Annotated in this window: 52 protein-coding genes, 1 pseudogene and 1 riboswitch (2 of these 54 running past the window's edge); of the genes and pseudogenes, 29 read left to right on the forward strand and 24 right to left on the reverse strand. The window is 63.4% G+C overall.

Annotation, left to right across the window (positions count from 1 at the left end):
• Window positions 1-226, reverse strand: the 5' portion of a protein-coding gene (locus ACUCCZ_RS01880) for a hypothetical protein (protein ID WP_435917871.1). Its footprint begins 722 nt before the window's first position; the window shows 226 of its 948 coding nt (coding positions 1-226); the start codon lies at window positions 224-226; the stop codon falls past the left edge of the window.
• Between the two features lie 498 nt (window positions 227-724).
• Here ACUCCZ_RS01880 and rplM point away from each other — a divergent pair, with 498 nt between their 5' ends.
• The 4 genes from rplM (at window position 725) to ACUCCZ_RS01900 (ending at window position 4146) form a co-directional block, all read left to right on the forward strand.
• A complete protein-coding gene (gene rplM / locus ACUCCZ_RS01885) occupies window positions 725-1168 on the forward strand; it encodes a 50S ribosomal protein L13 (protein ID WP_435917870.1) in 444 nt (147 codons plus the stop codon).
• 22 nt (window positions 1169-1190) lie between these two features.
• Entirely contained in the window at window positions 1191-1712 is a 522-nt protein-coding gene (gene rpsI, locus ACUCCZ_RS01890) for a 30S ribosomal protein S9 (protein WP_435917869.1), read from the forward strand.
• Window positions 1713-2015: 303 nt separating this feature from the next.
• The gene (glmM, locus tag ACUCCZ_RS01895) at window positions 2016-3368 is read left to right on the forward strand and encodes a phosphoglucosamine mutase (RefSeq protein ID WP_435917868.1); all 1353 of its coding nucleotides are present in this window, start codon (window positions 2016-2018) and stop codon (window positions 3366-3368) included.
• A 109-nt stretch (window positions 3369-3477) separates the two neighbouring features.
• Window positions 3478-4146 (forward strand): hypothetical protein, encoded by a 669-nt coding sequence (locus tag ACUCCZ_RS01900; protein ID WP_435917974.1) that lies wholly within the window; start codon window positions 3478-3480, stop codon window positions 4144-4146.
• A 37-nt stretch (window positions 4147-4183) separates the two neighbouring features.
• On the opposite strand, the gene coaA is transcribed toward ACUCCZ_RS01900, so the two are convergent.
• Window positions 4184-5167: a type I pantothenate kinase gene (gene coaA / locus ACUCCZ_RS01905; protein ID WP_435917867.1), complete on the reverse strand. Its 984-nt coding sequence runs from the start codon at window positions 5165-5167 to the stop codon at window positions 4184-4186.
• A 129-nt stretch (window positions 5168-5296) separates the two neighbouring features.
• Window positions 5297-6313, reverse strand: a complete 1017-nt coding sequence (locus ACUCCZ_RS01910) for an esterase/lipase family protein (RefSeq protein WP_435917866.1) — start codon at window positions 6311-6313, stop codon at window positions 5297-5299.
• 179 nt (window positions 6314-6492) lie between these two features.
• Between ACUCCZ_RS01910 and glmS the strand changes: the two genes are divergently transcribed.
• Window positions 6493-8340, forward strand: a complete 1848-nt coding sequence (glmS, locus tag ACUCCZ_RS01915; RefSeq protein ID WP_435917865.1) for a glutamine--fructose-6-phosphate transaminase (isomerizing) — start codon at window positions 6493-6495, stop codon at window positions 8338-8340.
• A 65-nt stretch (window positions 8341-8405) separates the two neighbouring features.
• On the opposite strand, the gene ACUCCZ_RS01920 is transcribed toward glmS, so the two are convergent.
• From ACUCCZ_RS01920 to ACUCCZ_RS01935, 4 genes are read right to left on the reverse strand one after another with little or no spacing between them, the layout of a single operon-like run.
• Window positions 8406-9179, reverse strand: a complete 774-nt coding sequence (locus ACUCCZ_RS01920; RefSeq protein ID WP_435917864.1) for an amino acid ABC transporter ATP-binding protein — start codon at window positions 9177-9179, stop codon at window positions 8406-8408.
• Window positions 9176-9841 (reverse strand): amino acid ABC transporter permease, encoded by a 666-nt coding sequence (locus ACUCCZ_RS01925; RefSeq protein WP_435917863.1) that lies wholly within the window; start codon window positions 9839-9841, stop codon window positions 9176-9178. The genes ACUCCZ_RS01920 and ACUCCZ_RS01925 overlap by 4 nt, the downstream gene beginning before the upstream one ends.
• Window positions 9825-10484 carry an amino acid ABC transporter permease gene (locus tag ACUCCZ_RS01930; RefSeq protein ID WP_435917862.1) on the reverse strand — a complete coding sequence of 220 codons (660 nt, stop codon included), beginning with the start codon at window positions 10482-10484 and terminating at the stop codon, window positions 9825-9827. Before ACUCCZ_RS01930 ends, ACUCCZ_RS01925 begins: the two co-directional genes overlap by 17 nt.
• Window positions 10485-10508: 24 nt before the next feature.
• Window positions 10509-11435, reverse strand: coding sequence for a transporter substrate-binding domain-containing protein (locus ACUCCZ_RS01935; RefSeq protein ID WP_435917861.1), 927 nt, complete (start codon window positions 11433-11435; stop codon window positions 10509-10511).
• 265 nt (window positions 11436-11700) lie between these two features.
• On the opposite strand from ACUCCZ_RS01935, the gene ACUCCZ_RS01940 reads away from it, so the two are divergent.
• Both ACUCCZ_RS01940 and ACUCCZ_RS01945 read left to right on the forward strand, forming a co-directional pair.
• A complete protein-coding gene (locus ACUCCZ_RS01940; RefSeq protein ID WP_435917860.1) occupies window positions 11701-12048 on the forward strand; it encodes a holo-ACP synthase in 348 nt (115 codons plus the stop codon).
• A gap of 101 nt (window positions 12049-12149) precedes the next feature.
• Window positions 12150-13277 carry an ROK family protein gene (locus tag ACUCCZ_RS01945; RefSeq protein WP_435917859.1) on the forward strand — a complete coding sequence of 376 codons (1128 nt, stop codon included), beginning with the start codon at window positions 12150-12152 and terminating at the stop codon, window positions 13275-13277.
• 13 nt (window positions 13278-13290) lie between these two features.
• Here ACUCCZ_RS01945 and ACUCCZ_RS01950 read toward each other — a convergent pair whose 3' ends face one another.
• From ACUCCZ_RS01950 to ACUCCZ_RS01965, 4 genes are read right to left on the reverse strand one after another with little or no spacing between them, the layout of a single operon-like run.
• Window positions 13291-14652: an ABC transporter substrate-binding protein gene (locus tag ACUCCZ_RS01950; protein WP_435917858.1), complete on the reverse strand. Its 1362-nt coding sequence runs from the start codon at window positions 14650-14652 to the stop codon at window positions 13291-13293.
• 10 nt (window positions 14653-14662) lie between these two features.
• Window positions 14663-15601, reverse strand: a complete 939-nt coding sequence (locus tag ACUCCZ_RS01955; RefSeq protein WP_435917857.1) for a carbohydrate ABC transporter permease — start codon at window positions 15599-15601, stop codon at window positions 14663-14665.
• Window positions 15602-15608: 7 nt separating this feature from the next.
• Complete coding sequence (locus tag ACUCCZ_RS01960) at window positions 15609-16517, reverse strand: carbohydrate ABC transporter permease (RefSeq protein ID WP_435917856.1); 909 nt, start codon at window positions 16515-16517, stop codon at window positions 15609-15611.
• A 28-nt stretch (window positions 16518-16545) separates the two neighbouring features.
• A complete protein-coding gene (locus ACUCCZ_RS01965) occupies window positions 16546-18705 on the reverse strand; it encodes an alpha-galactosidase (RefSeq protein ID WP_435917855.1) in 2160 nt (719 codons plus the stop codon).
• A 188-nt stretch (window positions 18706-18893) separates the two neighbouring features.
• Between ACUCCZ_RS01965 and ACUCCZ_RS01970 the strand changes: the two genes are divergently transcribed.
• Window positions 18894-20339 carry an NAD(P)H-hydrate epimerase gene (locus tag ACUCCZ_RS01970; protein WP_435917854.1) on the forward strand — a complete coding sequence of 482 codons (1446 nt, stop codon included), beginning with the start codon at window positions 18894-18896 and terminating at the stop codon, window positions 20337-20339.
• A gap of 14 nt (window positions 20340-20353) precedes the next feature.
• On the opposite strand, the gene ACUCCZ_RS01975 is transcribed toward ACUCCZ_RS01970, so the two are convergent.
• The gene (locus ACUCCZ_RS01975; protein ID WP_435917853.1) at window positions 20354-21493 is read right to left on the reverse strand and encodes a glycosyltransferase family 4 protein; all 1140 of its coding nucleotides are present in this window, start codon (window positions 21491-21493) and stop codon (window positions 20354-20356) included.
• A 1100-nt stretch (window positions 21494-22593) separates the two neighbouring features.
• Between ACUCCZ_RS01975 and ACUCCZ_RS01980 the strand changes: the two genes are divergently transcribed.
• Window positions 22594-24063, forward strand: coding sequence for a DEAD/DEAH box helicase (locus ACUCCZ_RS01980; RefSeq protein WP_435917973.1), 1470 nt, complete (start codon window positions 22594-22596; stop codon window positions 24061-24063).
• Window positions 24064-24090: 27 nt separating this feature from the next.
• On the opposite strand, the gene ACUCCZ_RS01985 is transcribed toward ACUCCZ_RS01980, so the two are convergent.
• Window positions 24091-24771, reverse strand: a complete 681-nt coding sequence (locus tag ACUCCZ_RS01985) for an HNH endonuclease family protein (protein ID WP_435917972.1) — start codon at window positions 24769-24771, stop codon at window positions 24091-24093.
• 208 nt (window positions 24772-24979) lie between these two features.
• Here ACUCCZ_RS01985 and tsaE point away from each other — a divergent pair, with 208 nt between their 5' ends.
• From tsaE to ACUCCZ_RS02015, 6 genes are all read left to right on the forward strand, one after another.
• Entirely contained in the window at window positions 24980-25870 is an 891-nt protein-coding gene (tsaE, locus tag ACUCCZ_RS01990; RefSeq protein ID WP_435917852.1) for a tRNA (adenosine(37)-N6)-threonylcarbamoyltransferase complex ATPase subunit type 1 TsaE, read from the forward strand.
• The gene (tsaB, locus tag ACUCCZ_RS01995) at window positions 25870-26538 is read left to right on the forward strand and encodes a tRNA (adenosine(37)-N6)-threonylcarbamoyltransferase complex dimerization subunit type 1 TsaB (protein WP_435917851.1); all 669 of its coding nucleotides are present in this window, start codon (window positions 25870-25872) and stop codon (window positions 26536-26538) included. The genes tsaE and tsaB overlap by 1 nt, the downstream gene beginning before the upstream one ends.
• On the forward strand, window positions 26535-26996 hold the full coding sequence (locus tag ACUCCZ_RS02000) for a GNAT family N-acetyltransferase (protein ID WP_435917850.1): 462 nt from the start codon (window positions 26535-26537) through the stop codon (window positions 26994-26996). The genes tsaB and ACUCCZ_RS02000 overlap by 4 nt, the downstream gene beginning before the upstream one ends.
• Window positions 26989-28032 carry a tRNA (adenosine(37)-N6)-threonylcarbamoyltransferase complex transferase subunit TsaD gene (gene tsaD, locus ACUCCZ_RS02005; protein ID WP_435917849.1) on the forward strand — a complete coding sequence of 348 codons (1044 nt, stop codon included), beginning with the start codon at window positions 26989-26991 and terminating at the stop codon, window positions 28030-28032. The genes ACUCCZ_RS02000 and tsaD overlap by 8 nt, the downstream gene beginning before the upstream one ends.
• A gap of 132 nt (window positions 28033-28164) precedes the next feature.
• Window positions 28165-29499 carry a C1 family peptidase gene (locus ACUCCZ_RS02010; RefSeq protein WP_435917848.1) on the forward strand — a complete coding sequence of 445 codons (1335 nt, stop codon included), beginning with the start codon at window positions 28165-28167 and terminating at the stop codon, window positions 29497-29499.
• Between the two features lie 154 nt (window positions 29500-29653).
• The gene (locus tag ACUCCZ_RS02015) at window positions 29654-30148 is read left to right on the forward strand and encodes an NUDIX hydrolase (protein ID WP_435917847.1); all 495 of its coding nucleotides are present in this window, start codon (window positions 29654-29656) and stop codon (window positions 30146-30148) included.
• A 22-nt stretch (window positions 30149-30170) separates the two neighbouring features.
• Here ACUCCZ_RS02015 and ACUCCZ_RS02020 read toward each other — a convergent pair whose 3' ends face one another.
• Window positions 30171-30596 carry a hypothetical protein gene (locus ACUCCZ_RS02020; protein WP_435917971.1) on the reverse strand — a complete coding sequence of 142 codons (426 nt, stop codon included), beginning with the start codon at window positions 30594-30596 and terminating at the stop codon, window positions 30171-30173.
• Between the two features lie 251 nt (window positions 30597-30847).
• Here ACUCCZ_RS02020 and ACUCCZ_RS02025 point away from each other — a divergent pair, with 251 nt between their 5' ends.
• The 5 genes and pseudogenes from ACUCCZ_RS02025 (at window position 30848) to groL (ending at window position 36205) form a co-directional block, all read left to right on the forward strand.
• Complete coding sequence (locus ACUCCZ_RS02025) at window positions 30848-32035, forward strand: THUMP-like domain-containing protein (RefSeq protein ID WP_435917845.1); 1188 nt, start codon at window positions 30848-30850, stop codon at window positions 32033-32035.
• Between the two features lie 23 nt (window positions 32036-32058).
• Window positions 32059-32817: pseudogene (locus ACUCCZ_RS02030) on the forward strand (LppM family (lipo)protein); the annotation flags it as partial.
• Window positions 32818-33198: 381 nt separating this feature from the next.
• Window positions 33199-34089 (forward strand): LppM family (lipo)protein, encoded by an 891-nt coding sequence (locus ACUCCZ_RS02035; RefSeq protein WP_435917843.1) that lies wholly within the window; start codon window positions 33199-33201, stop codon window positions 34087-34089.
• 212 nt (window positions 34090-34301) lie between these two features.
• Window positions 34302-34598 carry a co-chaperone GroES gene (gene groES, locus ACUCCZ_RS02040; protein ID WP_002514778.1) on the forward strand — a complete coding sequence of 99 codons (297 nt, stop codon included), beginning with the start codon at window positions 34302-34304 and terminating at the stop codon, window positions 34596-34598.
• 11 nt (window positions 34599-34609) lie between these two features.
• A complete protein-coding gene (gene groL / locus ACUCCZ_RS02045; RefSeq protein WP_435917840.1) occupies window positions 34610-36205 on the forward strand; it encodes a chaperonin GroEL in 1596 nt (531 codons plus the stop codon).
• A 372-nt stretch (window positions 36206-36577) separates the two neighbouring features.
• Here groL and ACUCCZ_RS02050 read toward each other — a convergent pair whose 3' ends face one another.
• Window positions 36578-38317 (reverse strand): alanine/glycine:cation symporter family protein, encoded by a 1740-nt coding sequence (locus ACUCCZ_RS02050; protein WP_435917839.1) that lies wholly within the window; start codon window positions 38315-38317, stop codon window positions 36578-36580.
• Between the two features lie 270 nt (window positions 38318-38587).
• Here ACUCCZ_RS02050 and mptB point away from each other — a divergent pair, with 270 nt between their 5' ends.
• From mptB to ACUCCZ_RS02070, 4 genes are all read left to right on the forward strand, one after another.
• Window positions 38588-40081, forward strand: coding sequence for a polyprenol phosphomannose-dependent alpha 1,6 mannosyltransferase MptB (gene mptB, locus ACUCCZ_RS02055; RefSeq protein ID WP_435917838.1), 1494 nt, complete (start codon window positions 38588-38590; stop codon window positions 40079-40081).
• A 96-nt stretch (window positions 40082-40177) separates the two neighbouring features.
• Complete coding sequence (gene guaB / locus ACUCCZ_RS02060; RefSeq protein WP_435917837.1) at window positions 40178-41692, forward strand: IMP dehydrogenase; 1515 nt, start codon at window positions 40178-40180, stop codon at window positions 41690-41692.
• A gap of 34 nt (window positions 41693-41726) precedes the next feature.
• Window positions 41727-42830: a GuaB3 family IMP dehydrogenase-related protein gene (locus ACUCCZ_RS02065; protein ID WP_435917836.1), complete on the forward strand. Its 1104-nt coding sequence runs from the start codon at window positions 41727-41729 to the stop codon at window positions 42828-42830.
• Between the two features lie 58 nt (window positions 42831-42888).
• Window positions 42889-43254, forward strand: coding sequence for a chorismate mutase (locus tag ACUCCZ_RS02070; RefSeq protein ID WP_435917835.1), 366 nt, complete (start codon window positions 42889-42891; stop codon window positions 43252-43254).
• On the opposite strand, the gene cysE is transcribed toward ACUCCZ_RS02070, so the two are convergent.
• Complete coding sequence (cysE, locus tag ACUCCZ_RS02075) at window positions 43244-43816, reverse strand: serine O-acetyltransferase (protein WP_435917834.1); 573 nt, start codon at window positions 43814-43816, stop codon at window positions 43244-43246. The genes ACUCCZ_RS02070 and cysE overlap by 11 nt on opposite strands.
• A gap of 201 nt (window positions 43817-44017) precedes the next feature.
• Between cysE and guaA the strand changes: the two genes are divergently transcribed.
• Window positions 44018-45571, forward strand: coding sequence for a glutamine-hydrolyzing GMP synthase (guaA, locus tag ACUCCZ_RS02080; protein ID WP_435917833.1), 1554 nt, complete (start codon window positions 44018-44020; stop codon window positions 45569-45571).
• A 65-nt stretch (window positions 45572-45636) separates the two neighbouring features.
• On the opposite strand, the gene ACUCCZ_RS02085 is transcribed toward guaA, so the two are convergent.
• The 8 genes from ACUCCZ_RS02085 to ACUCCZ_RS02120 all read right to left on the reverse strand — a co-directional run bounded on the left by ACUCCZ_RS02085 (window position 45637) and on the right by ACUCCZ_RS02120 (window position 53374).
• Window positions 45637-45963 carry a PspC domain-containing protein gene (locus tag ACUCCZ_RS02085; protein WP_435917832.1) on the reverse strand — a complete coding sequence of 109 codons (327 nt, stop codon included), beginning with the start codon at window positions 45961-45963 and terminating at the stop codon, window positions 45637-45639.
• A 182-nt stretch (window positions 45964-46145) separates the two neighbouring features.
• Window positions 46146-46409, reverse strand: coding sequence for a GlsB/YeaQ/YmgE family stress response membrane protein (locus tag ACUCCZ_RS02090; RefSeq protein ID WP_435917831.1), 264 nt, complete (start codon window positions 46407-46409; stop codon window positions 46146-46148).
• Window positions 46410-46553: 144 nt separating this feature from the next.
• Window positions 46554-47816, reverse strand: coding sequence for a phospholipase D-like domain-containing protein (locus ACUCCZ_RS02095; protein WP_435917830.1), 1263 nt, complete (start codon window positions 47814-47816; stop codon window positions 46554-46556).
• Between the two features lie 79 nt (window positions 47817-47895).
• Complete coding sequence (locus ACUCCZ_RS02100) at window positions 47896-48549, reverse strand: methionine ABC transporter permease (protein WP_435917829.1); 654 nt, start codon at window positions 48547-48549, stop codon at window positions 47896-47898.
• The gene (locus ACUCCZ_RS02105; RefSeq protein ID WP_435917828.1) at window positions 48549-49628 is read right to left on the reverse strand and encodes a methionine ABC transporter ATP-binding protein; all 1080 of its coding nucleotides are present in this window, start codon (window positions 49626-49628) and stop codon (window positions 48549-48551) included. The genes ACUCCZ_RS02100 and ACUCCZ_RS02105 overlap by 1 nt, the downstream gene beginning before the upstream one ends.
• Window positions 49629-49658: 30 nt before the next feature.
• On the reverse strand, window positions 49659-50603 hold the full coding sequence (locus ACUCCZ_RS02110) for a MetQ/NlpA family ABC transporter substrate-binding protein (RefSeq protein ID WP_435917827.1): 945 nt from the start codon (window positions 50601-50603) through the stop codon (window positions 49659-49661).
• A gap of 341 nt (window positions 50604-50944) precedes the next feature.
• Window positions 50945-51056, reverse strand: a riboswitch (SAM riboswitch).
• A gap of 125 nt (window positions 51057-51181) precedes the next feature.
• Window positions 51182-52180, reverse strand: a complete 999-nt coding sequence (locus ACUCCZ_RS02115) for a sugar phosphate isomerase/epimerase family protein (RefSeq protein WP_435917826.1) — start codon at window positions 52178-52180, stop codon at window positions 51182-51184.
• Between the two features lie 30 nt (window positions 52181-52210).
• Complete coding sequence (locus ACUCCZ_RS02120; RefSeq protein WP_252906082.1) at window positions 52211-53374, reverse strand: Gfo/Idh/MocA family protein; 1164 nt, start codon at window positions 53372-53374, stop codon at window positions 52211-52213.
• 230 nt (window positions 53375-53604) lie between these two features.
• Here ACUCCZ_RS02120 and ACUCCZ_RS02125 point away from each other — a divergent pair, with 230 nt between their 5' ends.
• The 4 genes from ACUCCZ_RS02125 to ACUCCZ_RS02140 form a co-directional block, all read left to right on the forward strand.
• Window positions 53605-54645 (forward strand): LacI family DNA-binding transcriptional regulator, encoded by a 1041-nt coding sequence (locus ACUCCZ_RS02125; protein ID WP_435917825.1) that lies wholly within the window; start codon window positions 53605-53607, stop codon window positions 54643-54645.
• 123 nt (window positions 54646-54768) lie between these two features.
• Window positions 54769-55701: a sugar phosphate isomerase/epimerase family protein gene (locus ACUCCZ_RS02130; RefSeq protein ID WP_016666002.1), complete on the forward strand. Its 933-nt coding sequence runs from the start codon at window positions 54769-54771 to the stop codon at window positions 55699-55701.
• A 48-nt stretch (window positions 55702-55749) separates the two neighbouring features.
• Window positions 55750-56757 carry a Gfo/Idh/MocA family protein gene (locus ACUCCZ_RS02135; protein ID WP_435917824.1) on the forward strand — a complete coding sequence of 336 codons (1008 nt, stop codon included), beginning with the start codon at window positions 55750-55752 and terminating at the stop codon, window positions 56755-56757.
• A gap of 86 nt (window positions 56758-56843) precedes the next feature.
• Window positions 56844-57121: the 5' end (the start) of a sugar phosphate isomerase/epimerase family protein gene (locus ACUCCZ_RS02140; RefSeq protein WP_435917823.1), read on the forward strand. The gene runs 592 nt beyond the window's last position; only the first 278 of its 870 coding nucleotides appear in the window; the start codon lies at window positions 56844-56846; its stop codon lies beyond the right edge, outside the window.

Below are 57121 nucleotides of genomic sequence, written 5' to 3' on the forward strand. Positions count from 1 at the left end.
CGAGGGCGGCCTTGCCGATGAGTACGGCATCCCGGTGCCACAGGTGCACCCCTTTGATCCGTACTCTCGGGTCACGTGCAACTGTTGCCGGGGACACCACACCGGGGAGTATCCGCACCGCATTCCCGGCGGCTACCGCCCGGTCTGCTTGTCCTCGCAGGTGGCTAAATCGATGGATGCGGGCCACTCCGCCGTTTGCGCGCCATTCGAAGCCGAGTTCGTTCATACCCTCAGTTGTCGCCTGAGGTTCTGAAATCCGTCACCCTCGGTGAAATCTGTGGACAAGAGTGTGGGGGCACTCCAACATCTCTGTGGAAAACTTCTGAAGGGCGCTTCTGGCTGCTACCACTGGTGGCAACCAGGCCGCGACCTCACGGCATTACCTCGCGGTTTGGGGGTGAGGGGCATGGGCCGGGGGGTGGATGCGCCTCGGGGAATTGGGGTACCGGCGGGGCCTTGATGTCGGTGACCAGAGGAGCGCACGCCCTACCGCCTCCAGTTTGAACCTCGGTGTGCAACCCGTGTATGCTTCTGCCGTTGCCCTCGAGCAAACGGGAGTTGGCCGCCGCGGTCGCTCCGTCTGTCCGACACAGCGATGTCGTGATGCGGTTCCGATCTCCGGCGTGTCACGTCGTCGAGTGGAGGAATCGCCCGCAGAGCACCACCACGTTGCAAGATCCCTGTGCGTGATCTCACGCATGGGACCGAGTTCGAGAAGGTACCTGTGACCACCTACAGCCCCAAGGCCGGCGAGGTGCAGCGCAATTGGTACGTCATCGACGCCGAGGACATCGTCCTGGGCCGTCTGGCCACCACCGCTGCCACCCTCCTGCGCGGCAAGCACAAGCCGCAGTACGCCCCCCACATCGACACCGGTGACTTCGTCGTCGTCGTCAACGCCTCCAAGATTGCGCTGACCGGCAAGAAGGCCACTGACTCGCTGCGTTACGACCACTCCGGTCGTCCGGGTGGCCTGCGCGTCACCAGCATAGGCGAGATGCTCGAGAAGGACCCGCGCCGCGCTGTCGAGCGCGCGGTGTGGGGCATGATGCCCAAGAACAAGCTGTCGCGTCAGCAGCTCAAGAAGCTGAAGGTCTACGGCGGCCCTGAGCACCCGCACGCTGCGCAGAACCCGCAGCCCTACGAGATCACCCAGATCGCCCAGTGATCGTCCACGAAGGATTGTGACAGTGACTGACACCGCAACCGAGAACCTCGAGAACACCGAGGTCACCCCGTTCATCGAGGGCGACCGTGAGATCGCCTACCGCACCGACTCCACCCCGGCCGTGGCCGCTGGCGAGTCCAATCGCCCCGCCATGATCGCCGCTGGTGCTGCCACCGGTCGCCGCAAGGAGGCCATCGCCCGCGTCCGCATCATCCCCGGCTCCGGCCAGTGGAAGATCAACGGCCGCACTTTGGAGGACTACTTCCCGAACAAGGTCCACCAGCAGATCGTGACCGAGCCCTTCACCACCGCTGGTGTTGAGGGTGCCTACGACGTCATCGCCCGTATCGGCGGTGGCGGCATTACCGGCCAGGCTGGCGCACTGCGTCTGGGCATCGCCCGCGCGCTCAACAACGTTGACGCCGAGGCCTCCCGCCCCGCCCTCAAGAAGGCCGGCATGCTGACCCGTGACGCCCGCGTCAAGGAGCGTAAGAAGGCCGGACTCAAGAAGGCCCGTAAGGCTCCGCAGTACTCGAAGCGTTGATCTGGTCCTTTCCCAGAAACTCGGGGCGGCTCTCCCATGGTGGAGGGCCGCCCCGAGGCGTTTCTCGACCCACCCCCGGCTGTCGACGAGCGGAATGTTCCTGCGACGCGCGTGGATTTCCTGGGAAGTTGCCGACCCGCTGCCACGTCTCGTGGCAGCACCCCAGGTACCTGTCAGCATCTCCACGGGTGATCGGAGGAGGCTCGAGGACACCCCCCGACGCCAGTGTCGAATCCCCCGATCCTGGCAGGCTCGGCGGGTATTTCGTTCACTTGGCGTGAGCGGTGGGTAGAGTGGTACTTCGTGGCACGACTTTTTGGAACTGACGGAGTACGCGGCGTGGCCAACCAGGACCTCACCGCCGAACTGGCCCTCGACCTCTCGGTTGCGGCCGCCCACGTCCTGGGTGAGGCTGGCGCCTTCGGGCACCGCCAACCCACCGCGTTGGTAGCACGTGACCCTCGCGCCTCGGGCGAGTTCCTTGAGGCGGCCGTATGCGCCGGTTTGGCAAGTGCAGGTGTTGACGTCCTGCGCGTGGGCATCATCCCGACTCCGGCTGCGGCTTACCTCGTGAACGAGTACCGCACCGACCTCGGCGTCATGCTGTCAGCCTCCCACAACCCCATGCCTGACAACGGCATCAAGTTCTTCTCGCGCGGCGGTGTGAAGCTCCCCGACGACCTCGAGGACGCCATCGAGCAGCGTATGGGTGAGCCGTGGGCTCGACCCATCGGCGACAAGGTGGGACGCATCCGTTACACCCCACAGGCCGTCGACACCTACGTCGACCACCTGGTGCGTTCACTGCGCCAGCAGGACACCCTCAAGGGGCTCAAAATTGTCCTCGACACCGCCAACGGCGCCTCCTACTACACCGCCTCGGCGGCCTTCAGGGCCCAAGGGGCGGAGGTCATCGCGCTCCACGACCAGCCTGACGGTCTCAACATCAACGAGCGCTGCGGTTCCACTCACCCGGAGAAGTTGCAGGTCAAGGTCGTTGAGGTTGGGGCCGACATGGGCCTGGCCTTCGACGGCGATGCCGACCGCTGCCTGGCCGTCGACCACGAGGGCAACATCATCGACGGCGACCACATCATCGCCATCCTCGCCCTGGCCCTCCAGGAGGACCATCGTCTGGCCTCCAACACCGTCGTCGCGACGATCATGAGCAACCTCGGCCTCATTCTGGCGATGCGTGAGCACGACATTCACGTCGACCAGACCAAGGTTGGTGACCGCTACGTGCTCGAGTCGATGAACGCGAACGGGTTCTCGCTCGGCGGCGAGCAGTCCGGTCATGTCATCATGAGCGAGTTCGCCACCACCGGTGACGGCGTCCTCACCGGTCTGCATCTGTCGGCCCGTGTCGCCCGCACTGGCAAGACCCTCAAGGAGCTGGCGTCGGTGATGACCCGCCTGCCGCAGGCCCTCGTCAACGTACGCGGGGTCGACAAGCTTCGTGCCGGCATCGACCCGGACGTCAACAAGGCGGTCGCCGACGCCAACCAGAAGCTCGGTGACACCGGGCGCGTCGTGCTTCGCCCGTCGGGCACCGAGCCGGTCGTGCGGGTCATGGTCGAGGCTGTCACCCAGGAGGAGGCCGACCAGATCTGCTCCGAGCTGGCCAAGACCGTCAAGACCTGCCTGGCCCTGTGAAGCTCTGATCGTGGCATTGTTCCGTCGCCGCCCTGATGCCGACCTGCCCGGTCTGGACGTCGGGGCGGCGAATTGTCTGCGTGGCATGGTCGAGGAGTCCTTGGCAGCCATGGGGATCGACGCGAGGGTTGAGGGCGATCATGCGGTGACTTCCGTTGGTGACATCCCCTTGGCCCCCATGGTCGACGAGCTCGACGGTCATGATCGCAGGGACTGGCAGGTGGTCGTTGACGAACTCGTCACGCGCATGGTGCGCTCCCTTCTCGACGGGGCGACCCGCCTGACCGACGCCACCCTCGCTGACCACGTCGTCGTGAGGATCGTGGGAGATCGGGAGCGAGCCGGACGCAGTTTCGATTACGCGCGTCCTCTGGTGTCGCCCGCGACGGGGTCCCCGATTCCCGGACTCCTCGTCGCCCTGGCGTGGCTGAACGACGAGGTCGAGCTTCTCAATGACGCGGCTCTGGCCGAGATCGACGATCTGGACACCGCTTATCGTCTTGGCTCAAAGAGGCTGGCAACCGTATTGACCGACGATCTCGACGTCACCCGGCACGGAAACATCATGACCGTCGCGGGGTCGTCCTGGTTGGTGTCCTCCTGGCTCCTCGTGCCCGAGTTGGGACAGCCCGTCGCTGACGAATTGGGACATGACGTCCTCGTCGGGATCGAGTCCCCGGACAAGGTCCTCATCTCGGCGATCAGCGACGCACACGAGCTCGATTCGGCCGTGTCGCCGTCGCGAGTCGCTGACCCCTTCGCCTGGCACATCGGCTGAACAGTCACCCAGGCGGATCGGGGTGACCCGGTGTGGCTCAGACCTTCCGAATCCACACGTTGCGGACCTCGTGGTCGGGGCCCTTGTGAAGGATCGCGGTGGCGCGGCCGCGGGTGGGTAGCACGTTCTGAACCAGGTTTGGGCCGTTGATGGTGTCCCAGATCTCCCTGGCCACGCAGATGGCCTCGTCGTCGGGCATGCGCGCGTAGTCGCCGAAGAAGGAATCCGGATCGGTGAACGCGGTCTGGCGTAGGGTCAGGAATCTGTTGATGTACCACCGAATGATGTCGGTCTCCTCAGCGTCGACGTACACCGAGAAGTCGAAGAAGTCGCTCAGCGCCAGTCCCATCGTCCCGCTGCTGCGACGACGCGGTGGCTGCAGGACATTGAGGCCCTCGATGATGAGGACGTCAGGTTGACGGACGACGAGCTGTTGACCGGGGACGATGTCGTAGGTGACGTGGGAGTACACCGGGGCCGTGACCTCGGGCATCCCGGACTTCACGCCGACGACGAATTTCAGCAACGCCTTGCGGTCGTACGACTCCGGGAATCCCTTTCGCGACAGCAGGCCGCGCTCCTCGAGAACCTTGTTGGGGTAGAGGAATCCGTCGGTTGTCACCAGATCGACGATCGGACGACGGGGGGATCGTCCCATCAATTCCTGCAAGAGGCGGGCGACGGTTGACTTGCCGACCGCCACCGACCCAGCGATCCCGATGATGAACGGGGTACGCCGCATGCCATGGCGGGTGAGCTGCAGAAAGGTGTTGGAGGCGTCGAAAAGGGCGCCGGTGTGCATGCAGTACAGGTGGATGAGCTGAGTCAGCGGGCGGTACACCTCAACGACGTCGCGGTGGCTCGTGGGGTCGCCAAGACCGCGGATACGATCCAGGGTGGCCTCATCAATGTCGATCTCGGTGGACTCGGCAAGGGCGGCCCAGGACTCCCGCGACAACTCGATGAATGGACCTGGTTCGGTGTTGTCGTCGTCTGCGGGAGCAGGTGGGGTGAGATTCACGGTGGACACCTCATCGTGGCTGTGTATGACGTCGAACGACTGTACTCATCCGAGGGCACCGTGCACAGTCCAATGCGTGGACGGCGCAGCCCTGCAAGGCTGCGCCGTCAGTGGTGAGAACGAACAGGATCAGCCGAGGAAGGGCTGTGGGGCGCAGACCACGGGCTTGGCCTGGTCAGGGTCCAGGGCGTTGACGGCCATCTGGTACACGTTGGTGTCGTAGGTGAAGTTGACATGGCTGGCGTGGTCAGCGTGGCAGGTGTTCTGAACGAGGATGTTCTTGACGCCGGGCTCGTACAGGAAGGCGTTGGTGAACGGCACCACGACGTCGTCGTAGCGGCCTTCGATGACTGTGTACTTGACGCCGGGGCGGGTCACCGGGCCGTTGCCGTACAGTTCCTTGTTGAAGCGGGACGAGCCGAGCTGCTGTTCGTAGCTGGCGATGTTGGCCTTGGCGAAGGCGCTCTCGATCTGCTCGTGTGTGGCCTCGTCAACGGCCTCGTTGACGAACTTGGAGACGGCCTTCGGGCCGACGCCGTGGTTCGACGGGGCGAGGGCGATGAGCTTGTCGACCTTCTTGTCGCCGCCGAGCTTGGTGATGTAGTAGTTCGGCAGCGGGCCGCCACCCTGGGACCATCCGATGATGTCGACCTTCTTGGACCCGGTGGCCTCGAGAACGCGATCGACGAAACCGGCAACGGCCTTGGCGGAGACTCGGATGTCACCGGTGTAGGCGAAGTTCGGTAGCAGCTTCAGTCCGTTGAAGTTGGGGGAGAAGACGCAGTAGCCGAGTTTGGTGAGCTTCGGGGAGTACATCGACCAGGATGCGTAGGCGTCGGAGTTCGTGCCGGGCAGCAGGACGACGGGGTTCTGGCCCTCGCGCGGCTTGCAGCCGAAGTCGTTGGCTCCCTGGGGATTGGTACCAGGGTGGGCCAGGGCGTAGATGGAGGCCGGGTAGGTGAACAGCTTGCGGGGCCCGTCACCAGCCGACGGAACACCGTCCGGGCTGCCAGGCATGGTGATCTCGGGCGGAACCGAGGTGTCGGCTTCGGCGGCATGCGCCGGGGCAGTCGAGATGGCCGCGAAGGCGGTGGCCACGACGGTGGTCAGGGAGGTCAGGACTGCTGCGAACTTCTTTGATCTCATGCGTTGTTTCCTCAATCATGCGTCGGTGCAGGATGTGCAAGAACCTATGAGTCGGCAGGGTCATGGGAGATGGGTATCCGTGAACCAGGCTATTTGTGCAAATCGCGAGGTCATCACACGTTCAAATGTTCAGGCGTTGCGGTTCGCCACCCGCTCATGATTCATGTACGTTTCTTGCCATGTGCGGAATCGTTGGTTACTGCGGTCATCGACAGGCCGAGCGCGTCATCATCGACGGGCTCCGGCGTCTCGAATATCGAGGATATGACTCAGCTGGATTGGCGGTCGTGGCAGATGGGGGCCTGCATCGGGCCAAGAAGTCAGGCAAGTTGACCAATCTTGAGGCAGAGCTCGCTGCTCATCCGCTCCCGGAGTCCAATCAGGGCATCGGCCACACCCGCTGGGCGACCCACGGTGCCCCGACTGACGAGAACGCCCACCCTCACCTGTCCTTCGACGGTCGGGTCGCGGTCGTCCACAATGGCATCATTGAGAACTTCGCCTCGCTGCGTGCCGAGCTCCAGGGACAGGGCGTCACCTTCACCTCGGAGACGGATACCGAGACTGCAGCGCACATGCTCGCCCTGCACATGCAGCAGGGTTCCTCCCTGGCTGAGGCTATGGGCGCGGTGGCCTCCCGACTCGAGGGCGCCTTCACCCTCGTCGCCATCAGTGCCGACGCCCCGGACACCGTCGTGGCTGCTCGTCGCAACTCCCCGCTGGTCGTCGGGCTGGGACAGGGGGAGAACTTCCTGGCCTCCGACGTCGCCGCCTTCATCGAACACACCCGCGAGGCCCTCGAGCTGGGTCAGGATCAGGTCGTCGTGCTGACCTCCGAGGATGTCACTGTCACTGACTTCGACGGTCATCCCAGCCAGGCCCGCCCCTACCACGTCGACTGGGATCTGTCGGCGGCTGAGAAGCAGGGCCACGACTGGTTCATGCGCAAGGAGATCTTCGAGCAACCGCGCGCTGTCGCCGACACCTTGCTGGGTCGCTGGTCCGACCGAGGCGAACTGGTCCTCGACGAGATCCGCATCTCTCCGGAGGATCTGCGACGCATCACCAAGATCGTCGTGGTGGCATGCGGGTCCTCCTACTACGCCGGCATGGTCGCGAAGTACGCCATTGAGCACTGGACCCGCGTGGCCTGTGAGGTCGATCTGGCCAGCGAGTTCCGTTACCGCGACCCGATCATCGATCCGACGACCCTGGTCGTGACGATCTCCCAGTCCGGCGAGACCGCCGACACCCTCATGGCCATTCGGCACGCTCGTGAGCAGCATGCCAAGGTCATCGCCATCTGCAACACCAATGGTGCGACGATTCCGCGTGAGTCCGACGCCGTCATCTACACCCACGCCGGCCCGGAGATCGGCGTCGCGTCGACCAAGGGATTCCTCACCCAGGTGGTTGCCTGCTACTTGCTGGGCCTCTACCTGGCTCAGGTGCGTGGCATGAAGTACGGCGACGAGATTCGCGGCGTGATGTCCGAGCTCGATCAGATGCCGGGCAAGATTCAGGAGGTCCTCGACGAGATCGAGCCGGTCTACGAGCTGGCCCGGGTCATGGCCAAGGAGGAGGAAGCCGTCTTCTTCCTGGGCCGCCACGTCGGTTACCCGGTGGCCCTGGAAGGCGCGCTCAAGCTCAAGGAGATCGCCTACATGCACGCCGAGGGCTTCGCCGCTGGCGAGCTCAAGCACGGCCCGATCGCCGTCATCGAGGAGGACACCCCGGTCTTCGTCGTTGTGCCTCCGAAGGGTCGCGACCAGCTTCACGACAAGGTGGTGTCCAACATTCAGGAGATCCGTGCCCGCGGTGCCCGGACAATTGTGCTCGCCGAGCGTGGTGACGACGACGTCAAACCATTCGCGGATACCTTTGTCGAGCTGCCGGCGTGCTCGACCCTGCTGCAGCCCTTGGTGGCTGCCGTGCCGTTGCAGGCGTTTGCCTGTGAATTGGCAACGGCCAAGGGTCACGATGTTGATCAGCCACGGAACTTGGCGAAGTCGGTCACCGTGGAGTGATGTCTGCACGAGTTCGCCCCCGGAATCCGGGGATTCCGGGGGCGATGTGCGTTGTGCCTGAGACGTCAGCGGGACGGTTGCTCCTGGTGATCGGCCTCGTCGAAGTTGAAGATCTGCAGGAATGTCCTCGCGCGCTCGCTCGTCGGGTTGGTGAAGAACTGGTCCGGTTTCGAGATCTCGACGATCTGTCCGGCGTCCATGAAGACGATTCGGTCGGCAATGGCTCGCGCGAAATCCATCTCGTGAGTGACGAGAACCAGGGTCATGCCGTCTCGGGCAAGCTCGAGGACGACGTCGAGGACCTCGTGGACCATCTCGGGATCCAGGGATGCCGTCACCTCGTCAAGGAGGACGACCTCTGGCTCCATCATGAGTGCTCGCACGATCGCCACGCGCTGCTTCTGGCCACCCGAGAGCTGGCGGGGAAGGGCCGAGGCGCGGTCGAGCAGCCCGACGCGGTCGAGCAGTCGGCGGGCGCGTCCTCGCGAGACCTCCTTGGGCTCGTGCTTGACGAGTCGGGGGGCCAACAACAGGTTGTCCTCGACGCTCAGATGTGGGAACACCTCGTAATTCTGGAAGACCATGCCGACGCGTTCGCGTATCTGGCGCAGCCCCGACGGGGTGTACTCCAGGGCCTTGCCGTCGAAGGTCACGGTGCCCGAGTCGATCGTCTCGAGGCCGTTGATGGTGCGCAGCAGGGTCGACTTGCCGCAGCCGGAAGGGCCGACTATGACGACGACCTCGGACCGGGCGACGTCGAGGGAGACGTCACGCAGGGCCGTCACCCCATTGGCATAGGTCTTGGTGACCCCCTCGAGGGTCAGGTGGTGATCTGTCATGACAGCGCCATCTTCCTTTCGAGGTGACGGGAGTACATGGAAATGACGAAGCAGACGGCGAAGTACAGGAAGAAGACCGTCCCGTAGATCCACAGCGCGGCGTCCGGGTGATCGAAACGGTTGCGATCGATGATCGCCTGGGCCACCTTGAGGATCTCGACGACACCGATGAGGCAGACGAGGGCCGTCGTCTTGATCATGCGGGTGACGAGATTGACCGTCAGTGGCACGAGCTGGCGAAGTGCCAGCGGCATGACGATGTGTCGTCGTACCGCACGGTCAGACATGCCGAGGGCTTGGGCGCTGACGATCTGGTGATGGGGTACCGCCGCGATGGCTCCACGCACGAGGTCGCCCATCTCCGCAGTGCCCCACAGGGTGAAGACGATGATCGCAGCTGCCTCGCCACTGACGTCGAGGCCGGCCACTTGAGCCATGTCGAAGTAGACGACGAAGAGCAGCACGAGCTGGGGGAGCAGCCTCAACGCCTCGACGTAGCCACGAGTCAGGATTCGCACCCACAGATGCCGGGAGTCCATGACCAGCCCGAGTGGGAGGGCAAGCGCGATGGACAACACCATCGAGACGAGGGCGATCCGCACCGAGACCCACAGCCCCTGTAGCAGCAGGACCCAGGTCTGGGGATCAAGCAGTGGCTGCATGACGACGTGTCCTCCTCTCGAGGTAGCGGCCCAGCAGGGCGATCGGGATGAGGATGAGCAGGTAGAACACGACGAGGAGGAAGAGAGCCTCGGTCGTCGTGTAGGAGTTGCCGATCTGTTCCTTGGCCCGATAGACGAGGTCCGGCAGGGCGACGACGGACACCATCGAGGTCTCCTTGACGAGGAAGATGGTGTTGGCGGTGAGTGCCGGCATCGCGGTGGCCACCCCCTGGGGCGCCAGGACGTGGACGAAGGTCTGCCGGCGATTCAGTCCGAGGGCCGCGGCGCTCATGCGATGGATCTGGGGGATCTCGTCGAGGCCGGACCGCAGCGCCTCAGCCATGTAGGACCCGCCCAGGAACGTCAGTCCGACGATGGCGCAGGTCTCGCCGGACATGATGACGCCGACCTTCGGCAGGCCATAGAACAGAAAGAACAACTGGACCAACAGCGGGGTGTTGCGCGACAGCTCGACGTAGACGGCGACGATCTGGCGTACCACCGGGATGCGGAAGTACTGCACAGCCGCGCAGAGCGCGCCGAGGAGCAGTGACGCGAGGACACCGATGATGCCGATGCGAGCAGTGAGGGCGGCCGCCTCCGCATAGAGCGGGAGCGACCGTCCGATGACGTCGAAATCCATGTGATCTGACGTAGGGGGCGAGCCCTACTTCCTTCCACCTTCGATGACGAGCTGGTCGGGCTTGATGGTGTCGCCGTAGACCGGCTCCAGGGTCTTCTTGAAGTTCTGATGGAAGAACTTCTCCTTGCCGAGCGTGACGAGGTCGTCGTTGATCCACTTTCGCAGCGGGTCGTTGCCCTTGTGGACTGCCGGGGCGATGGTCGCCTTGTCGCCGAAGGAGGTGATACCGGTGACGAACTTGTCATTCTGGCGCGTGAATGCCACGGCCTCGGTGTTGTCGGTGATCCAGACGTCGCCGCGGCCATCGGCCAGGGCACTGGTGACCTCGGCGTATTGCTCGAACTTCGTCACCTTCCACTCCGGATGGTGTTCCTGGACCCAGGCATCCTGGCTGGTGCCCTTGACGACGAGGATCTTGGCGTGGTCGAGATCGGAGACCTTCGTGATCGGGTGGTCGGTCGGGGAGACGGCGCCGAAGGCCACCTGCATGTACGGATTGGCGAAGTCGACCTTCTTGGCGCGGTCTGTGGTGACGGTGAAGTTGGCAAGGATGATGTCAACCTTGCCCGACTCGAGGAACTCGACGCGGGATGCGGCGTCGACAGGGACCCATTCGAGCTTGACACCCATGTCCTTGGCGAGACGCTCGCCGTAGGTGATGTCGTAACCCTCGTAGGTGTTCTTGCCGGTGAGAGAGCCGAAGGGGGCCTTGTCAGCGAAGGTGCCGATGTGAATGGTGCCGTCCTTCCTGATCTGCTCGGGAGTGCGAGTACCGACGTTGCTTGCGGTCTCTGCGGAGTCTCCGGAGCTGCCTCCCACGTCAGGGGATCCACACCCGGCAGCGGCCACGACAGTCATCAGTCCGCACAACATGGCGACGACTGCGTGGGGGCGAGACCTGACAGTGGTGCGCGGGCTCGTGGCCTGGTTGTGACGCGTGATGCGGGACATGGGAATCTCCTGTTGCTGGTGACGTGTCCTCCAAGACTGGACTATCACATTGTCCTTGGGCTCTTCTGCCATTGTTGACGGTGTGAGATCGTCGTCCAACGGCGTCGTGAAGCCAAGAAAGTAGCTTGTTCATGGATCAAGAATTTTTTGAAAATGTCTTGTATTGAGAGATGTGCTCTCATCATGTAAGACTAGATGTCTGGTGAGCTCAGTTCAAGGTTGCTCGTTGCAATGATGTGCAGCGTCCAGCGCGTACCCTTGACGGGTGATCATGGCAATCGGGGTGGACGTCTGTGACGTCTCCAGGTGGGAGGCGGCTCTCAAGCGTCATCCGGGAATGGCCCGCAAGGTCCTCACCGACGCCGAGGTTGCGACGCCGTCACGCTCCCAGGCTGCCCGATTTGCCGCCAAAGAAGCTCTGTTCAAGGCGTTGGGTGGGGCAGACGGGCTGTCCTGGCAAGATTGCGAGGTGGTGTCCGACGGTGGCGTTCCGCAGTTCGAGTTGCGTGGATCCCTGGCACGACGGGCATCCGACCTGGGGGTGACGCGGGTGCATCTATCACTGAGTCATGACGCCGGCGTGGCTGTGGCCATGGTGGTGTGCGAGGGGTGACCCTCACGAGGGCCCACCCGGTGGCACCACGTCACCGAGCTGATGAGTGGTGAGGAGCAGGGGTGTTTGTCGACCCGCGAAGGACCGCACCCTGGGACAGGGTGTTCGGTGCGAGGAGCGTCATTCCGTGCAAGGTCCTTGATGACCTGCTGCGCCAAGGACCGTGCACCCGAGCTCAGTTGAGCCGGATGATCGGGGTCCCCAATGGCTCCATCACGAAGGCCGTCAATGTTCTGCTCGACTGCGGACTGGTGACGGCCGGGGAGATGACGACGTCTGCAGCGCGGTCCGGAATGGGGCGTCCGGGGGAGATCATCAATCCCAACAGCAGCCACGTGAGTCTCTTGGGGATGAAGATCCTGCCGACCTCGATCGTGGGATGTCGGACGAATCTCGCGGGCGATGTCGAACAATCGGAGACGATCGAGACGGGAGGTACCACTCGAGACCAGATTCTGACGGGATTGGTCCATGCGGCTCTTCGGCTCTCAAAGGAGAGCACCGTCATCGGGATCGGGGTTTCGATCGGAGGGATCGTCGGTACTGATCACGCCACCCTCCTGGTCAATGACTTGGTCGAGGCGGAGCCCGGGAGGATCCTTGACGGCCTTGCTGAGCGTGTGGGAGCCCCGGTGTACCTCGAGAATGATGTTCGATGTCTCGTTGCGATGGAACAACGAGTCGGGCTCGGTCGTCGAGCCTCCTCATTCAACGTCATCACCGTCGGAATGGGTGTCGCTGTCTGTGTCGTCGATCAGGGAGTCCAGGTGCGGGGAACGGGCGGCAAAGCTGGTCTGCAACAGCACCTCATGACGTATTCGCACACTCACGAGCGGTTGGTTCCTGCATCGCAGGTTCTCACGACCGACCCAATTCTGGCGCGAGCAGGGGAGCTCGGTCTGCCCACCGATGTCGATCAGTTGACGGCATTGGCCGAGACCGACGCGGATGCGGTGGCTGGACTGGGACGATACATGGCGGTCGGTTTGGCGCCGATTGTTGCGAATCTTCAGGCATTCACCGATCCACAAGCCTTGTTGGTCGGAGGTGAGCTCGGGCCAATTGTGGAGACCGGTATCCAAGATCTTGAGCGGGAGGTGGGACGCATCACCGGAGGATGCGTCCACCTTCCGCCTGTGCACTTCGCTGATTGGCATTTCGGTGACTGGGCCCGTGCAGCGGCGATGACCGCCTTGACATTGATACTGGCCCCCGAGCCCAGTTCGTGAGTGGGTCAATCAGCTATCGAATGGCTTTGTTCACGCGCTCATTCTGTGTGACGAAGACAGATGGCTCTTCCGTTCCCATCCACACCGAATCCAACGATGGCTGCAGGATGGAATCGACAGTGGCTGTGTTGTCGGCGATTGGATACAGCGCAGTTTCGCGACGTGTCACCCGATCGGTGAATGGCGTCACGTCGAGGCCATCCCTGTCGAAGGCCGCGATTGCTGCGTCGGTTCCCCGGGGCCGGGCCGGAAACACGATGGCGTCCTTTCCAATGACGACCTGGCACGCATCGGAGCCGAGATAGGACACGAGTTTTCCTGCTTCGGTCTTGTGCGTGGAACTCCGCGATATCGAGTCGCCGAGACCGTTGTACAACGAGACCGGATGGCCAGACGGTCCGCTCGGGAGGGGAGCGATGCCGAGTGTGATCCCCTCGAGATGGGCGTAGGTCTGAAGCATCCACGAGCCGGTGAGACTCATGGCGACCTTTCCGGACCCGAGCTGTTGATCACTGGTCACGCTCTTGCCGAACTGACCCATCTTGGGCATGTACCCCTTACGAGAGAGGCCGGTGTACCAACCGATGGACTTGATGAACCGGGGATCGTCGTATTGGAATCGAGTGCCCCACGTGGGCTTGTCCGTATGACGCCAACCGGTCGACAGGGCAAAGGGGGACCAGTTTGTCTGGCCGGCATAGTCGAAATACGGGTCAGTACCAAGCGCGTACTGCTTCACATGCGCCGGGTCGAACGTCGGGTCATCGCCTCGGCGTCCCTTGTCGTCGATGGTGAGCTTGGCCAAGATCTTCTCGAGGCTGCCCCCGTCATCTGGGTTCCAGGTCGCAGTTTCCAGTTCCTTCGTGGTCACTCCGGCGTCTTCGAGCTTCTTCTGGTCGTACATCAGGGCGATGGTGTCGTAATCCTTCGGCATCCCGTAGAGGTGTCCGTCGTCCCCGGTCCACAGGGATGTCAGACCGGGCATGAAGTCAGAGGGCTTGACCTTTCCAATGCTGTCCACCTCGTCCAGTGGTTGCAGGACGTTTCGGCGCATGAACTGCGGATAACGGCCGACATGGTCCGTGAAGACGTCGGGGGCGGTTCCGGCGACGAAGCTGGCGGTGAGCTTGGTCCAATAATCGCCCCATCCCATTTGGGTGATTCGAACCGAGATGTCAGGATTCTCTGCCTCAAAGTCGTGGATGCACTTCGCATAGGAGGGAAGCTGATTTGCGTCCCACAACCAGTAATCGATCTGGGCCTTGGCGGATGTCGTTTGGCTGCAGCCCGCACTCGCAGCAGTCATTGCGGCGGCGAGGGCAAGTGACGCGATTCGGGACCGAATCTTGCAAAAGTTCTTCTTGTGTTCCTTCATGATTGATGACTCACTTGATTCCGTTGAAGCCGATGGAGTTCACGATGCGCTTGGCAAAGCATGCGAACAGGATGAGCATCGGGAGGGCAGACACGAGAGTGGCGGACATGAGTCCTGACCAGTCGGTGCCAGACTGCGGGGACTGAGCCCTGAACACTCCGAGGGCGACGGTGAGGACGCGTGACTTGTCGGTGTAGGAGATCATCAGCGACCAGAAGTACTCGTTCCACGCCGTGATGTAGGTCAGGAGCGCGAGTGTGGCGATGGGGGCCGACGACATGGGAAGGACGAGCTGCCAGAACACCCGCGTCTTTGACGCGCCGTCAATGAGGGCGGCTTCCTCGACCTCGCGGGAAATGTTCATGAAGAACTGCCGGAGGAAGAACACTGCGAATGGGGAGATCAACAGGGTGGGAAGCATGATTCCCAGCAAGGTGTCGATGAGGTGCAGATGCTTCATGAGGACGAAGTTGGGCAGCAGGGTGAAGATCGATGGGATCATCATCGCTCCCAGGAAGATGGCGAAGACGGCGTCCCTGCCACGCCATTTCAGACGGGCGAAGGCATATGCAGCCATGGCACAACTCAATGTCTGCACGACAGTGATCACTGTTGCCACGATCACCGAGTTGAGGAGGTAGCGCCAGAAATTCATCGACGCTCCCGAACCGCCCTGTGCTACCGCGGTGGCGACATCCTGTGTGCCGAAGACACGCTCGAAGCCACCGAGATTCGTTCCCACTGGGAGAAGGGAATCGGGGTTGGTGGCGAGCATGTAATTGCTGGAGAGCGCAGTTCGAAGGATCCAGTAGAACGGGAAGAGCGTGATGAACAAGATGATGAGCATGAACGCCCAACCGATGATCCGTCCAATGGTCGGCCGCTTCTTGTGTGATCCTGAGGATGCGGCCTGAGCGGTCTTGGGTGATGCAATCGTGAGTGATGACATTGGTCCCTCAGTTCAGATCGGTCTGGCCGGCGCGGGTCAGTTTGTATTGGATGACGGTGATGATGACGAGAATGATCAACAGGGCCACGGACAGGGCCGAGGCATAACCGAAGTCGTACTCGCCGAAGGCCTTCTGATAGATGTACATCTGCAGCACGTTCGATGCGTCGGCCGGTCCGCCGGTCGTGGAAACCGCGACGGTGTCGAACACCTGGAACGATCCAATGATCGTCATGATCAGGACCAGGGCGAGGATGGGCCGCAGTAGAGGCATGGTGATGCGGAAGAACATCGACACCTCGGAGGCGCCGTCCGTTCGTCCGGCCTCGTAGAGGTTCTCGGGGATTCCCTGTAAGCCTGCGAAGATCAGCAATGCTGTGTAACCCATGTTTCGCCAGACATTGACTAACGCGATCGTCGGGATGACCCACTTTGGATCACTCCAGAAGCCGATGGCCTCCCCGCCCAGCTTGACGATGAGCTGGTTCACGATGCCGAACTGGATGTCGAGCATCCACAAGAAGGTCAGCGCCGTGACGACGTTTGACACAAGGTACGGGCTGAGGATGAGTGACCGGACCACTGTCGACGTCGTCAATCTGTGCATGAGAGCGGCGATGAGGACGGCGAGGATCGTCTGGACACCGATGTTGATGGCGACGTACTCGACGGTCACTTTCAGGGAATTCCAGAACCTGTCGTCTGCGATGAGGGCTCGGTAGTTGTCCAGGCCCGTCCATCGAGGCGGGGTGAGGACGTCATAGCTCGTGAAGCTGTAGTAGATGCCGGTCACGAGGGGCCAGATGAGGAACGCGATCAGGCCGATGCTGGCCGGGGCGATGAAACACAGTGCCAGGCTCAAGTCTGAGCCGTGTGCTGGACGTGATCGCCTCATCGTTGAGGCAGAGATGGACATGTGATCTTCCTTCTGTGATCTGTTGTCGTCAGTTCTTCGACATGCCGGAGATCTCGATAAGCAGTGCATGCTCGGAATTGAGTCCTGGAGCCTGGATGCCGACAGCCTCCAATGAAGCGCCGGTGAGGTCGACCCCGTCGAACCATGACGCATCGACCATTCCCTTGACCGGATGGCCCACCTGGACTGGTCGGACGTGATACGTCATCTCGGGGTCGAGTCCTGGGAAGCGGATGTTGCCGCGTGGGGACATGGGCGAGCGGTACCTGGCAACCAGGCTGAACAGAGCGTGGTGACGATCTTGAGAGACGACTCCGTGCAGCCACAGGGACTCGTCCGCGCGGTCGGCCCTGACGACCGTCCCGGTGTTGAGGAACTGACGGTTCTCCTTGTAGAAGTCGATCCATTCCTTGAGCTCAGCCAGCTCGTCGTCATCGATGGAAGTGATGTCCCACTCGATGCCAAGGTGTCCAAAGATGGCGGTCGCCGCACGGAAGGACAGGTCATGGGTACGACCGGAGCTGTGGGAGGTGGCCGAGGCGATGTGGCTTCCCAGGAACTCCGGAGGGAGGAGTTGCTTGGCCCAGCGCAGCATCACCTGGCGTTCCAGCGGATCGATGCAGTCGGACACCCAGATCCGAGAGCAGCGGCGTATCAGTTCGAGGTCGACGCGAGAACCACCTGACGAGCATGACTCGATCTCCAGACCGGGGTGTTCGGCCAACAAAGTCTCGATGAGTCGGTAAGTCGCCAGTGTCTGTTCGTGCACGGCGGGTACACCGGTCGCGCGGGTGCCCGACTCGAGAAGGTTTCGGTTGTGGTCCCACTTGATGTAGTCGAGCCCGTACTCCTCAATGATTGCCGCAATACTGTCGTGGATGTACTGCCACGCCTCTGGGATGGTGAGGTTGAGTACTTGCTGGTGGCGCCATTGGCGGGGGAGACGCTGCCCAGGAGCCATCAGCCAGTCCGGATGGTTGCGAGCCAAGTCGGAATCCTCGTTGACCATTTCGGGTTCAAACCACAGCCCGAACTGCATGCCGAGGGACTTCACGTGAGTGACCAGGGGATGGAGGCCTTCGGGCCACACGTCGGGAGAGACGGTCCAGTCTCCCAAGCCTGAGTAATCGTCACGACGAGAACCGAACCATCCGTCATCAACGACGTATCGCTCGACGCCGACAGCGGCAGCGCGGTCGGCAAGGGTCATGAGCTTGTCGAAGTTCTGGTCGAAGTAGACGGCCTCCCAGACGTTCAAGGAGACCGGGCGATCAGGGGACAGCGGATGAAGATTGTGACGGACGTGGTCGTGGAAGCGTGAGGCGATCCCGTCGAGGCCGACTGCATGGTTGAGGTAGAGGGTGGGCGAGGTGTGGCTCTCGTCGGGATGCAGAACAACCTCGCCCGGCAACAGGATCTCCCCAGCAGCCATCACCTGGAATCCCTGGACGAGCTTCTCGACGTAGTAGCGATTGTTTCCTGACCAAGCCAGATGGGTCGCCCAGATCTCACCATGACGGAATCCGAATCCGGGAGTGCCGACGTGCATGACCCATGCGGTGTCGGGGCCCGTGACGCCGCGGCGCACCTCTCGGCAGTGAGTTCCGTAGCTGACTGGGGTGCGTTGCGGAGTGTGTTCAAGTCCCCAACGTCCAGTGAAGTCAAGAATCTCGCTGGCTTCAAAGGGGACCGGAGCGCAGTGCTGGAGCGAGTTCAGGTGGTAGTCGTCGGGGCCGGTGTTGATGAGGCGGGAGCTGACCGTGACAAGGCCGGAGGACAGCATCGTCAGTGTCGAGGTGAGTGCAATGCCTGCGTCGGGGTCGACCGAGTCAACCTCCAAGGTGCCGGTGGTCGCCTCAGCGAACCCCTCGACCTCACGACCGTCAAGACGGATGGCTGTGGTGTGGAGATGCGGTGAGAAACCACTCCGGGACCCACGATGACCCTCGATTCCGGGCCGACCGAGCCAGCCGTCCCCGGACTGAGGCAGTAGCGCGACGTGGACAGGTTCGTCGATGGAGTTACCGACCTGGGTCTGGATGCACGAGGTCCGCAGGTCCTCGGCGAGGTGCTCGTCAAGGTGGCCGAGGTCACGGCCCCAGTGGGTGATTGATGCCTGCCGGTCATCGACCACGGATACGACGAATGAGACACCGGCAGTGTGCAAGTGAATGGTGGTGCTCTTCATGGCGGCCTCCTGTCATCGAGTGAACAACTTTGTTTCTCTAGAAAGTAAATCGCGTCAACGGTATCCCAGGCATGTGTGCATCGCAACGTGTGACGTTCGAGCTGCGCCTACCCAACCCGACCCTCCCACCGTGGTTGAATGAAACTCAGTCTGCAGCGAGAACCCTTAACGGGGTTGGAGGGAGCGTCATGGCAATTGTCTGCACCGCCGAGGCCACCCGAGCCGCTGAACAGAGGTGGTTCGACACCCACCCCGGACAGGACCTCATGGACGTCGCCGCCCATGCCGTCGCCCACCAGGCCCAGGAATTGCTCCTCGGCGGAGCCGTCAGCGACATGGTGCCGGACTGGGTGGCCACGCAGTGCGTTCTCGTTCTCGTCGGCGGCGGAAACAACGGCGGCGATGGGCTTTTTGCAGCCGCTGCACTGGCCCAGCGTGGTTGGCGGGTCGAGTTGGCCCAGATCATGGGCCAGCCTCACGAGGCTGGTATGGCGGCCGCCCTCGCTGCGGGATGCATCCGAGTCTCGCTCGGGGAGGTCACGAGCCACTCTTACGATCTCGCAATCGATGCAGTTCTCGGTATTGGGGGCCGTCCAGGTATTCCGCAGTCCTTGGAGCGAATCGACGCGTGGCTGCGTGATCGCCGAGTTCCGGTGCTTGCAGTCGATGTGCCTTCTGGGTTGGACGCGAATTCGGGGGAGGTGCAGTCGTGTGTTCATGCCGCTCATACCATGACATTTTCGAGTCTGAAGTGGTGCCACATCGCGCACCCCGCGGCCCGCTGTTGCGGGGAATTGGAGGTTCACGACATCGGTCTCGACCTCGTTGACGACCACGGCGAGACCCTCGAGGGTGTTGACGAGTATTGCGATCTCGCCGAGATGTCGTCACTGTGGCCAGTTCCCGGTATGCACGACGACAAATACTCCCGCGGCGTCGTCGGCGTCGACACCGGATCTGAACGGTTCCCGGGGGCAGCGGTCCTCAGCGTCCTGGGGGCATTGCGCACGGGCCCGGGGATGGTCCGGTTTGCCGGGCCAACCGCCATCATGGCCTTCATCCTCAGCCGAGCCCCCTCGGTCGTCATTGGGGAAGGGCGCGTCCAGGCATGGGTTCTGGGCTCCGGCTGGAGCGCCCACGACAGTAATGCCGATCGGTTCATCCGGCGAGCTGCTGACGGTGTCCCCATGGTCATTGACGCCGACGCCCTGAGTCTGTTACCCGCTGAATTGCCGGAAGGATGCCTGCTCACCCCACATGCCGGTGAGCTGGCCCGGATGCTGCGGATCGAGCGCAGTCAGGTGGAGGCCGACCCGCGGGCGGCAGCCGTCCGTGCGGCTCAGCGCTTCGATACCACGGTCTTGGTGAAGGGGGCGATCCAGTGGGTCGCGCGCCCCGACGGCACCGTTCGCGCCGCTCTGCCGGGCCCGGCATGGACAGCTCAGGCGGGTTCTGGTGATGTGCTTGCTGGAATGTGCGGCACTCTCATGGCAGCGGGTCTGGATGCTGCTGACGCGGCTCTGTGCGCTGCCAGTATGCAGGCTGCCACGGCGATTTCCATGCCCGGTCCCTACGCTCCCGACCAGATTGCCGAGTTGCTGCCCGGGGTCGTCACGACGGTCCTGGGCCGCTGATCGGGCAGGCCCTCTCAGAGGGCGGTGCGAATCCTCGTCGAGCGTCCCGCCAGTCGGATCGCATCCTCATAGTGCCCGACGAGCTCGCCACACAGGTTCTCCCAGGTGCGATTCTCGATCGAGGCGCGGGCGGCCACGCCCATGGCGTGACGCTTGTAATCGTCGCCAACGAGATCGATGACTCGGGAGCGGAAGTCGACCATGTCTCCGGGCTCGTACAACCATCCGGTGCGCGACGGGTCGATGAGATCGATCGGCCCGCCCTTGCGGGGGCTGATGACCGGGACGCCACAGGCCTTGGCCTCCTGGACGGCCTGGCAGAAGGTTTCGAGTTCGCCGGTGGAGCAGAAGACATCCATACTGGCGACCGCGCGGGGGAGTTCCTGCCCGCCCAGACCCCCGGTGAAGATGGCATTGGGGAGCTGTTTCTCCAACTCGGATCGAGCCGGTCCATTTCCGACGATGACGAGCCTGGTGTTGGGGATGTCTGCAAGGTTGGCCATGTCGGCGACGCGCTTCTCGGCGGCGAGCCGTCCCATGTATCCGACGACGACCTCGCCGTGGGGAGCCCATTCGTCGTGGAGTTCCTGGGAGCGCTTCGACGGGTTGAAACGGACCTTGTCGACGCCACGGCCCCAGATGCCGACTCGCGGCACTCTGTGGTTGACGAGCTGATCGCGGGAGAAGGTGGACGGCGCATAGGTCGCGACTGCCAGAGAATGGATCTGACGGACGCGGTACCAGCCGTAGAACTCCAACTTGCCGAGACCGTAGCGGCCGGCGTAGGAGGGGATGTCAGTCTGGTAGATCGCCACCACGGGGACGCCGAGGGATGCGGCTGCCAGTGCGCCTTTGTACCCGATCATGAAGGGTCCGGCCAGGTGAACGACATCAGGCTTGAACTCAGCGAGGTAACGTTCCATGGTCCACTGGGGGCTGGTGGAGACGCGGACGTCCTGGTAGCCCGGCCAGTGCAGGGAGGCCAACGGGATGACGGGGAATCCGGCGTACTCGCGGGGGGTCTGGGCATCGCCGGGTGCCAGCACGAGGGCCTCGTGGCCGTTGTCGCGCAGGTGCTCCAGCACTCGCAGGACCGAGTTCGTCACTCCATTGACCTGAGGAAGGAATGACTCCGTGATGATCGCAACACGCACGTGTCCATGGTAACCGGGGTGTGTGACGAGTCAGCAGGGTCGCGTTGTCGAGGTGGTGAACGTGAGGTGACGCCGTGGGCGGCCCGATTTTCGTCACCGTGGTGATCTCGGGTAGGGTGAACACGTTGGCAACGGCCCGACTTGCTCGGGTCCATGATGCGTTTCAGTTGCTCGATGTGCCCTCGGGGCATGACGGAGCCACCGGCTCCGGGATTGATTCACTGCATTCACCTGCACAGCAGCTATTCGCCCGGCCATCGAGACAGACAAACAATCCAGGATTCCATCACCGAGACCCGCTGGGTCTGGTGCGTCGTGGCCAGATTCCGCGACCCCGTGCAGTGACGCCGCGCCCTCATGCGCGGTGGCGTGGGCCGCCTGCGTCAAGGATTCCGCCCATCGTGAGGGATGACCCATTGAGCAACAAGAAACACAACCCGAAGTCCTTCAAGGCCGACGGCACCCCGAAGCGTCGCTGGACGGCCGCCGAGCGTGCTGCTCGCGGCCACAAGCCTCGCACCAGGGGAGGGGTCCGCAACGGCCACACCGATTCCCGTGGCCGCAACTTCGAGCCGTGGACTCCCTGGGAGGACGCGCGTCGCGATGACGGTGGTGCTGGCAAGGACCGTCGCTACTCACAGGATCGAAGCGGTCGTGGTGAGTGGTCCGACCGTCGTGACGACCGCCGCCGGGATGACCGATGGGGTCGTCGCGATGGACGCCGTGACGACCGTCGCTGGTCCGATGACAGCCAGTTCCGGTCCCGCAAGTCGCGTCGCCCCAACAACCACGCCAACCATGACTGGGATCGTGACGATCGGCGCGGGTCGAAGTGGGATCGTGACGACTGGCGCGATGACCGTCGCGGTCAGCGTCGCAATGACCGTTGGGATCGTCGTGGTGGCGGTCGTGATTTCGATCGCCACGGGTCCCGTGACTGGCGCGATCATCGCGGCTGGGATCGCCGTGACGACCGTGCGGATCGCGGAAACCGTGACGACCGTGACCGTCGGGGCTTCCAGGAGAACCACGACGTCCGTGAGGACCGTCGCCGCGATGACCGCAACGACTGGCACGCCGATCACGACGACGCCGACAACATGGACTGGAAGGCCACTGAGCTGACCGACCTGGACGTCTCCGGCGTCGACCACGAGGGTGGGTTCTCGGCCCTCGGTGTTCCCGATGAGATCGTCGCCGCCCTGGCGGCCACCGGCATCACCGAGCCCTTCCGCATCCAGATCGCCGCCATCCCGGACGCCATTGCCGGTCGTGACGTGCTGGGTCGTGCATCGACGGGTTCGGGCAAGACCCTGGCATTCGGTGTTCCGCTGTTGTCGCGTCTGTCGGCCGAGCCGCGCGAGGACAAGCGTCCCCGTGCCCTCATCCTCTCGCCCACCCGCGAGCTGGCCATGCAGATCGCCGACGTGTTGTCGCCGTTGGCCTCGTCAATGGGCCTGTCGACCATCCTCATCGCCGGTGGGATGAGCTACGGTCCGCAGACCAAGGCTTTCAAGAAGGGTGTTGACCTCGTCGTCGCCACCCCGGGACGCCTCGTCGATCTGCTGGAGACCGGTGACGCCGACCTGTCCGGCGTCACGGTGACCGTCCTCGACGAGGCCGATCACATGGCCGAGCTGGGTTTCATGGAGGCCGTTGGGTCGATCCTCGACGCCGTCCCCGCACAGGGTCAGCGTCTGCTCTTCTCGGCAACCCTCGACGGTGCCGTCAACAAGCTTGTCAAGCGCTACATGCACGACCCGGTCACCCACGAGATCGACTCCGGCAAGGGATCGGTCTCGACGATGACCCACCACGCCTTCCAGATCAAGCCACACCAGAAGGTCGGGCTGATGTGTGAGATCGCCAACCGCAGCGGTCACACCATCGTCTTCGCCCGTACTCAGCGTGGCGCCTCTCGGATGGCTGAACAGATGCGTGAAGCCGGAGTCATGGCCGGTGCCCTGCACGGTGGGCTCACCCAGGGTGCCCGCGCCCGCGTGCTGACGGCCTTCAAGGACGGCTCCTTGCCGGTTCTGGTTGCCACTGACGTCGCGGCCCGAGGGATCGACGTTGACGACGTCACCCTGGTGCTGCAGGTTGACCCGCCGATGAACTCCAAGGACTACCTGCACCGTTCCGGCCGTACCGCTCGCGCCGGGCACGACGGGGCCGTGGTCTCGCTCGTCCTGCCGCACCAGCGCCGCAGCATGTCGCGTCTCTACCGTCAGGCCGGGGTCAAGCCGGTCGAGGCCCAGGTCATGATTGGTGACGAGCATGTCGCCGAGGTCGCTGGTTGCAGCCCGACCCTGGGCGCACCGATCGACGAGAAGGACTACGAGGCCCTCGTCGCTCCCAAGCAGCAGCGCGGCAAGAAGTCTCGTGACGGCAAGCCTGGCCGCGGCAAGGGCCGACGTAATCGTGGTGGTCGCGGTTACGACCGGGATCGTCGTGGTGGGCACGGTCATGATCGTGGACGCGATTTCCGTGGTCACAACTCCCGTGGTCATGACGGACATCGTCACGACATCGAGGCCAGGTATGGCCGCTCCAGCAACGACACCTGGTGATCCGACTCGTGGCGAGGCGAGGCCGGGTCACCGCGCGGGCAACGGATGGTTCGGGCATGTCGACAGCACCCGAACCATCGCGTTGCGTTCCGCCGAGGTGACCCAGAGGTGGTACTTCTTCTTCACCGCGATCTGACGTGACACGTAGTCACAGCGGTAGGACTTGTTCGGCGGAAGCCAGGTCGCGGCATCCCCGGCCCCCTTTTGCTGGTTGGCCCGTCCTTCGACGGCCAGCAAGTTGAGGGGATCGTTCGCCAACGCCTGGCGTCGGTCCATCGGCAGCTGCTGGGCCCCGGTGACCCAGGCGTTTCCCATCGCGACGACATGGTCGATCTGGACGATGGCCGATGTCTCGCGCCCGCGTTTCCACGTGATCGTCCGGCCTGTGTAGGGATCGTGCAATTCCCCGGACACCACGCGACACCGGCTGTCGGACTTCAACGTCGCCCCGACGAGGTCGCGAGCCAGAGCGTCGTCACGGGTGCCACAACCGTTGTGTCCCCATGGGCTCGTCAGGACGGGGTCGGAGTTGTCGCTCCAGGCCTCGCCGAACTGTTCGCGGGAGTAGCCGGTCATGGGCGCCCGTCCCTTGACGGGAAGCTGTCCCAGGACTTCAGCTGCCTGTCCGTAGGCCGTCGATCCCTCATGTGGGACGGCCCGGCGGTAGACGCCGACCAGGGCCAATGATGCGGCGATGAGCAGCACCAGCCACGTCCACCGTCGACGTGTCCTCGTTGCCATGTCATCATCCTCACACTCTCGGCAATCTCCGTACTCTCACTGGAGAGACGAGGCCTGACGCTACTCCCGACCACTGACTCAGCAGAAGGGTTGGGGCGAACACGTCTGCCACACCTGGACAGCGGCGTCGCGATGACGAGGACCTGACAGGATTCGGGGACTATCCTGAACCCTTGTGGATGAACAGACGAGACCGCAGGACGTGACCCCGGAACTCGCGGTCGCAACCCACGAGGAAACCGCTGACCTGGCGCGCGCCTTCGACCTTGGCGAGACGACCGTGTCCACCTGGTTGACCCAGGGCATCGCAATCACGGCCCGCCGCGGTGCCACGACCGTCGGTCTGGCTCATCTCCTCGACGAGGGTGGTCATGCCGAGGTCGCCGATCTCGTCGTCAACCCCGACGACGTCGCCACCACCGCAGCCCTCATCCAGGGGGCCGAGCAGATCGCCACCGACCTGGGGTCGCGCATCCTCGTCGTCTCCTGCCTGCAGTCCGCACCCAGCACCGCCTACCAGTGTGACGGTGACGACTGGGTGCGTGTGTTGCCGACCCGGGTCGTCATCCCCACCACCGAAGCCATGCACTCCTTCGGAGCCGCCCTGGCCACCGAGCTTTGCGCAGGTGACATCGTGCTGGCTTCGGGAGACCTCGGGGCCGGCAAGACCACCCTGGCCCAGGGAATCGGCCTGGGCCTGGGAGTCGAGGGTCCGGTGATCTCCCCGACCTTCGTACTGGCCCGACGCCATGCCGGGGCCGAGGGTCGCCCGGGGCTCGTCCACGTCGACGCCTATCGACTCGGATCGGCTGCGGAACTGGTCGACCTGGACCTTGACGAGACCATGGACCAGGCCGTCACCTTGATCGAGTGGGGAGCCGGTATCGCCGAGGACCTCGGTGGCTCCCACCTGGACATCGACATTCGTCGCAGCGGGGATCCTGCCGACGAGACCCGCGTGGTCTATCTGGAAGGTTTCGGCCCGCGCTGGCAGGACGTCGACCTGTCGCCGCTGTCCGAACTGCCCCTTCACACCAGCTCTGACGAGACCGGAGGCAACAACTGATGAACACGATCGTTCTGGGAATCGACACCTCGACGGCCGTCAGCGTCGGTCTGGCACGCGGCTCCGAGGTGCTCGTCAGCCTGCACCACGATGACCCTCGTGCCCATGCCGAGCAGCTCATGCCGCTCATCCGTCAGGCCTGTGAGAAAACCGGGATTGCATTGGTCGACATCGGTGACGTGGCGATCGGGGTCGGCCCTGGCCCCTACACCGGACTACGCGTCGGCGTGGCCACCGGACGGGTGCTCGCCCATCTGGCCGACCTCACCCCGCACCCGGTCTGTTCCCTCGACATCCTGGCCCGCCAGTGGGTCGACCACGGTATCGACGGGGAGTTCGTGGTGTGCACCGACGCCCGTCGGCACGAGCTGTACTGGGCTCGCTACGACGCCTCCGGAAACCGTCTCGACGGCCCCAACGTCACCCGCCCCGAGGAGCTGCCAGAGGGCCTTCCGGTAGGCGGCCCGGGATGCCCGGTTCGCGGCTTGACCCCCGTCCCCGGATCCCCGGAGCGCCTGGACGCCGGGGTGCTCGCCGCGTCCTGGCAGACCATGCCCGACGTCGGTCTGGAACCGCTCTACCTGCGCGACCCTGACGCCACCGTCCCGACGACCCGCAAGGCCACCCTGACCCCGACCCGACTCACCTTGCCCGGTATCAAGCGATGACCAGAACCGCCAGCCTGGCCGATCTCGACGCCGTCATGGCCGTCGAGCAGGCCAGCTTCGACCCGTCCCAGCAGTGGTCACGGACCTCCTGGGCCGAGGAGATTTCGCCGGTCGACCACCGCCTCACACTCATCGCCGGGGATGACGAGGTCACTGCCGTCGCCACCTTCCACGGTTTTGACGTCGCCGACCTCGATCGGATCATGGTCACGCCCGCGGCACGAGGGCAAGGACTGGCCATTGACCTGCTTTCCCGTGGCATCGACTGGGCACTCTCCCGGAAATGCCGCACGATGATGCTTGAGGTGCGCCGCGGTAACGACCCGGCCATCTCCCTGTACCGACGCTTCGGGTTCGAGACGATTTCCCAGCGTCCCAACTACTACGGAGGCGGGGTTGACGCGCTCGTCATGTCCACCGACCTGCCCGCGACCACAACCGAGGAGAACCATGTCTGAACCGCTCATCCTGGGCATCGAGTCGTCCTGCGACGAGACCGGAGTCGGCATCGTCCGTGGCAACGATCTGCTCGCCAACGAGGTCGCCTCCTCGATGGAACAGCACGTGCGTTTCGGCGGGGTGGTCCCCGAGGTGGCCTCGCGCGCCCACCTGGAGGCGATCGTCCCGGTGCTGGAGAAGGCCACCGCCACCGCGGGGGTGGACCTCCTCGAGCTCGACGGCGTTGCTGTGACGGCCGGTCCCGGTCTGGCTGGTGCGCTCGTCGTTGGTCTGTCAGCCGCCAAGGCGCTGGCGAGCTGGCTCAACACACCGCTCTATGGCGTCAACCATCTGGCCGGGCACGTCGCCGTCGACCTGCTGGAGCACGGGGAACTGCCGATGCCCTGTGGTGCCCTGTTGGTCTCGGGAGGTCACACCAGCCTGCTGCGGGTCAATGGCATCGCGACCGATATCGTCGAGGTCGGTTCGACGATCGATGACGCCGCTGGCGAGGCCTACGACAAGGTCGCGCGAGTGCTCGGCCTGCCCTACCCGGGAGGCCCGGTCATCGACAACGCCGCTGCCGAGGGAGACCCCGAGGCCATCCGCTTCCCGCGTGGACTGACGGCTCGTCACGACATGGTCAAGCACCGCTTCGACTACTCCTTCTCCGGGCTCAAGACGGCGGTGAGCCGGTGGGTCGAGACCCAGCAGCGTGACGGGGTCGAGTTCCGGGTCGAAGATGTGGCTGCCAGCTTCCAGGAGGCCGTTGCCGACGTGCTGACCGCCAAGGCCGTCGACATGTGCCAGGAGTACGGCCTCAAGCACTTCCTCATCGGCGGCGGAGTGGCGGCCAACTCGCGGCTGCGCACCCTGCTCGCCGAGCGGCTGGAGGCCGCTGGGGTCGAGTTGCGACGCCCACGTCCGGGACTGTGCACCGACAATGGGGCGATGATCGCTGCTCTCGGTGTGCAGGTCGTCAAGGCTGGTCTGCCGCCGTCATCGATGGACATCTCCGCTGATTCCGGGCTGCCCATTGAGAAGGTGCTCGTCTGAGGTGGTCAACGTCGGCAGTCTTGTGGGGTGTGAACGTACAACGGCTTGAAACCTGCTGGTCAGACCCCGCTCGCAGGTTGTCCCGCTGTGCCATGGTGTGGGGCATCAGTATTCGACAGAAATGGATGAGGAATGAGTGAACCCTTCGTTCTCGATGCCAGTTTCAGCGCCTTTCGCGCCAAGTCCTTCGCCAATGACGCCACCGGGCGACTGGTTCAGAATGCGGTGACCGGCACCGGGGCCGACACCGTCAGCCTGGATCGCACCGTGACCAACAGCATCGACGAGACGACCTCCGAGCGGTTGGACTCCTGGGGAGTGACCGATCAGAAGCGTTCCGGACGGTGCTGGGAATTCGCAGGGCTCAACGTCCTGCGGGCCAAGGTCATCAGCGAGCTCAAGGTCGACAACCTCGAGTTCTCGCAGAATTACATCGCCTTCTTCGACAAGCTCGAGAAGGCCAACCACACCCTTGCTCGCGCCATCGCCACCGCATCGCGTGATGCTGACGAGGAAGAGGTGCGCGCCCTCATGGACTATCCGGCCGAGGACGGCGGATGGTGGATGGAGTTCACTGATCTTGTCGCCAAGTACGGTGTGGTGCCCTCCTGGGTCATGCCCGACACCGAGTCGGCCGGTAACACCGTGCAGATGAACCGTGCCCTGTCGACGGTGCTGCGCCGAGCCATTGGAAGGATCCGTGACGCCGCGACCAGTTCCGACGTGGCCGAGGGGGCCTCCCAGATGGAGGCAGCCCGAAGCGAGGCCCTGAACGCGGTGTGGCGGATCCTCGCGATCCACCTGGGTACCCCGCCCGCCAGCTTCACCTGGCAGTATCGCGACAAGGACAAGAACTTCCACCGTAAGGGCGCCTACACGCCGCTGGAGTTCGCCCACGAGATCGTGCCGCAGGCGTTCGAACCGTGGGTCAGCCTCGGCCATGACCCGCGTGAGGAACACCCCGTCGGTCGCACCTACGTCCACGAGCACACCCCGTACATGGAGGGTGGCACTCCCTACTGGCACCTGTCGGTGGAGCTGGACGTCATGAAGAAGGCCGTCATCGACTCCATCGCCGCCGGAGAGCCTGTCTGGTTCGCCTGCGACGTCAAGAAGCAGTTCGACAAGGACCTGGGCGTCTGGGATGCGAAGCTGCATGACTATGAGGCCCTCTACAGCATCGACATGGAGATGTCCAAGGCCGAGCGGTTGCGCTTGCGCGAGTCGGGTGGAACCCACGCCATGACCATTGTCGGTGTGGACCTCGTTGACGGTGTTCCGGTGCGCTGGCGGGTTGAGAACTCCTGGGGCGATGAGGTGGGCCGCAAAGGGTTCTTCACGATGAACGACTCGTGGTTCGACGAGTACGTCTACAACGTCATCGTGCCTCGCTCCCGGGTGTCCGAGGATGTCGCCAAGGCGTGTGACCAGGAGCCGATCGTCCTGCCGCAGTACGACATGATGTGAGTCCCCTCACGACACGAGCTGCCCGTCCGTGTCCCTGCGGGCGGGCAGCTCGTGGTCGTGCGTGCACAATCCGTTGAGCCAGGGAGCCTCTGCCAGCTGTCGTGGCTGCCAGTCGCTCGGCAGCCGTCTTCGTCGCCCTGAGAGGATGTCCCCCATGATGACCCCGATACTCACCACCCTTGGTTTCGTCATGCACCCTGACGGAGAGCGCGTCCTCATGGTGCATCGCATCGCACGCCCTGGCGACGAGCAGCTCGGCAAGTACAACGGGCTGGGAGGCAAGGTGGAACCGGGGGAGGATGTCGTCGTTGGCATGAAGCGCGAATTGCGCGAGGAGGCCGCGATCGAGGTTGACGCCATGCGCCTACGTGGCACCGTGTCGTGGCCGGGGTTCGGGCGTCACGGAGAGGACCATTTCGGTGTCATCTTCGTCGTCGATGCCTGGCATCCCATTGCCGACGCCATCCCTGACGAGAATGAGGAAGGACCCCTGGCCTGGGAGCGCGTCGACTCCCTCGACGACCTACCGATGTGGGAAGGAGACCGCCACTTCCTGCCGTTGGTCTTCGATCCTGAGGTCACGCAGTTTCACGGTTGCCTGCCGTACTCCGACGGTCGTCCCACGGGGTGGTCCTACTCGACCCTGTGATGACGCCGCCATGGCGAAAGAATCAGCCAGCCAACCCGACGATCCACAGGATGAGGCAGACGACCGGGGCGACCCAGCGGGAGCTCCACGCCCCGTAGTGGGTCTCGGCGAACATGCTGTCAGCACGTGGATTGCCGCCCGGCAGGCTGTATGGCGCAATGATCGTCAGCGCCAAGCTCACTGGCAACAGGACCGAGAAGGCGATCGGCGTCGTCACGATCGGTGTCGCCGCCAGAATGCCCATGGCGATGATGCCGCCGAGGCCCAGCATGAGGGTCACCGCAGTGACGACGTCCTGACCGCTCCCGTCGGGCTTCACGAAGGACTCCGCGAAGGTCAGCAGGCCGGGAATGACGATGAGTGCCACGAAGAGCAGTGCCCAGCTGACATGGGTGCGGGCGTCCATGGTGAGGGGCTCGGTGCGCGACCCGTAGTAGGTCGTTGCCATGGCTCCGAGCTGACAGGCTGAACCGATGAAGTGATGGACGTACCACCCTGCAGAACGGCGCGAAGGATCTTCCTCAGAGGTCATGTTCCTGGACCCCCGGGACTGCAGGCGTTGGGTAAATCGTGATCGATTCTCGTAAGTGGTGATGGCCACGACGGTACTGGTTGCTCCTCGTACGGAAAACAGTGCAAAGCGATGTCTCGCCCGAAGAGTGTACCCAAACTGTTCGAAAGTACCTCTATGGTGGCAGCGTGGATCGCACCGTGGCACGCCGTCTGGCCGGAGATGAAGGGATCGCCGCCCTAGACCTCGCCGGCGCTGAACCTGATCCGGATTCGCTGTCCGCCGCGAGCCGACTGCGGCGTCACATGAATGCCGATCTCGCTGCTGCGGCCCTCGACCAGATCAGCCTGAGGCGTCGATCCGTCAGCAAGGTTGGTCCGGTCGGAGAAGACATGCTGTGGACCCGCGATGGTCTCGAGCAGGCCACCCGCGGCGACGTCTCCCGATGGCGTGCACAATGCTTGGTCTCCGCAGGGTTCACGAACGTCATTGACCTGGGTTGCGCATGCGGCGCGGACTCCCGGGCATACCTCGAGGCTGGCTTGAGGGTGACCGCTGTCGAGATCGACCCTGCGACCGCCGAACTGGCCCGCCACAACCTCCCCGGAGCCACCGTGTTGTGTGCCGATGCCGCCGAGGTCGCCGGTGACCTGCTCAAGGATGCGTCCGACACCACGGTCGTCATGCTTGACCCCGCTCGGCGCACTGGGCGAGGCCGGACCTGGCGCTTGGAGGATGTGCAGCCGTCATGGTCCTTCGTGGAAAAGGTGATCGCCGTGGCGCCGACCGTGGTCAAGCTCGGGCCAGGAGTCGATCGCTCTCAACTGCCCGGCACACCCGTCACGTACGTGGGCCATCGCGGGGATCTGGTTGAGGCGACGCTGTGGTCCGGGCTCGGCGACTTGTGGTCGGGCGACCGTGCCATTCTCGTGAGCCCTGAGACGACCCTTGAGCTGCCCGGTGCGCTACCCGATCCGGACATTGGTGATGTGGGTCCCTTCGTGGCTGAGCCCCACCCGGCAGCCATTCGGGCTGGCAGTCTCTCGGCGATTGACGACTCGCTGCGCATGGTGTCTGACGGCATCGCCTACCTCACTGCGGACGCCCCGGTCAATTCTGCGTGGTTGACGTGGTTTGCCGTCAAGGACGTACTCCCTCTCGACGTCAGGACCCTGCGTTCCTGGGTACGTGACCATCGCGTCGGAACCATCGAGATCAAGAAGCGCGGTGTCGACGTCGATCCCGTTGCGTGGCGACGAAGGCTCAAGCCCTCTGGACCACGTTCTGTCACTCTCATATGCACTCCGACAGGTCAAAACGCCAAGGCCTTGGTGTGCGACCGACTTCACTTATCACCAAGCCGTATCCAGAATTGACCTGTCTGTGATGTCATGTGTTCGTGGTGACCACTCGGCGTTCAGCAAGATACCTCGTTGCATTGCTGTTGACTCCGCTCCTTGTGCTGTCAGGTTGCGGAAAGTTCAACGCTGGTTTCGTCATCAAGGACGAAAACCATGTTGATGTAACCATTACTGTCGGCGCTCTCAAGTCGACCCTCGACGAGCTCGCGGGAGGCGAGGCCGAGGACGTCACGAAAGAGCTTCGCGATTGCTCAGAACTCGCAAGATTGTATGAGTCGGATGGGAACGCTGCCGGCGCGATGACGGTCAGGCCCTTTGACAACGACAAATATGTGGGCTGCACGGTGACCAGCACGATGACGGTCGCTGAGCTGACGGGCCAGTCGTCCCCGTCTCCGCGTGGTGCAAAACCGTCGGCCACGCCCTCGCAAGACGTCAAGGGCGACGGCCCAATTTTCGTCGCCTTTGACGACGACAAGGTCCGGTTTCGTTGTGATGGTTCTGGTCTCTGGGATGCCCTTTCCCGATTTGACTCCTCGCAGTTGGGTAGTTCAGCCAAGATCTCTGACTTCAAGGTCTCTGTGACTTTCCCCGGCAAGGTCCTGAGCCACTCGGGATCGAGCAGGGTTGACGGCAGGACCGTGACCTGGACCGACATCAAGGACCTTGAGTCCCATTCGGGCTTGGAAGCCTCGGGCAAGCGCGGAGCTGGCTTCCCGGGCTGGGCATGGGTGGTCCTTGCGGTGGTCGTCGTCCCCATGGGTGGTGCCGTTGCAGCAGTGGTCATGAGCAAGAGGAAGAATGGCCAGTCGACCGGTGTCCCGTGTCAGCCAGGCATGCCCAATCCCGGGGGCGGGCCGCCGCAGGGTCGTCCCGGGCCGCTACCGGGACAGCCGTGTCTGCCGCGAGGACCGCAGAATCCGGATCATGGCCCTGCTCGAGGAGTCCATCGGTCGCCCCATGGTCCTGGCGGTGAGCCTGGTCCGGACTCACACTGATTCCGGGTACGTGAGGATCCTGGAATCACGTGGTTGCCAGGACCCGTGTCATGAGTCGCACATGGGGTGACGAGAAGAGGCTCAAAAGTGCACTGGAATGTCCACCGAGGGCCGTCATGGTACGTGCTTGTTGCCAGGTGGACCTACCGTCAGACCCCATGTCTGTGGTGTCATGGTGGCATGCAGAGTGTATCCCGCCATCTGAGACGCTGTCTTGCCGTGCTTCTTGCACCCCTGTTGTTGCTCGCCGGGTGCGTCAAATTCGACACGGCGATGGAGATCAAGGACGAGGATCACATCCACGTCAAGGCCACCGTTGGCATTTCCAAGTCCATGGCCGACATGTCGGGGGAGGACCTCACCTCCCAGTTCTCCGACTGTGACGACACGAAGGGTGTCGGCGGGGGAACCTCGAACGCCAAGGGCGAGAAATTCGAGGACGATCAATACATCGGCTGCACCTACTCGGGTGACGTCACCGCAGCCGAGTACAACAAGGGTAATGAAGGCAGCAAGGTCACCTTTGACAGGGACAAGGTGACCTTCAAGATGAACAACGGCTATTTCGATGGCGCAGGTGGTTCCACCGAGTCCCTTGACGCAAGCATGTTCAGCGATTTCAAGGTCTCCATCATCTTCCCCGGCAAGGTGCTGAACCACTCTGGATCGAGCAAGGTCGACGGGAATACCGTCACTTGGACCGATCCCAAGGACATGTTCTCGAGTGAGGGTCTCAGCGCCACCGGTGAGCGCAACAACGGTGTGCCGACGTGGGTCTGGATCGTCGTCGCGGTGTCAGTCTTGGCGATCATCGGGGTCGTCGTGGCTGTCCTGTTCAAGAAGAAGGGTCAGAGGGCGAGCAAGCCGGAGAACGGTGATACCCCGTGGGCGATGCAGTACCCCGGGCAGCCTCAGGGTAATCCCCAGGCACAGCAGCCGCCCTACCAGAGTCCGAGCCAGTCAGACCAGCCGTGGGGACATGTTCCGGGGAATGCGACGGGCGCTGCTCAACCTGATCAGCAGCCGCCGTCACATCCTGACGACTTCTGGAAGAACCACGGATCCAGCTGACGACTGCCGATATCGATATGCGGAGCGTCATTTCTGGCACTCCCTTTGCCTGAGTGCCAACCACGGGTGTACTTTCGTAATTGGCACTCTCGTGGTGAGTGTGCCAACGGACCTCAAGCACCCGCGACGCTGACGGTCCGTGGCGCTCGGGGCTCGCAACCCCTGGCGAGAGACAACGACACAATCCGTCTTCAGTAGAAAGGGGTCTTGACGTGGCAACCACGATCAAGCCGCTCGAGGACCGCGTCCTCGTCCAGCCTCTCGAGGCCGAGCAGACGACCGCTTCTGGTCTCGTCATTCCGGACACCGCCAAGGAGAAGCCGCAGGAGGGCAAGGTCATCTCCGCCGGCCCCGGTCGTGTCGACGACAAGGGCACCCGCGTTCCCATGGATGTCAAGGAGGGTGACGTCGTCATCTTCTCCAAGTACGGCGGCACCGAGGTCAAGTACGACGGCCAGGAGTACCTGCTCCTCAACGCTCGCGACATCCTCGCCGTCGTCGAGAAGTGAGGCGCTGATACATGGCAGCCAAGCAGCTTCAGTTTGACGAGGAGGCCCGTCGCGCCCTCGAGCGCGGCGTCGACACCCTCGCCGACACCGTCAAGGTGACCCTCGGCCCCAAGGGCCGCTATGTCGTTCTCGACAAGAAGTGGGGAGCCCCGACCATCACCAACGACGGCGTGACCGTCGCCAAGGAGGTCGACCTCACCGATCCTTACGAGAACCTCGGCGCCCAGCTCGCCAAGGAGGTCGCCACCAAGACCAACGACGTGGCCGGTGATGGAACCACCACCGCCACCGTGCTCGCCCAGGCCCTCGTCCACGAGGGATTGCGCGCCGTGGCCTCCGGGGCCAACCCGGTCGGCCTCAAGCGCGGTATCGAGAAGGCTGTCGACGCCGTCGTGGAGGAGCTTCGCTCCATCTCGCGCGCCATCGACACCACCTCGGACATGGCCAGCGTCGCCACCATCTCCAGCCGTGACGAGACCATCGGCTCCCTCATTGCCCAGGCTTTCGACAAGGTTGGCAAGGACGGCGTCATCACCGTCGACGAGTCCCAGACCTTCGGCACCGAGCTCGACTTCACCGAGGGCATGCAGTTCGACAAGGGCTATCTGTCGCCCTACATGGTCACCGACCAGGACCGCATGGAGGCCGTGATCGAGGATCCTTACATCCTCATCCACTCCGGCAAGATCTCGTCGATGAACGACCTGCTCCCGCTGTTGGAGAAGGTCATCGCAGCCCACGGCAGCTTGTTCATCGTGGCCGAGGACGTTGACGGGGAGGCCCTGAGCACCCTCGTCGTCAACAAGATCCGCGGCACCTTCAACTCGGTGGCCGTCAAGGCTCCGGCCTTCGGTGACCGCCGCAAGGCCATGCTGCAGGACATTGCCACCCTCACCGGTGGTCAGGTTGTCGCCCCCGAGGTCGGGCTCAAGCTTGACCAGGTGGGCCTTGAGGTCCTGGGTCGCGCCAAGAAGGTCGTCGTCACCAAGGACAACACCACGATCGTCGACGGTGCCGGCTCCAAGGCCGACGTCGAGGGACGCGTCGCCCAGCTGCGTGCTGAGTATGACAACTCCGACTCCGAGTGGGACCGCGAGAAGCTCCAGGAGCGTATCGCCAAGCTCGCCGGTGGCGTGTGTGTCATTCGCGTGGGTGCGGCCACTGAGGTCGAGCTCAACGAGAAGAAGCACCGCATCGAGGATGCTGTCTCCGCGACCCGTGCCGCGATCGAGGAGGGCATCGTCGCCGGTGGCGGCTCCGCCCTCATCCACGCCGCGCACGTACTCGACGAGAACCTTCACCTCGAGGGTGACGAGAAGGCCGGTGTCCAGATCGTCGCCAAGGCCGTTCGTGAGCCGCTGCGCTGGATTGCCGAGAACGGTGGCGAGCCCGGCTACGTCATCGTCTCCAAGGTCGCCGAGATGGAGCCCGGACACGGCTACAACGGCAAGACCGGTCAGTACGTGGACCTCATCGCCGACGGTGTCATCGACCCCGTCAAGGTGACCCGCTCCGCCCTGGCCAATGCCGCCTCCATCGCTGCTCTGCTGCTCACCACCGAGACCCTCGTGGTGGACAAGCCGGAGGACGAGGACGACGACAACTGAGTCACTGATCCTCTCTGATCGCAACGGGCCCCGGAACCACATGGTTCCGGGGCCCGTTGCTCGTGCTCGCCATGAATGGCCGGCTTCTCGTTCGGTCTGGTTGCCGCTCGCCCGAGCACGAGAGGGTCCGACGTGTGGTCTGTTCGATGACCCGACGTACGTGTGGAAATCTCGACAAGACAGGGGAGGGCTGCCACCTGGGATGGCACGGACCGGTCTTCCTTTCAGGAGTTCCACGGGCGTTGCGGGTACTGGCCCGGCGGGCATGGTGACAACTCCGTCACGTGACCAAGTGCTCTGGTGTCGAATGTCCCCACCAAGCAACTGGGCCCGGGGAACAGTCCCCGGGCCCATCACGACGCGTACGTGGTGTCAGTCCTCGAGCGGCTTGCCGTCACGGTCCATGGTGGTGAACAACTCATGGTTCTCGGGCAGGTGCTCCAGGTAGTCACGCTCGGTGTCGGGAGCCGTGTGCCCCAGATCGAGCTCCTTGCTGCGAGCGTCCATGGCTGCCGCACGCAGCGCGTACTCCTCGTCAGCAGTCTTGAGCTGTTCCGAGGTGGCCTCGTTGGCAATCATCATGCCGGCCTGAGCGTCCTCAGGCACCTGAGGAATGACGCCGGCGTCCACACGCTCCCGGTGACCCTTGATCTCGCGAGCCACGACCCGGGCGAGGAAGTACATGCCGAGCACGTTCGGGACAGCCATGAGGAAGAGCATGGCGTCGGCCAGGCCGAGGATCGAGGTCATGTTGGTGGCCGCACCGACAACCAGCAGGAGCAGGAAGATGCCGTTGTAGATGCGCTCGGCAGTGGCTGAGTTTCCGAACAGGAAACCAACAGCCTTCTTGCCGTAGAAGGAGTAGGACAGCATGGTCGAGAAGGCGAAGAGCACGACGGCCAGGGTCAGCAGGGAGCTGAACCACGGGGCAACCGTCTTGAGGGCGTGGGCGGTCATCTGAACACCATCGGCCTGGGAATCCTTGTAGACACCGGTAATGATGATGGTGATGGCCGTCATGGTGCAGACGACGACTGAGTCGATGAACGGCTCCCACATCGCGACGAAACCCTCCTGGGCCGGACGGCGGGTCTTCACGGCAGAGTGGGCGATGCCCGCGGTACCGACACCGGCTGCGTTCGAGAACGCGGCACGCTGCACTCCGACGATGAGTACGCCAAGTACCCCACCGGCGACGCCGTGGCCGGTAAAGGCGCCAGACCAAATGGACATGAAGGCGTCACCCACCTGAGAAATATTGGCGCCAATGACGGCGAGGCACATGATGACGTAGAGGATGCCCATGAAGGGGACGATCTTGGAGGTGGCAGCGCCAATCTTGGAGGCACCGCCGACGATGACGAGGCCGACGAGGATCGCGAACAGCAGGCCGACAACCCACATGTGGGTGCCGATCCAGGAGTCCTTGCCACCGGCGAACATCGCCAGCTGATAGGCGGCCTGGTTGGACTGGAACATGTTGCCCGCACCGATGACACCGAAGGCAGTACAGATGGCGAACAAGGTGGCGAGCACGCGACCGAGCTTGGGCTTGCCGATCGAGGCCAGGCCGTCACGCAGGTAGTACATCGGGCCTCCGGAGGTGGTCCCATCCTCATTGACGACGCGGAACTTCACACCGAGGGTCGCCTCGGACATCTTGACGCTCATGCCGACCAGACCGGCAGCAGCGATCCAGAAGGATGCGCCTGGTCCGCCAGTCGCGATCGCGATGGCAACACCGGCGATGTTTCCCAGGCCGACGGTACCTGACAACTCGGTTGCCAGTGCCTGGAAGCTGGTGACGTCACCAGGATCGGTGTGACGGGAGAAGTGGCCCCGCAGCACATGGCCGGAGTGACGAATTGACGCTGGACGCAGCTGTTGAAAACCCAGATAGATCGTGAAGAAGACGCCAGCCCCGAGTAGCCAGGCCAGGATGAGGGGGAACTCATTTCCTCCTGGCATGGGAACAACCCAGAACACCACGTCAGAAATGGCGGTAGCAATGGGGGAGACGAAGCTGTCGATGGCTTGGTCCAAGCTCAGGGGAGCTGGGACAAGTGCCTCGAGACTTGTGGAAACGGGTGATGACGTGATGCCAAGTGGCACGAATGGTCCTATCCGTCGACGACGTTCGACACCGAGTCTGGCAACACCGCAGTGCGGTACCGATCATTTCCCGACCGATCTCGACACGCAAAGATACCGGCGACCCGGTGGGCACGACCACACATCCCACGTCAGGGGGAGGGCCGCGCCTGTGGCGGAACACAACCGCCTCGCGCACACTAGCGGGTAGGTGTGACAATTGGCCGAAACGCCCGACATTGGTACTTTCTCGCGCCACCTGGTTGTGTGCCTCCCCTACGCTGAATGCTGATGACCTCAACGACCCACCCCCATGATCGTCAGCGTGTGCTGGCCCATTCCCATCCCGGTCGACGCCGCCTCATCGAGGTGCTCGTGATGGGATTCGTCGGCTCCGCCTTGATGACGGTGTGGGGATGGGGTTCCCCCAATGCCGGTATGCCGGAGCAGGTGCGTCCCAGCGGGGTGGCAGTGGTTGCCAGCAGCATCGTCGGTCTGAGCGCCATGATCATCGCGTGGTTGCGCTCCCGAAACCTTGTCGGCGCTCGTCTCCTCACCCTCGTCACGTCGTCGCTACCGCTGCTGTTCGGCCCGCCGCTGCTCAGCCGGGATGGTTGGGCCTATGCCGCTCAGGGATGGATCCTGGCTCAGGGTCTCGACCCCTACGTGGTTCCTCAGGGTTTGGCAGGTGTGCTCGGTCAGGCCGTCGACACCCCATGGCGTGGGACGACGGCGGTGTACCCGCCGGGATCACTGTGGATCCAGGCAGCAATGGTGACGATCGCTCACGCCGATCCGTTGTGGTCGGTCCTGCTCATGCGTGTGCCGGCCATCATTGGCGTCGCCCTGATGTTCTGGACGGTGCCGCAGCTGGCGCGATACGCCGGAACCGACCCTGATCACGCCCTCTGGCTGGCGGTCTGTTGCCCTCTGACGACGCTGAGCATCATCGGCGGCATGCACAATGACGGTCTCCAGGTCGGCCTGTCCCTTGCGGCGTTGGTCGTGGCGATTCACCTCGCCATGTCCGGACGCGGATGGCTGGGGCTCGTCGCTGGTGGGGTGATGGTCGGTCTGGCCGGCACCATCAAGCAGCCGGGCGTCCTGACCGGGGTGGGCGTCGTCGCCCTGGTCCACGTCGATGCGGTGCGTCATGGCGGCCACCGTTGGTCGACTCGAAATTGCTGGTCGGTCCTCCTTGCCCGCACCGCTGCGGGAGCCATTCCGGCCCTGGCGGTCTTCGCCGGGATCTCCGCCATCCGTGGCCTGGGGCTGGGATGGCTCAATCCGACGGCAGGCAGTCCCGTCTCCGTGACGAGCGACTCACCGATCGCCCTGGTGGTTCAGATTATGCGGGGAAGCGGTGGAATTGCGTTTGACAAGCTGGTCGGCCCGGTCACCGTCGTCAGTCTTGTCCTCACAGCGATCGCGATGGTGTGGTGCTGGGCACGGTGGGGCCCCGGCCCACCCATGCGACGCGGTGACGACTCCCTCGGCCATCTGGGTAGCCCGCTGCGACTGCAGGCTGGCGTCATGATCGCCTTCGCCGCCTTCGGGGCGTCCTTGCAACCCTGGTACCTCATCGGGCCGCTGGCCCTGGTCGCCTCGGTCCAATTGCGTCGCACCCACCGTGACATTGTCACTGCCGGGGTGGTGGCCGTCGTGATCCTGACCTATTTGCAGTGGTACTGGTCGCCATATGTGTGCCTGCCGCTGGTCATCGTCGGATATCTCATCGTCTGGAAGATCCCCAAGGCCTGGGCCTTGGTGACGGCCACGACCTGACGACAACCAGTGTTCCCGGCCAACTCACAGCGATCGGTTGGGCGCTCTTGACGCCTGCGGCGATAGGATGACGTGCATCCCGGCGAAAGGTGGCTCATGACCTCGGATTCCCGCCCGACCACGATTGAGGAGCTGGCACCGCTGGCCCTCACCTTCGACGACGTCTTGCTCCAGCCTGTCGAGAGCAACGTCATTCCCTCCCAGACCAACACGACGACCAAGGTCTCCCGCAACATCGACATCGCAATCCCGCTCGTCAGCGCAGCGATGGACACTGTCACGGAGACCCGGATGGCGGTGGCGATGGCCCGTGAGGGTGGACTTGGCATCCTGCACCGCAACCTGTCCATCGAGGATCAGGCCGCGATGGTCGATCAGGTGAAGCGTTCGGAGGCCGGCATGATCGACGAGCCCATCACGATCTCCCCGGACGCCACCCTGGCCGATGCCGAGGAGCTCTGCCACACCTATCGCATCTCCGGTGTTCCGGTCGTCGACGAGAACGAGAACCTCGTCGGCATCATCACCAACCGTGACATGCGCTTCGAGGAGAACCCGCGGCGCCTCATCCGGGAGGTCATGACCCCGACCCCGCTGGTCACCGCTGCCGTGGGCACCAGCCCCTCCGACGCGCTTTCCCTGCTGGCAGCACACAAGATCGAGAAGCTGCCACTGGTCGACGCCGACGGCAAGCTGCGCGGCCTGTTCACCCTCAAGGACTTCGTCAAGGCCAACAAGTACCCCAACGCCACCAAGGACCCGCAGGGGCGTCTGCGGGTAGGTGCTGCCATCGGCTTCTTCGGCAACTCGTGGGAGCGTGCCATGGCATTGGTGGAGGAGGGCGTCGACCTCATCGTCGTCGACACCGCTCACGGCCACACCCAGGGCGTTCTTGACATGATCGCCAAAATCAAGGCTGAGCCGGCCGCCAGGGGAGTCGACGTCGTCGGCGGCAACATCGCCACCCACGAGGCTGCCAAGGCGCTCTGCGAGGCCGGAGCCGACGGCATCAAGGTCGGTATCGGGCCGGGCTCGATCTGCACCACTCGCGTCGTCGCCGGCGTCGGTGTTCCCCAGGTGACTGCCATCTTCGAGGCATCCCGTGCCGCTCGTTCGTATGGTGTGCCAGTCATCGGTGACGGTGGCCTGCAGTATTCCGGTGACATCGCCAAGGCCATGGTTGCCGGCGCCGACTCCGTCATGCTCGGCTCCCTGCTCGCCGGCTGCGAGGAGTCCCCGGGAGAGCTTGCGTTCATCAACGGCAAGCAGTTCAAGACTTACCGGGGTATGGGGTCGATGGGTGCCATGTCGGCGCGCGGGGAGAAACTGTCCTACTCCAAGGACCGTTACTTCCAGGGTGACGTCACCACCAACGACAAGATCGTCCCGGAGGGCATCGAAGGTCAGGTGGCCTACCGTGGCCCGCTCGGCGCGGTGGCCTATCAGCTGGTTGGTGGTCTGCGGCAGTCGATGTTCTACACCGGCGCCCGCACCATCGACGAGTTGCACGAACGTGGTCGTTTGGTGCGCATCACCTCGGCTGGCCTGCGAGAGTCTCATCCGCACGACATCCAGATGACGGTCGAGGCCCCCAACTACTCCGCCCGCTGACGGGCGAGCCGGAGAATCCGGCAGGAAAGGAATCATGTACGACATCGGACGCAGCAAGCGTGCCACCCGGGCATACAGCTTGGATGACATTGCCCTCATCCCCTCCCGGCGCACCCGTGGCACCGAGATGGTGAACCTGGAGTGGCGCATTGACGCGCTCACCTTCGACTTCCCGATCATGGCCGCCCCGATGGACTCGGTGATGAGCCCGGCGACGGCCATCGGGTTCGGGCGTCTGGGAGGCCTCGGTGTGCTCAACCTCGAGGGGTTGTGGACCCGTTACGAGGACCCCACGCCGTACTTCGAGGAGCTGGCCGAGCTGGGCGACGACGTCGCCACCACCCGACGCATGCAGGAGATCTACTCCGAGCCGATCAAGGCCGAACTCATCACCGCCAGGATGGCCGAGATTCGGGCCGCCGGGGTGCCGGTGGCCGGGTCCTTGTCGCCGAAGAACGCGTCTCGGTTCTCCGAGACCGTCGTCAACACCGGGGCTGATTTCTTCGTCATTCGTGGTACGACGGTCTCTGCCGAGCATGTCGGCAGTAGCGATGACGTCCTTGACCTGCGCAAGTTCATCTACGAGCTCGACGTGCCGGTCATCGTCGGTGGATGCGCGACCTACCAGGCGGCCCTGCACCTCATGCGTACCGGTGCTGCCGGTGTGCTCGTCGGCTTCGGTGGGGGAGCGGCCCACACCACCCGTCAGGTCCTTGGCGTCGAGGTGTCGATGGCGTCGGCGATCGCTGATGTCGCCGAAGCCCGTCGTGACTACATGGATGAGTCGGGCGGACGATACGTCCACGTCATTGCCGATGGCTCAGTGGGACGCTCCGGCGACATTGCCAAAGCCATCGCCTGCGGTGCTGACGCCGTCATGGTCGGATCCCCGCTGGCCCGCGCCACCGAGGCTCCCGGCAAGGGATGGCACTGGGGGGCCGAGGCATGGCACGCCGACCTGCCGCGTGGTGCTCGGGTTCACTTCGAACCGGTGGGGACCCTCGCTGAAGTCCTCAACGGTCCTTCGCGCGTCCCTGACGGCACCATGAACCTCGTCGGTGGGCTGCGTCAGGCCATGGCCACCACCGGCTACTCGGAGGTCAAGGAATTCCAGCGGATCGAGCTGACGATTCGCTGATCGTCCCGTCAGTCAGGACACCGTCCGGGCGAGTGGGATGGGTGGCTAGCCTTCGGGCATGAGCGAAGTGCCCGAAGAATTGGTCGTGTTGCGCGGCGCGATTGACAACATGGACGCCGCCCTCATCCACCTGCTCGCCGAGAGGTTCCGGATCACCCGCGAGGTGGGTCGTCTCAAGGCTGAGCGCGGCCTGCCGCCGGCTGACCCGGCCCGTGAGGCCGAGCAGATCGCGCGGTTGCGGCGGCTTGCCGTCGAGTCGAACCTCGATCCCGAGTTCGCGCAGAAGGTCATTACCTTCATCGTTGCCGAGGTGGTCCGTCACCACGAGGCCATCGCAGACGAGTCCCAGGACGGCCCTGAGGGCACCCCTGAATCGGATGCGGCCACCTCGAACACCTCCGAGAACCGACAGGTCAAGCGATGACGTCGCCCCGGTGAACCTTCGACGAGATACCGACGACGACCGTTCCGGGGGCGACGTCCTTGATGACCAGCGCGTTGGCGCCAATCTTGCAGTCGTCACCGACGGTGATGTCTCCGATGATCTTGGCGCCGGCGCCGATGAGGACGCGGTTACCGATCGTGGGGTGACGCTTGAAGTGCCCACGCGCGCGTCCGCCGAGCGTGACCTGGTGATACATCAGTACGTCGTCGCCGACGACCGCTGTCTCGCCGATGACGACGCCCATGCCGTGGTCGATGAAGAACCGTCGCCCGATCGTTGCCCCCGGATGGATCTCGATCCCGGTGAGATGGCGAGAGAACTGGGACAGCAGGCGAGCCAGCGGGCGCAGCGCCGGGTGCTTCACCCAGATGGCATGGGCGAGGCGGTGCGCCCAGATTGCGTGGACGCCCTGGTACGTGATGGCGACCATGAATTTCGACGTGGCGGCGGGATCCTCGCGCATGGCGGCCTCGAGGTCCTCCATGACGCGTTCTTTCCATCGCTTGAGGACGTGGAGGAGTGCCGTCGTCTCAGTCGTCATGGCCAACCTCAGTTCTGCTGCAGTCAGTGGTACCGGTGGATGAACCATATCGAGCCCAGGCCCGTCGACCAATGGAAAGGGGGGGTTGAGCCCGGCTTCGTGATCATCTGACTGCATTACCACGCCCATCGATGGACGTTCGCACAGGCTGGGACCGGGCGAGTGGCGCGACATGGGGCTGTGGGCCATAGACTCGGCCTCATGGAACAACTCCACGACGTCGTTCTGGTGGTCGACTTCGGGGCGCAGTACGCCCAGCTCATTGCTCGCCGGGTGCGCGAGGCGAACGTCTACTCCGAAATCGTCCCGCACAACATGCCAGTGCGCGAGATCCTCGCCAAGGAACCTGCTGCGATCATCCTTTCCGGTGGTCCGGCCTCGGTCTACGCGGATGGTGCACCGAGTGTCGACCCGGCCCTGTTCAACGCCGGCGTTCCGGTGATGGGCATCTGTTACGGATTTCAGGCCATGGCTCAGGCCCTTGGTGGCCAGGTCGCCCATACCGGGGCCTCGGAGTACGGACGCACCAGCCTGTGCATCACCTCCTCGGGACAGCTGCTCTCCCGTATTCCGCACACCATCAGCGTGTGGATGAGTCACGGTGACTCCGTCTCCCGTGCTCCGGTGGGGTTCTCGACCCTCGCTCGTACCGCAGGTGCCCCGGTGGCAGCCTTCGAGGACGTCGAGCGCAAGCTCGTCGGTGTGCAATGGCACCCGGAGGTGCAGCATTCCGAATCCGGTCAGACGGTCCTGGAGCACTTCCTCTTCGACATCGCCGGATGCCGCCCGGACTGGAACGCCAGCTCCATCGTCGGCGATCAGATTGCCCAGATCCGTGGCCAGGTCGGTGATCGTCGTGTCATCTGTGGGCTGTCAGGCGGCGTCGACTCCGCAGTTGCCGCTGCTCTGGTGCAGCGTGCCGTCGGTGACCAGCTCACCTGCGTCTTCGTCGATCACGGTTTGCTGCGTCAGGGAGAGGCCGAGCAGGTCAAGCACGACTTCGTCGAGGCCACTGGCGCCGACCTGGTGGTGGCAGATGAGTCCCAGCGCTTCCTGGACGCCCTGGCCGGAGTCACCGATCCCGAGACCAAACGCAAGATCATCGGCCGCGAGTTCATTCGCACCTTCGAGGACGTCGCCAAGCGTCTCAACGCCGATCAGACGATCGACTTCCTGGTGCAGGGGACCCTTTACCCCGACGTCGTCGAGTCCGGCGGTGGCGAGGGGGCTGCCAACATCAAGAGCCACCACAACGTCGGGGGCCTTCCCGACGATCTGCAGTTCAGCCTCGTCGAGCCGCTGCGCATTCTTTTCAAGGACGAGGTACGAGCCGTCGGTCTGGAGCTGGGCCTGCCCGAGGAGATCGTGTGGCGTCAGCCCTTCCCGGGCCCAGGCCTGGGCATCCGCGTCATCGGCGAGGTGACCAGGGAGCGCCTCGAGGTGCTGCGTACCGCCGATGCGATCACTCGTGAGGAGATGAGCGCGGCTGGTCTGGACCGCAAGGTGTGGCAGTGCCCGGTGGTTCTGCTTGGTGACGTCCACTCGGTGGGTGTGCAGGGGGACGGACGGACCTACGGCTCGCCGATCGTGCTGCGGCCGGTGACCAGTGAGGACGCCATGACGGCTGACTGGGCACGCATTCCGTACGGCGTGCTGGAGAAGATCTCCACCCGAATCACCAACGCATGCCCGCAGATCAACCGAGTTGTGCTCGACATCACCTCGAAGCCACCGGCCACCATCGAGTGGGAGTAAGACGGCTCCATGACGTGACAGGGCCCGTACCGCGACTGATCGGTACGGGCCCTGTGTGTTGAAGGTCAGTCTTCCCTGTACGGGTCGAAGGTCTCGTCGGGACGATGTGGAGCCGTCGTCCGAGTGACGTTCCAGGTGTCTTCGGACCGGCGCGCTGACTGCTTGTCCCGTGCCTTCCTCGCGACATCACCAGCCACGCTCGCGCCGCTGCCCTCGTCCGGGATGATCATCCACAACACGAGATAGATGAGTGGTCCCGAACCGGCAGCGAGAATCAAGACTGCTGCGACGATGCGGACGAGGGTCGGGTCCAGATCGAAGGCGTTGGCAATGCCCTGGCAGACGCCGCCGATGATGCGGCCCTCCTCGGGCCGGGTGATCTTGGTGGCCATAGGTCGGTCCTCCTGAGTAGTGGCTTGCATCCATGGTGCCATGATGTCTCCACAAGTCCGTGTCCCTGTGACGGACCGGGGGAGCATCAATGAGCGCGGGTTGCCCCGGAGATGGCCACACATGCAACGGGCCCCGTCATATGACGGGGCCCGTTGCATGTGTGGGGTGACAGATCAGGAGGTCACTGGTTCTTCTTCTTGGTGATGGCGCCCCAGATCCACAACACGATGAGAGCGCCGACGATCGAGACGAGCCAGGTCCACAGGTTCCAGAAGGTGCCGAGGGGCTTGTCGAAGATGAGTGAGCCGAGCCAGCCACCGAGCACCGCGCCCACGACCCCGAGGAGGAGGGTGACGAGGATGCCGCCGCCCTGCTTGCCCGGCATGATGGCCTTGGCTATGGCGCCGGCGATGAGTCCGAGAATAATCCATGCAAAGAATCCCATGCATCCAGTGTCGTTGACGATGGGGCAAAACGTCCAGCAACGATGGCCGATCCCGGTGGAAAATTAGCCAAAAACACACATTGTTATCGACGTCAACAGCAATTTGACTAGGTAATACGATATTTTTACGCTGGCGACGGAATCTCAGAAAAATGGCCGCCACGGCAACAACAGTGTCTCGGTGAATTTCGCAATGCGCGATCGGGACTGCCATTCGTCGAGGGTGAGCTCCACGCAGTTCGCCATGTCAATCTCGAATATTTCAGCCATCCGCTCGGCGACGGTGGGATCCGTGATGGCGATGTTGACCTCATAGTTGCCCTGGAGGGACAACCTGTCGAGGTTGGCCGTGCCGATCGTCGACCAGATGCCGTCAATGGTGCAGGTCTTGGCGTGCACCATGGCGCCCTGGTAGAGGAACAACCGCACCCCCTTGTGGAGGAGCTGGTCGTAGTATCCACGGCTCAGCCAGTCGGCGATGACGTGGTTCGACTCGGCGGGAATGACGATGCGCACGTCGACCCCGCGGGAGGTCGCCTGGTGCAGGGCAGCGACGACGTCGTCGTCAGGGATGAGATAACCCTGGGTCATCCAGATTCGCTCGCTGGCACGGTCGATGGCCTCGAGGTACATGTTCCGAATGGGGTAGACAGCCATCCGCGGGGAGTTGCGGTGTACCGCGAACGGTGTGTCCCAGTAGCGCACCTCGGGGGAGGGCAACACCGGCTGAGTGTGCCGCAAGACCAGCGCCCCCTTGGGTCGCTGGTTCCACATGTCGACGAAAGTGTTCTCCAACTCTCCGACGGCCGGGCCGGTGAGACGGGCGTGGGTGTCACGCCACCGATCTGCATAGAGGGACCCGATGTTGTACCCACCGATGTAGGCGACGTCGGAGTCGACGACGAGGAGCTTGCGGTGGTCCCGGCCCATGTTGCGGATGGTCGGCACCCACGACGGGGTGACCAGCGGTTGGGCGCGCACATGGACACCGTGCAGGTTGCGGAAGAAGCGCGGATCGACGACCAGGTTGGCGAAGGTGTCCCACATCGCGTAGACCTCGACGCCTCGGGCGGCGGCATCGACGAGAGCTTGCCGGAACTGCCGACCGACCTCGTCATTCTTCCAGATGAAGGTTTCGAGATAAATGGTGTGCTGGGCAGCCTCGATGTCGGCGATCATCGCCGCGTAGAGATCACGGCCGAAGGTGAAGATCTCGACCTGGTGCTCACCCACCTCGAGGGACTTCACCGGTGCGGTGGGGAAACGGTAGGGACGGCGGCCTCGCCGCTTGACGCCGTTGAAGGCGACGAGCCCTGCCATTGTGGCCATCTGAGCGGCAATCGTTCCGCCTGCCACCCAGTGCAGGACTCGGCGGCATGTGATTTTCTGGCGAGGGCCCCGGATCATGTGCTCAGGGTACCGGGCCTCGAACACCGGCTGAGAGGTAGTCGGCGTCGAGAGCCCGGGATCGTGGTGCCGGGGGTCATCAGCGGCGCAGCGCCCGTCGCGCCAACCAGTTACCCAGGAACTGGGCCAGCTGGACGACGATGATGATCGTCACGACGGCAATGGCCGTCACCGTCCAGTCGTACCGCTGATAACCGTAAGTGATGGCGAACTGCCCCAGGCCACCACCGCCCAGAGCACCGGCGATGGCCGTCATGTCGACGATCGCGATGAGGATGTAGGTGTACCCGAGGATCAGCGGGCCCAGGGCCTCGCGGGCCACGACGTCGAAGAGGATCCGCCAAGGACCGGCACCCATGGCGCGCGCAGCCTCGATGACGCCCGGCTCGACGGTGACGAGGTTCTGCTCGACGATCCGGGAGATCGCGAAGGTGGCCGCGATGCACAGCGGGAAGGTGGCTGCACGAACGCCGATCGTCGTTCCGACGACCTTGAGGGTCAGTGGCGCAATCGCCGTCATGAAGATGATGAACGGAATCGGCCGGATGATGTTGACGATGACGTTGAGGACGGTGTGGACGACCTTGTTGGCGAGCAGCCCACCCCGACGGGTGGCATAGAGCAGGATGCCCAGCACCAGTCCACAGATACCGCCGATCACCAAGGTGATCAGGGCCATGAAGAGGGTTTCCCAGATGGACTGCAGATATATCGGACGCAGGTAGTCACTCATCAGTGATCCTCCTGACTGGTGGCCGTGGTGGACGCCGTGTGGGAGGCGTCAGCCAGGATCCTGGCAGCCTTCTCGACGGCCCTGGCGGGACCCGACAAGGCTACGGTGTAGTTCCCCAGTGAGCCGCCGTGGACCTTGATGACCCCACCGTGGATGATCCGGAAGGCCGCCTCGGTCTGGCCGATACGAGCTAGCGCGTCCCCGAAGGCGTCACTGGACACCGAGCTGACGTCGACCAGGCGAGCGTCAGGGTTCTCGGCGCGCAACCGGGCTTCTTCCTCCCCGCTGGGATGCTGACCGATGATCGTCGACAGGAAGCGCTCGGTGGTCTCAGACTTCGGATGGGCAAAAACCTGTTGGGTGCTCCCGGTCTCGACCAGGTGTCCAGCTTCCAGCACCGACACCTGCTGGGCGATGGAACGGACGACCTCCATCTCGTGGGTGATGACGACAACCGTCACCCCGAGAACCTCGTTGACACGCTTGAGCAGGGAGAGGACGTCAGCCGTCGTCTCCGGATCGAGGGCGGAGGTGGACTCGTCGGCCAGCAGGATGGACGGCTTGGTGGCCAGCGCCCTGGCGATTCCGACTCGCTGCTTCTGCCCGCCGGAGAGCTGGTCCGGATGGTCCCACGCCTTGCTCGTCAGTCCGACGAAGCTCAGCAACTCAGTGACGCGCTCCTTCTCCTGTGCCTTCTTCCAATGAGCCAGCTTGAGCGGATAGGCGACGTTGTCGTAGATGGTCCGTGACCCGAACAGGTTGAACTGCTGGAAGATCATCCCGATGTCGGCCCGCAGCGGGCGCATCGCCTTGTCGGAGAGCTGGGAGACATCGGTGCCGTCAACCAGGACCCGTCCGCTCGTCGGGGTCTCCAACCCGTTGATGAGGCGTACCAAGGTGGATTTTCCGGCGCCAGAGTGTCCGATGACCGCCGAGATGGATCCTCTCTTGATCGCCAGGCTGACGTCGTCAAGGGCTCTCACCGATCCGGTACGGGTATGGAAGTCCTTGGTGACGTGGTCGAAGACGATGTGATCGGGACACTGTGGCGCCGAAGCAGGCGTGACGTCTGTTGCCATGGTGGAGCCTCGCTGGAAAACGGATGAGTGTCAGGAATTCGACTTCTTGATCTCGGTGGTCAGATCGTCCAAGATCTTGTCGAGATCTGCCTGGGGACGATCAGCGACGATCTTCGCCGTTCCGCCGGACTGCCTGATGATCGACTTCTGGACATCAGGATCGGACCACAGCTTAGCGACCTTCTTGTAGGTCTCGTTGTTCTTGTCGGCGTCCTTGGCGGCGATGATGTTGATGTAGGGGTCGGCTGACTTGCCGGTGGCGTCGTCCTTGTAGACAACCGTGTCCAGGTCCAGTCCGGCATCGGTGGCGAAGTTGTTGTTGACGACCGCGGCGTCGACACCGCTGAGGGAGGCAGCCGTCTGGGCGGCGTCAATGGCCTTGACCTTCACCTTGGACTGGTTGGCGATGACGTCGGCAGGGGTCGACAGGGCAGACCCGCCGTCGCGCAGCGTGAGCAGCCCGGCCTTCTGCAGCACGAGGAGGGCGCGCCCCTGGTTGGTGGCGTCGTTCGGAATGGCGACGGTGGCCCCGGCTGGGAGCTGGGAGACCTGCTGGTACGTCTTGGAATAGATGTTCAGCGGCACCACGTAGGTCGCGGAGATCGCGGTGAGGTTGTCGTGATTCTTCACGTTGTAGTCGGCCAGGAAGAGCAGGTGCTGGAAGACGTTGAGGTCGACCTGGCCCTGGGAGAGAGCGACGTTGGGCTGGGTGTAGTCGTTGAAGCTGACGACATCGATGTTGATGCCCTCCGCGGAGGCCTTCTTCTTGAGGACCTTCCAGTAGTCGTTGGCGGCCTCGGTGGTACCAATCTTGACGGTTGTCGTCCCGCCAGCTGCCGAGTCATCCCCCTTGTTCTTGTTCACTGCGAAGATGATGCCGGCGATGAGTGCGACGACGATGACGATGATCGCGACGATGACACCCTTGGAGGGACGGTTGTGGGGCTTGTCGGGGAGTGCTTCGGCGGTGGTCATGGTGATGCTCCTGAAATCTGGTCTGGAAAGGACGACGAATGAGGCTGGGATGGGGCGAGATGGGGGTCGCAGGTCGGACGTGCCGACTCGGTGTCGTGCTCGCGGGCCCGATCATGCTCAATGCACAGAGCTTCTCGCAGGAAGGGTGTGTGGCGAGTATCAGGCCACTGTTCCCGTGGTCCCGCTGGGGTGAACGACGACGTATCCGTTCAGCGGGTGCCGGTCATTCGTGAGGTGCACATCATCATGGCGAACATCTCGACGGCGCACTGGTGGGCGTCCACGAGGTGGCGAAAGACCACTGCCATGATTCCTGCTCCTGTGTTGGGGTGCTTGGGGCACCGTCGCGCTTGTCGTGCCGTCTGGACACGACCAGGTCGTCACACGGGGCACCCTGCTCTCGCGATGGGTTGCCGTCCGGCAAGCCGTGGCTTGACACCGGATCTCAAGACCTTGTCGGCAGGCTATGGGCGTGGAGGTCGCGATGTCAACTCGTGGTGTTCATGTGGTAGGACGAGACGGGAAAGGTTGATGAGGACATTCCCGTCTCGTCCCCCTCGGACGGTGGTGAGGCCTGCTCACAGGTTGTCGGCAGCCTCCAGGAGATTGTGCGCCGAGATCCTCAGTCCCTCGACATCGCCGTACTCGGCGTCCTCATGTTCGATGCTGACGTTCATGGTGGCAGTGGCGGTGTGGACGGCTCGCAGGAACCTTGTCCAGTACTCGACATCGTGTCCGAGCCCGAATGCGACGAAACGCCATGCCGGGTCCTCGGGCCATGAGGTGCACCAGTAACCGGGTGCCACGGGGGTCTTGTTCGGCGCTTCGGCGGGGACGTGGCCGAAGTCGGTGTCCAACACACCACGGTATGCGGCTCCAGGCAGAATCGCCGTGTCCTTGGCGTGGACGTGACCGATGAGCTCACCCATGCGCTCCACGATGGCGATGGGATCCATCTGCTGCCAGAACAGGTGGGATGGATCCATGTTGACTCTCAGATTCGTCGCTCCAGTCTCCGAGATGAGCCGCTCGAAACTGGGCACATTGAAGACGAGATTGCGTGGGTGCAGCTCCAGACACACGTTGACGTCGTTGTCGCGAGCCAGCGCATCAATCTCCTTGAGGAACGGGACGACGACGCTCCACTGGTAGTCGAGGATCTCCATGTCGATCCCATTCCAAGGATTGACGATCCAGGTGGGGTAGTGGGCGTCGGGGTCGGTTCCAGGTGTGCCAGACATGGTGACGACGTCCTTGATGCCGAGCTTCCCGGCAAGACGGATCGCGTTCCTCAGGTCTTCGGCATGCTTGATTCCTTCCTCGGCAAGTGGGGAGGTCGGATTGCCATTGGCGTTGAGACCGATGATCTTCATCTCCTTTTCGGCGAACAGCCCCAGGTAGTCGTCACGCGCTGTCTGGGAGGAGAGAAGTGAGTCCACCGGGCAGTGGGGGGACGGGATGAATCCGCCCACATTCACCTCGGCACCAGTGAGACCAGTGCTCTTGAGGATGTCGAGTGCCTCCGAAAGGCTGTAGCTGGAGAGACAGGCTGTGTAGGCGCCGTATGTCATCGTCATGGGAGTTCTCCTGTCGTTGAGTGTGGCTGGTCAGTTGTTGAGGTGGGAGACGTCGACACGGGCCCCTCCGCGTGCAGCAGATTCGGCGACTGCCTGGGCTATGAGCATTTCTCGATATCCGTCGGCAAATGTTGCGCAACGAGGGAATGAGTCATCTTCTTCCATTCCTGCGACTTGTTGCAGGAACGCATATGCCTGGTATGTGAACTGCTCGATCTGGGTGCAGCCCACCCCTCCGAAGGCCATGGACGAGCCTCGCTCGAAATAGGGGAAGGTGGGGTTGACGAGCACTTGGCGTGGTCCGGACAACCCGGCCGGGGCGCTGGCGTCGTCGACCATGATCTCGCCGGTGCGCGCCAGGTCCCAGTAGGCGCGACCCCGTGATCCGTGGACGTCGATCATCATGGCGTTGGGCATTCCCCAGGCGATTCGGGACGCCGAGAAGGTGCCCACGGCACCATTGGAGAAGGTTGCGGTGAAGGATGCGACGTCGTCATTGGTCACCGAGGCCATCTCGGCCGAGGCATTGTCCAACGTGGTACCCCGAGTGACATGGCCACGGGCGACCGGACGCTCCTTGATGGCGGTGAGGAAGGTGCCACCTGCCACCGAGACGAGTGGTCCGCAGATGGTTTCGGCAGTGTCGATGAGGTGGGATCCGACGTCCCCCAGGGCCCCCGACCCCATGGGCCCGCTGTAGCGCCAGGCCATCGGAGTGGAGGGGTCGGCGCCGTAGTCGCACCAGTAGCGGGCGTTGATGTGGTGAATCGTGCCCAGATGCCCGGTCTCCACGAGTTTCCTGATTTGTGCCACGGATGCATTGCGACGGTAGGTGAACCCGGTGGAGGTGATGATTTCGGGATGATCCTCCTCGGCCTGGGCCATTGCCTTGGCATTTTCCAAGGTGTCGGCCAGAGGTTTCTCGCACAGGACGTGTTTTCCGGCCCGGATCATGGTTTCGGCGATCTCACGGTGCAGGGCATTGCCGACGACGACGGAGACCATGTCGATGTCGGGATCATCGGCTATCTCATGCCAGTCCGTCACGGCTCGCTGATAGCCGTAGCGTTGTGCTGCGTCCTGGGCGAAGGGTTCGTAGGCGTCGGCGATGGCAGCGAGCCTGACCTTGGGCAGGCCGAGATCGAAGACCGTGCCGACCTGTCGCCACGCATTGGCATGTGTTGTCCCGGCCATTCCGGCGCCGATGACGGCGACCGATAGTGTCTTGTCCACGATGTGTCCTCCTTGACATTGGTGGGGAGCCTCGGTGGAGGCGCTTGTGGGGGTGTCCGTGAGCGTCCATGGAGATCTCAGGATTTGTCCGGACTTATTGGCGGTTCAGTGAGTGTAGCGCTGGTGCCGGGGTTGAGGAAGGGGGATCAGAAACGTTTTTGTCATCAGGATGTGAGCGAAAGGAAGCAGAAATGCGCAGTGGGAAGGATGGTGTGACGATCGTCGCGGTGGCCAGAGCGGCCGGTCGATCCATCTCCACGGTGTCTGCTGCCCTCAATGGGGCACCTGGAGTGGCCCCGCAGACCCGCCAGGACATCTTGCGGGTAGCGGCAGAGCTGGGATACCGGCCAAACCCTCGTGCACGTCTCATGCGCGCGTCACACACTGGCCTCATCGGCGTGTCATACCGGCCCGGGCAGGCCTTTCAGGCTGAGCTCGTCGATGCGCTGTATCGGGCAGCTGAGTCCTGTGGGCACGGACTCGATCTCACGGCGTCCACCCCGCGTCATGGTGAGGTCGATGGCATCAGGGCTCTGGTGCGCAACCGCTGTGAGGCCATCATCGTCGTCGACTCTCGTGTGGCACCCGGTGAGCTCTTGGCTGCTGCTGAGGGGGTGCCTCTTCTGCTGATGTGTCGAGAGCCATGCGCGGGAGCTGATGCGGTGCGCTCCCAGGACGAGGTGGCACTGACTCGGCTGGTCGATGAGATCGTCATGACTGGGCGCCACGATGTGGTCTACGTCGACGGTGGGGAAGCACCGTCGACGCAGTTGCGGGCCAGAGCCTTTCGGGCAGCGATGAGAGCCCACGGGCTGAAGGCGCAGGTCATGAACGGCGGTGAGACCGAGGAAGCGGGTATTCGCGCGGTCTGTGACCTGGCTGAGGGGCCTGGTCTGCCGCAGGCCATGCTCTTCTACAACGATCACGCGGCACTGGGTGGGTTGCTGGAGCTTCGCCGACGCGGGGTACACATCCCCGAGAGGGTTGCCCTGGCTGGGTTCGACGGGATTGCGGCCTCGGCGTTGAGTGCAGTTGGGCTCACGACAGTGCGTCAGGATGTCGATGTCATCGCTGAGGTTTCGGTGCGTCATCTCATTGGTCGGCTGGGTTGCCAGGATGGTGGGGTGCAGATGCCCACGGGTCTCGACGTGCATCGCGCGCAGAGTGCCGGTGGTGGAGTGGTCTACACCGTTCCAGCTCGGGTGATTCGGAGAACGACGACGCAGGGGTGATGGACGTGTTCTCAAAAATGTAAGAACAAATATTGGCGAAAACTGGATCGGACATGTATCCTGAAGGTCATCCGAAACGATTCGGATGACCTTCGCGCTGAGTCATTGACCAGAGGAGTGACGATGATGTCCAAAGCGATCAACACTGTTGACCCGAAGTTTTCCCAACTCACCATCGGTGTGTGTCCAGACCAGTGGGGAGTGTGGTTCCCCGACGACCCCGCACAGATGGATCCGCGACAGGCGTGGCAGGAGATGGCCGAGGCCGGGTTCGATGTCGTCGAGACCGGTCCATTTGGTTACTTTCCCACCGATCCCGAGGAACTCCAGAAGTGGTGTGACGACTACGGGATGCGTGTCGTCGCCGGGACCGGCTGGGGAATCCTGCACAAGGAGGAGGCGTGGCCCCAGACGTTGAAGACGTTCCGCGCCATCGCACAGACCCATGCCGCGGTGGGTGCAGAGTACATCGTCCATCTTCCTCCGCTGTACCGTGACGACAAGACGTGGGAGTGGACGGATGAGCGTGTTCTGGACGGTGACACCTGGAAGCTGTACGTCGAACACGCCAATGCGCTGGGCCAGATGCTTCTTGACGAGTACGGCCTCAAGATGGTGCTGCATCCTCACGGAGACTCCCACATCGAGACCCCCGAGGAGATCGCGCGCATCCTCGAGGCGACCGATCCCACCTACGTGAACCTGTGCCTGGATTCCGGGCATGTCGTCTATGGCGGGGGAGACCCCGTCGAGCTGTGCCGGAAGTACCCCGAGCGAATCGGTTACGTGCACATCAAGGCCTTTGACGAGGCCATCACCAAGGAAGCCCACGAGAAGGACTGGCCATTCGGCGAGGCTGTCACCAAGGGGGCATCGGTGTGTCCGCCCGAAGGCCTGCCCGAGATGCATGAGTTCGTCAATGCTCTGGCCGACCTCGACAAGCCGATCTACGCCATCTGTGAGCAGGACTGCTACCCCTGTGACCCCTCCTTCCCCAAGCCCAACGCCATGAAGATGCGTTCGTACCTGGCTGAGTGTGGGCTCGGACTGGCCTGACCGGATTCGACACCTTCCATGTAACTGTTCAGACGGAGGACAAGGACAATGACAGTACGAATTGGACTCATCGGTGCCGGTGGGATGGGACGTGCCCATCTGGCTCGTATCCACGACGATCTCGCAGGTGCACAGGTCGTGGCAGTGACCGACGTGGTCAACGATGCCGCGCGCTGCGCAGCGGAACCCTATGGTGCCAAGGTGTGTGACAACTCCAGTGACCTCATCAATGATCCCGAGGTTGACGCCGTCGTCATCGCGACCTTCGGCAAGGTGCATGCCCCCGATGTCCTGAAATGCATCGAGGCTGGCAAGTACGTCCTGTGTGAGAAACCCCTGGCAACCACGGCACAGGACTGCCTCGACATCATGGCGGCGGAGGGGAAGGCCGGCAAGAAGCTCGTCACCGTGGGCTTCATGCGTCGGTTCGACTCCGCCTACAACGAGATGAAGACGATTCTGGACAGGGGAGCCAACGGAGAGGCGCTCTTGGTGCACAACCGGCACCGCAACCCCAGCGTCCCGGAATCGTACACCTCGCGAATGGCCATCGATGACACCGCGATCCATGAGATCGACACCATGCGGTGGTTGCTGGGTGAGGAGATCACCGAGGTCCGAATTGATCGACCGAAGCTCACCCAGCGTCGATTCGACCATCTCATCGATCCTGTGGTCGTCGTCATGCGCACCGAGTCCGGCGTGCTCATCGACGATGAGGTCAATGTCAACCTGGAGTACGGGTACTCCATCGAGTGTGAGCTCGTCATGGAGAACGCTGCGGTGCGACTGGGCGATCAGGAGAAGATCCACATTCGTGACATCCACGGCGATCGGAACGCCATGTGTCAGTCGCACATCGACCGGTTCCAGGGCGCATTCAATGCGGAAGTCCAGTCGTGGATCAATGCCGTTGCCGTTGATGAGCACACTGGCTCCACAACATGGGATGGATATGCGGCGACGGCCGTCGTCGAAGCTGCGGTGGAATCCTTGGACAATGGCGGTCGGACCGTGACCGTCGACCTCGTCGAACGTCCCAGTCTGTATCGCTGATTTGTATGTGACCCGTGGCCTTGACACATCCAGGAGGCGTGGCAGTCGCCTCGTGGTGACGAGGCCAGGGTCGGAGAGGAACACCCATGGTGGACATTGCCCTTGATCCCAACATGTACTACATGACGATGTCGACTCCGGACACGTTGCGAAAGGCACGTGAACTGGGCTTCGACTTCGTGGAACTGTCACCCAACAACGAGCTGCACCTGTGGCATCACTATCCCAAGGCCGATCGCGCATTCCTTGACGAGATTCTTCGTGCCGAGAATCAGACCGGGGTGAAGGTACGTACCCTCAACCCGGTGTTCAACTGGTCCTCCCCCGACGAGGCCGAGCGCCGGGCCCAGGTGCGCAACTGGCG

The sequence above is a fragment of the Cutibacterium nasicola genome (genome assembly GCF_052654715.2).

Excerpts from the sequence above, each read along its gene's own strand:
- ACUCCZ_RS01900 (WP_435917974.1), top strand. The coding sequence starts at position 3,478 with ATGGGGATCGACGCGAGGGTTGAGGGCGATCATGCGGTGACTTCCGTT.
- ACUCCZ_RS01910 (WP_435917866.1), bottom strand. The coding sequence starts at position 6,313 with ATGAGATCAAAGAAGTTCGCAGCAGTCCTGACCTCCCTGACCACCGTC.
- glmS (WP_435917865.1), top strand. The coding sequence starts at position 6,493 with ATGTGCGGAATCGTTGGTTACTGCGGTCATCGACAGGCCGAGCGCGTC.
- ACUCCZ_RS01920 (WP_435917864.1), bottom strand. The coding sequence starts at position 9,179 with ATGACAGATCACCACCTGACCCTCGAGGGGGTCACCAAGACCTATGCC.
- ACUCCZ_RS01925 (WP_435917863.1), bottom strand. The coding sequence starts at position 9,841 with ATGCAGCCACTGCTTGATCCCCAGACCTGGGTCCTGCTGCTACAGGGG.
- ACUCCZ_RS01930 (WP_435917862.1), bottom strand. The coding sequence starts at position 10,484 with ATGGATTTCGACGTCATCGGACGGTCGCTCCCGCTCTATGCGGAGGCG.
- ACUCCZ_RS01935 (WP_435917861.1), bottom strand. The coding sequence starts at position 11,435 with ATGTCCCGCATCACGCGTCACAACCAGGCCACGAGCCCGCGCACCACT.
- ACUCCZ_RS01950 (WP_435917858.1), bottom strand. The coding sequence starts at position 14,652 with ATGAAGGAACACAAGAAGAACTTTTGCAAGATTCGGTCCCGAATCGCG.
- ACUCCZ_RS01955 (WP_435917857.1), bottom strand. The coding sequence starts at position 15,601 with ATGTCATCACTCACGATTGCATCACCCAAGACCGCTCAGGCCGCATCC.
- ACUCCZ_RS01960 (WP_435917856.1), bottom strand. The coding sequence starts at position 16,517 with ATGTCCATCTCTGCCTCAACGATGAGGCGATCACGTCCAGCACACGGC.
- ACUCCZ_RS01965 (WP_435917855.1), bottom strand. The coding sequence starts at position 18,705 with ATGAAGAGCACCACCATTCACTTGCACACTGCCGGTGTCTCATTCGTC.
- ACUCCZ_RS01970 (WP_435917854.1), top strand. The coding sequence starts at position 18,894 with ATGGCAATTGTCTGCACCGCCGAGGCCACCCGAGCCGCTGAACAGAGG.
- ACUCCZ_RS01980 (WP_435917973.1), top strand. The coding sequence starts at position 22,594 with ATGGACTGGAAGGCCACTGAGCTGACCGACCTGGACGTCTCCGGCGTC.
- tsaB (WP_435917851.1), top strand. The coding sequence starts at position 25,870 with ATGAACACGATCGTTCTGGGAATCGACACCTCGACGGCCGTCAGCGTC.
- ACUCCZ_RS02000 (WP_435917850.1), top strand. The coding sequence starts at position 26,535 with ATGACCAGAACCGCCAGCCTGGCCGATCTCGACGCCGTCATGGCCGTC.
- tsaD (WP_435917849.1), top strand. The coding sequence starts at position 26,989 with ATGTCTGAACCGCTCATCCTGGGCATCGAGTCGTCCTGCGACGAGACC.
- ACUCCZ_RS02010 (WP_435917848.1), top strand. The coding sequence starts at position 28,165 with ATGAGTGAACCCTTCGTTCTCGATGCCAGTTTCAGCGCCTTTCGCGCC.
- ACUCCZ_RS02015 (WP_435917847.1), top strand. The coding sequence starts at position 29,654 with ATGATGACCCCGATACTCACCACCCTTGGTTTCGTCATGCACCCTGAC.
- ACUCCZ_RS02020 (WP_435917971.1), bottom strand. The coding sequence starts at position 30,596 with ATGGCAACGACCTACTACGGGTCGCGCACCGAGCCCCTCACCATGGAC.
- ACUCCZ_RS02035 (WP_435917843.1), top strand. The coding sequence starts at position 33,199 with ATGCAGAGTGTATCCCGCCATCTGAGACGCTGTCTTGCCGTGCTTCTT.
- groL (WP_435917840.1), top strand. The coding sequence starts at position 34,610 with ATGGCAGCCAAGCAGCTTCAGTTTGACGAGGAGGCCCGTCGCGCCCTC.
- mptB (WP_435917838.1), top strand. The coding sequence starts at position 38,588 with ATGACCTCAACGACCCACCCCCATGATCGTCAGCGTGTGCTGGCCCAT.
- guaB (WP_435917837.1), top strand. The coding sequence starts at position 40,178 with ATGACCTCGGATTCCCGCCCGACCACGATTGAGGAGCTGGCACCGCTG.
- ACUCCZ_RS02065 (WP_435917836.1), top strand. The coding sequence starts at position 41,727 with ATGTACGACATCGGACGCAGCAAGCGTGCCACCCGGGCATACAGCTTG.
- ACUCCZ_RS02070 (WP_435917835.1), top strand. The coding sequence starts at position 42,889 with ATGAGCGAAGTGCCCGAAGAATTGGTCGTGTTGCGCGGCGCGATTGAC.
- cysE (WP_435917834.1), bottom strand. The coding sequence starts at position 43,816 with ATGACGACTGAGACGACGGCACTCCTCCACGTCCTCAAGCGATGGAAA.
- guaA (WP_435917833.1), top strand. The coding sequence starts at position 44,018 with ATGGAACAACTCCACGACGTCGTTCTGGTGGTCGACTTCGGGGCGCAG.
- ACUCCZ_RS02085 (WP_435917832.1), bottom strand. The coding sequence starts at position 45,963 with ATGGCCACCAAGATCACCCGGCCCGAGGAGGGCCGCATCATCGGCGGC.
- ACUCCZ_RS02090 (WP_435917831.1), bottom strand. The coding sequence starts at position 46,409 with ATGGGATTCTTTGCATGGATTATTCTCGGACTCATCGCCGGCGCCATA.
- ACUCCZ_RS02095 (WP_435917830.1), bottom strand. The coding sequence starts at position 47,816 with ATGATCCGGGGCCCTCGCCAGAAAATCACATGCCGCCGAGTCCTGCAC.
- ACUCCZ_RS02100 (WP_435917829.1), bottom strand. The coding sequence starts at position 48,549 with ATGAGTGACTACCTGCGTCCGATATATCTGCAGTCCATCTGGGAAACC.
- ACUCCZ_RS02105 (WP_435917828.1), bottom strand. The coding sequence starts at position 49,628 with ATGGCAACAGACGTCACGCCTGCTTCGGCGCCACAGTGTCCCGATCAC.
- ACUCCZ_RS02110 (WP_435917827.1), bottom strand. The coding sequence starts at position 50,603 with ATGACCACCGCCGAAGCACTCCCCGACAAGCCCCACAACCGTCCCTCC.
- ACUCCZ_RS02115 (WP_435917826.1), bottom strand. The coding sequence starts at position 52,180 with ATGACGATGACATACGGCGCCTACACAGCCTGTCTCTCCAGCTACAGC.
- ACUCCZ_RS02120 (WP_252906082.1), bottom strand. The coding sequence starts at position 53,374 with ATGGCCGGGACAACACATGCCAATGCGTGGCGACAGGTCGGCACGGTC.
- ACUCCZ_RS02125 (WP_435917825.1), top strand. The coding sequence starts at position 53,605 with ATGCGCAGTGGGAAGGATGGTGTGACGATCGTCGCGGTGGCCAGAGCG.
- ACUCCZ_RS02130 (WP_016666002.1), top strand. The coding sequence starts at position 54,769 with ATGATGTCCAAAGCGATCAACACTGTTGACCCGAAGTTTTCCCAACTC.
- ACUCCZ_RS02135 (WP_435917824.1), top strand. The coding sequence starts at position 55,750 with ATGACAGTACGAATTGGACTCATCGGTGCCGGTGGGATGGGACGTGCC.